The sequence below is a fragment of the Corallincola holothuriorum genome, assembly GCF_003336225.1.
GTDB lineage: Bacteria > Pseudomonadota > Gammaproteobacteria > Enterobacterales > Neiellaceae > Corallincola > Corallincola holothuriorum.
Window position 1 is genome coordinate 1 of sequence record NZ_QPID01000010.1, and the last position, 57,671, is coordinate 57,671.

The 57,671-nt window shown below is 49.0% G+C and carries 56 protein-coding genes and 1 pseudogene (1 of these 57 running past the window's edge); 37 read left to right on the forward strand and 20 right to left on the reverse strand.

Going from position 1 to position 57,671, the window contains the following annotated elements:
• Positions 1–517: 517 nt before the first annotated feature.
• Positions 518–1,063 carry a gamma carbonic anhydrase family protein gene (locus tag DU002_RS15020; protein ID WP_114339227.1) on the forward strand — a complete coding sequence of 182 codons (546 nt, stop codon included), beginning with the start codon at positions 518–520 and terminating at the stop codon, positions 1,061–1,063.
• A gap of 71 nt (positions 1,064–1,134) precedes the next feature.
• Here DU002_RS15020 and aroE read toward each other — a convergent pair whose 3' ends face one another.
• Entirely contained in the window at positions 1,135–1,959 is an 825-nt protein-coding gene (aroE, locus tag DU002_RS15025) for a shikimate dehydrogenase (RefSeq protein WP_114339228.1), read from the reverse strand.
• A 28-nt stretch (positions 1,960–1,987) separates the two neighbouring features.
• Here aroE and DU002_RS15030 point away from each other — a divergent pair, with 28 nt between their 5' ends.
• The gene (locus DU002_RS15030) at positions 1,988–2,434 is read left to right on the forward strand and encodes a group II truncated hemoglobin (RefSeq protein ID WP_114339229.1); all 447 of its coding nucleotides are present in this window, start codon (positions 1,988–1,990) and stop codon (positions 2,432–2,434) included.
• On the opposite strand, the gene DU002_RS15035 is transcribed toward DU002_RS15030, so the two are convergent.
• Positions 2,419–3,267 carry a LysR family transcriptional regulator gene (locus DU002_RS15035; RefSeq protein WP_114339230.1) on the reverse strand — a complete coding sequence of 283 codons (849 nt, stop codon included), beginning with the start codon at positions 3,265–3,267 and terminating at the stop codon, positions 2,419–2,421. The two genes, DU002_RS15030 and DU002_RS15035, sit on opposite strands and share 16 nt — an antisense overlap.
• Before the next feature lie 153 nt (positions 3,268–3,420).
• Here DU002_RS15035 and maoP point away from each other — a divergent pair, with 153 nt between their 5' ends.
• Positions 3,421–3,804, forward strand: a complete 384-nt coding sequence (gene maoP / locus DU002_RS15040) for a DUF413 domain-containing protein (RefSeq protein ID WP_114339231.1) — start codon at positions 3,421–3,423, stop codon at positions 3,802–3,804.
• 38 nt (positions 3,805–3,842) lie between these two features.
• Here maoP and hemF read toward each other — a convergent pair whose 3' ends face one another.
• Together hemF and DU002_RS15050 are read right to left on the reverse strand one after the other, a co-directional pair.
• Positions 3,843–4,769 carry an oxygen-dependent coproporphyrinogen oxidase gene (hemF, locus tag DU002_RS15045; RefSeq protein WP_114339232.1) on the reverse strand — a complete coding sequence of 309 codons (927 nt, stop codon included), beginning with the start codon at positions 4,767–4,769 and terminating at the stop codon, positions 3,843–3,845.
• A gap of 15 nt (positions 4,770–4,784) precedes the next feature.
• Positions 4,785–5,336, reverse strand: a complete 552-nt coding sequence (locus DU002_RS15050; protein ID WP_114339233.1) for a Sua5/YciO/YrdC/YwlC family protein — start codon at positions 5,334–5,336, stop codon at positions 4,785–4,787.
• Positions 5,337–5,515: 179 nt separating this feature from the next.
• On the opposite strand from DU002_RS15050, the gene purE reads away from it, so the two are divergent.
• Positions 5,516–6,001, forward strand: a complete 486-nt coding sequence (gene purE / locus DU002_RS15055; RefSeq protein WP_114339234.1) for a 5-(carboxyamino)imidazole ribonucleotide mutase — start codon at positions 5,516–5,518, stop codon at positions 5,999–6,001.
• A gap of 2 nt (positions 6,002–6,003) precedes the next feature.
• Positions 6,004–7,140: a 5-(carboxyamino)imidazole ribonucleotide synthase gene (locus tag DU002_RS15060; RefSeq protein ID WP_114339235.1), complete on the forward strand. Its 1,137-nt coding sequence runs from the start codon at positions 6,004–6,006 to the stop codon at positions 7,138–7,140.
• A gap of 3 nt (positions 7,141–7,143) precedes the next feature.
• Here the strand turns inward: DU002_RS15060 and DU002_RS15065 are convergent, their stop codons facing one another.
• The 4 genes from DU002_RS15065 to DU002_RS15080 are packed head-to-tail and all read right to left on the reverse strand — an operon-like array spanning position 7,144 to position 10,390.
• A complete protein-coding gene (locus DU002_RS15065) occupies positions 7,144–7,707 on the reverse strand; it encodes a DNA topoisomerase family protein (protein ID WP_114339236.1) in 564 nt (187 codons plus the stop codon).
• An 18-nt stretch (positions 7,708–7,725) separates the two neighbouring features.
• Positions 7,726–8,199, reverse strand: a complete 474-nt coding sequence (locus tag DU002_RS15070) for a DUF494 family protein (protein WP_114339237.1) — start codon at positions 8,197–8,199, stop codon at positions 7,726–7,728.
• The gene (gene dprA, locus DU002_RS15075; protein ID WP_114339238.1) at positions 8,192–9,277 is read right to left on the reverse strand and encodes a DNA-processing protein DprA; all 1,086 of its coding nucleotides are present in this window, start codon (positions 9,275–9,277) and stop codon (positions 8,192–8,194) included. Before dprA ends, DU002_RS15070 begins: the two co-directional genes overlap by 8 nt.
• Before the next feature lie 15 nt (positions 9,278–9,292).
• Positions 9,293–10,390 (reverse strand): LysM peptidoglycan-binding domain-containing protein, encoded by a 1,098-nt coding sequence (locus DU002_RS15080; protein WP_158538078.1) that lies wholly within the window; start codon positions 10,388–10,390, stop codon positions 9,293–9,295.
• Between the two features lie 131 nt (positions 10,391–10,521).
• Here DU002_RS15080 and def point away from each other — a divergent pair, with 131 nt between their 5' ends.
• The 5 genes and pseudogenes from def to DU002_RS15105 all read left to right on the forward strand — a co-directional run bounded on the left by def (position 10,522) and on the right by DU002_RS15105 (position 16,263).
• A complete protein-coding gene (gene def / locus DU002_RS15085) occupies positions 10,522–11,037 on the forward strand; it encodes a peptide deformylase (RefSeq protein ID WP_114339240.1) in 516 nt (171 codons plus the stop codon).
• A 12-nt stretch (positions 11,038–11,049) separates the two neighbouring features.
• Complete coding sequence (gene fmt, locus DU002_RS15090) at positions 11,050–12,012, forward strand: methionyl-tRNA formyltransferase (protein ID WP_114339241.1); 963 nt, start codon at positions 11,050–11,052, stop codon at positions 12,010–12,012.
• On the forward strand, positions 11,999–13,321 hold the full coding sequence (gene rsmB, locus DU002_RS15095; protein ID WP_114339242.1) for a 16S rRNA (cytosine(967)-C(5))-methyltransferase RsmB: 1,323 nt from the start codon (positions 11,999–12,001) through the stop codon (positions 13,319–13,321). Before fmt ends, rsmB begins: the two co-directional genes overlap by 14 nt.
• Positions 13,322–13,403: 82 nt before the next feature.
• Positions 13,404–14,783: pseudogene (gene trkA / locus DU002_RS15100) on the forward strand (Trk system potassium transporter TrkA); the annotation flags it as partial.
• Positions 14,784–14,799: 16 nt separating this feature from the next.
• Entirely contained in the window at positions 14,800–16,263 is a 1,464-nt protein-coding gene (locus DU002_RS15105) for a TrkH family potassium uptake protein (protein ID WP_114339244.1), read from the forward strand.
• A 3-nt stretch (positions 16,264–16,266) separates the two neighbouring features.
• On the opposite strand, the gene hemG is transcribed toward DU002_RS15105, so the two are convergent.
• The 4 genes from hemG to pepQ all read right to left on the reverse strand — a co-directional run bounded on the left by hemG (position 16,267) and on the right by pepQ (position 20,332).
• The gene (gene hemG / locus DU002_RS15110) at positions 16,267–16,803 is read right to left on the reverse strand and encodes a menaquinone-dependent protoporphyrinogen IX dehydrogenase (RefSeq protein ID WP_114339245.1); all 537 of its coding nucleotides are present in this window, start codon (positions 16,801–16,803) and stop codon (positions 16,267–16,269) included.
• A gap of 27 nt (positions 16,804–16,830) precedes the next feature.
• Entirely contained in the window at positions 16,831–18,282 is a 1,452-nt protein-coding gene (locus tag DU002_RS15115) for a TrkH family potassium uptake protein (protein ID WP_114339246.1), read from the reverse strand.
• 109 nt (positions 18,283–18,391) lie between these two features.
• The gene (locus DU002_RS15120; RefSeq protein WP_114339247.1) at positions 18,392–19,003 is read right to left on the reverse strand and encodes a YigZ family protein; all 612 of its coding nucleotides are present in this window, start codon (positions 19,001–19,003) and stop codon (positions 18,392–18,394) included.
• A 6-nt stretch (positions 19,004–19,009) separates the two neighbouring features.
• Positions 19,010–20,332: a Xaa-Pro dipeptidase gene (gene pepQ, locus DU002_RS15125; RefSeq protein ID WP_114339248.1), complete on the reverse strand. Its 1,323-nt coding sequence runs from the start codon at positions 20,330–20,332 to the stop codon at positions 19,010–19,012.
• Between the two features lie 261 nt (positions 20,333–20,593).
• On the opposite strand from pepQ, the gene fadB reads away from it, so the two are divergent.
• From fadB to tusA, 6 genes are all read left to right on the forward strand, one after another.
• The gene (gene fadB, locus DU002_RS15130; protein ID WP_114339249.1) at positions 20,594–22,744 is read left to right on the forward strand and encodes a fatty acid oxidation complex subunit alpha FadB; all 2,151 of its coding nucleotides are present in this window, start codon (positions 20,594–20,596) and stop codon (positions 22,742–22,744) included.
• Positions 22,745–22,762: 18 nt separating this feature from the next.
• Positions 22,763–23,926 carry an acetyl-CoA C-acyltransferase FadA gene (gene fadA / locus DU002_RS15135; protein ID WP_114339250.1) on the forward strand — a complete coding sequence of 388 codons (1,164 nt, stop codon included), beginning with the start codon at positions 22,763–22,765 and terminating at the stop codon, positions 23,924–23,926.
• A 168-nt stretch (positions 23,927–24,094) separates the two neighbouring features.
• Complete coding sequence (locus DU002_RS15140) at positions 24,095–24,460, forward strand: response regulator (protein ID WP_114339251.1); 366 nt, start codon at positions 24,095–24,097, stop codon at positions 24,458–24,460.
• Complete coding sequence (locus tag DU002_RS15145) at positions 24,457–25,071, forward strand: chemotaxis protein (protein WP_114339252.1); 615 nt, start codon at positions 24,457–24,459, stop codon at positions 25,069–25,071. Before DU002_RS15140 ends, DU002_RS15145 begins: the two co-directional genes overlap by 4 nt.
• 11 nt (positions 25,072–25,082) lie before the next feature.
• Positions 25,083–26,021, forward strand: a complete 939-nt coding sequence (locus DU002_RS15150; RefSeq protein ID WP_114339253.1) for a sensor domain-containing diguanylate cyclase — start codon at positions 25,083–25,085, stop codon at positions 26,019–26,021.
• Positions 26,022–26,068: 47 nt separating this feature from the next.
• Positions 26,069–26,329, forward strand: a complete 261-nt coding sequence (gene tusA, locus DU002_RS15155) for a sulfurtransferase TusA (protein WP_114339254.1) — start codon at positions 26,069–26,071, stop codon at positions 26,327–26,329.
• A gap of 9 nt (positions 26,330–26,338) precedes the next feature.
• On the opposite strand, the gene DU002_RS15160 is transcribed toward tusA, so the two are convergent.
• Complete coding sequence (locus DU002_RS15160; protein WP_114339255.1) at positions 26,339–26,872, reverse strand: hypothetical protein; 534 nt, start codon at positions 26,870–26,872, stop codon at positions 26,339–26,341.
• Between the two features lie 186 nt (positions 26,873–27,058).
• On the opposite strand from DU002_RS15160, the gene DU002_RS15165 reads away from it, so the two are divergent.
• Positions 27,059–30,253, forward strand: a complete 3,195-nt coding sequence (locus DU002_RS15165; protein ID WP_114339256.1) for an amidohydrolase family protein — start codon at positions 27,059–27,061, stop codon at positions 30,251–30,253.
• A gap of 74 nt (positions 30,254–30,327) precedes the next feature.
• Here the strand turns inward: DU002_RS15165 and DU002_RS15170 are convergent, their stop codons facing one another.
• Both DU002_RS15170 and DU002_RS15175 read right to left on the reverse strand, forming a co-directional pair.
• Positions 30,328–30,963: a hypothetical protein gene (locus DU002_RS15170; RefSeq protein WP_147271878.1), complete on the reverse strand. Its 636-nt coding sequence runs from the start codon at positions 30,961–30,963 to the stop codon at positions 30,328–30,330.
• A 58-nt stretch (positions 30,964–31,021) separates the two neighbouring features.
• Positions 31,022–31,612 carry a DNA-3-methyladenine glycosylase I gene (locus DU002_RS15175; RefSeq protein WP_114339391.1) on the reverse strand — a complete coding sequence of 197 codons (591 nt, stop codon included), beginning with the start codon at positions 31,610–31,612 and terminating at the stop codon, positions 31,022–31,024.
• Between the two features lie 124 nt (positions 31,613–31,736).
• Between DU002_RS15175 and glyQ the strand changes: the two genes are divergently transcribed.
• The 4 genes from glyQ to DU002_RS15195 all read left to right on the forward strand — a co-directional run bounded on the left by glyQ (position 31,737) and on the right by DU002_RS15195 (position 37,676).
• Positions 31,737–32,648 carry a glycine--tRNA ligase subunit alpha gene (glyQ, locus tag DU002_RS15180; RefSeq protein WP_114339258.1) on the forward strand — a complete coding sequence of 304 codons (912 nt, stop codon included), beginning with the start codon at positions 31,737–31,739 and terminating at the stop codon, positions 32,646–32,648.
• Positions 32,645–34,717 carry a glycine--tRNA ligase subunit beta gene (glyS, locus tag DU002_RS15185; protein WP_114339259.1) on the forward strand — a complete coding sequence of 691 codons (2,073 nt, stop codon included), beginning with the start codon at positions 32,645–32,647 and terminating at the stop codon, positions 34,715–34,717. Before glyQ ends, glyS begins: the two co-directional genes overlap by 4 nt.
• A gap of 241 nt (positions 34,718–34,958) precedes the next feature.
• The gene (locus DU002_RS15190; RefSeq protein ID WP_114339260.1) at positions 34,959–35,399 is read left to right on the forward strand and encodes a hypothetical protein; all 441 of its coding nucleotides are present in this window, start codon (positions 34,959–34,961) and stop codon (positions 35,397–35,399) included.
• Positions 35,400–35,483: 84 nt separating this feature from the next.
• The gene (locus DU002_RS15195) at positions 35,484–37,676 is read left to right on the forward strand and encodes an alpha-amylase (RefSeq protein WP_233496513.1); all 2,193 of its coding nucleotides are present in this window, start codon (positions 35,484–35,486) and stop codon (positions 37,674–37,676) included.
• Between the two features lie 94 nt (positions 37,677–37,770).
• Here DU002_RS15195 and DU002_RS15200 read toward each other — a convergent pair whose 3' ends face one another.
• From DU002_RS15200 to dnaA, 5 genes are all read right to left on the reverse strand, one after another.
• A complete protein-coding gene (locus DU002_RS15200; RefSeq protein WP_114339261.1) occupies positions 37,771–37,965 on the reverse strand; it encodes a hypothetical protein in 195 nt (64 codons plus the stop codon).
• A 213-nt stretch (positions 37,966–38,178) separates the two neighbouring features.
• Positions 38,179–40,596 carry a DNA topoisomerase (ATP-hydrolyzing) subunit B gene (gene gyrB, locus DU002_RS15205; RefSeq protein ID WP_114339262.1) on the reverse strand — a complete coding sequence of 806 codons (2,418 nt, stop codon included), beginning with the start codon at positions 40,594–40,596 and terminating at the stop codon, positions 38,179–38,181.
• A 7-nt stretch (positions 40,597–40,603) separates the two neighbouring features.
• Positions 40,604–41,722 (reverse strand): DNA replication/repair protein RecF, encoded by a 1,119-nt coding sequence (gene recF, locus DU002_RS15210; RefSeq protein WP_114339263.1) that lies wholly within the window; start codon positions 41,720–41,722, stop codon positions 40,604–40,606.
• 3 nt (positions 41,723–41,725) lie between these two features.
• Positions 41,726–42,829, reverse strand: coding sequence for a DNA polymerase III subunit beta (dnaN, locus tag DU002_RS15215; protein ID WP_114339264.1), 1,104 nt, complete (start codon positions 42,827–42,829; stop codon positions 41,726–41,728).
• Positions 42,830–42,871: 42 nt separating this feature from the next.
• Entirely contained in the window at positions 42,872–44,263 is a 1,392-nt protein-coding gene (gene dnaA, locus DU002_RS15220; RefSeq protein ID WP_114339265.1) for a chromosomal replication initiator protein DnaA, read from the reverse strand.
• Positions 44,264–44,691: 428 nt separating this feature from the next.
• Here dnaA and rpmH point away from each other — a divergent pair, with 428 nt between their 5' ends.
• The 16 genes from rpmH to atpA all read left to right on the forward strand — a co-directional run.
• Positions 44,692–44,826, forward strand: coding sequence for a 50S ribosomal protein L34 (gene rpmH / locus DU002_RS15225; RefSeq protein ID WP_114339266.1), 135 nt, complete (start codon positions 44,692–44,694; stop codon positions 44,824–44,826).
• Positions 44,827–44,836: 10 nt separating this feature from the next.
• Positions 44,837–45,196 (forward strand): ribonuclease P protein component, encoded by a 360-nt coding sequence (gene rnpA, locus DU002_RS15230; RefSeq protein ID WP_114339267.1) that lies wholly within the window; start codon positions 44,837–44,839, stop codon positions 45,194–45,196.
• Positions 45,160–45,408 carry a membrane protein insertion efficiency factor YidD gene (yidD, locus tag DU002_RS15235; RefSeq protein WP_114339268.1) on the forward strand — a complete coding sequence of 83 codons (249 nt, stop codon included), beginning with the start codon at positions 45,160–45,162 and terminating at the stop codon, positions 45,406–45,408. Before rnpA ends, yidD begins: the two co-directional genes overlap by 37 nt.
• Before the next feature lie 12 nt (positions 45,409–45,420).
• Positions 45,421–47,076 (forward strand): membrane protein insertase YidC, encoded by a 1,656-nt coding sequence (yidC, locus tag DU002_RS15240; RefSeq protein WP_114339269.1) that lies wholly within the window; start codon positions 45,421–45,423, stop codon positions 47,074–47,076.
• 92 nt (positions 47,077–47,168) lie between these two features.
• On the forward strand, positions 47,169–48,539 hold the full coding sequence (mnmE, locus tag DU002_RS15245; RefSeq protein ID WP_114339393.1) for a tRNA uridine-5-carboxymethylaminomethyl(34) synthesis GTPase MnmE: 1,371 nt from the start codon (positions 47,169–47,171) through the stop codon (positions 48,537–48,539).
• A gap of 181 nt (positions 48,540–48,720) precedes the next feature.
• Positions 48,721–49,173, forward strand: coding sequence for an FMN-binding protein MioC (gene mioC / locus DU002_RS15250; RefSeq protein ID WP_114339270.1), 453 nt, complete (start codon positions 48,721–48,723; stop codon positions 49,171–49,173).
• A gap of 381 nt (positions 49,174–49,554) precedes the next feature.
• A complete protein-coding gene (gene mnmG, locus DU002_RS15255) occupies positions 49,555–51,444 on the forward strand; it encodes a tRNA uridine-5-carboxymethylaminomethyl(34) synthesis enzyme MnmG (protein WP_114339271.1) in 1,890 nt (629 codons plus the stop codon).
• Complete coding sequence (rsmG, locus tag DU002_RS15260; RefSeq protein WP_114339272.1) at positions 51,444–52,067, forward strand: 16S rRNA (guanine(527)-N(7))-methyltransferase RsmG; 624 nt, start codon at positions 51,444–51,446, stop codon at positions 52,065–52,067. The genes mnmG and rsmG overlap by 1 nt, the downstream gene beginning before the upstream one ends.
• A 17-nt stretch (positions 52,068–52,084) precedes the next feature.
• Positions 52,085–52,876 carry a ParA family protein gene (locus DU002_RS15265; protein WP_114339273.1) on the forward strand — a complete coding sequence of 264 codons (792 nt, stop codon included), beginning with the start codon at positions 52,085–52,087 and terminating at the stop codon, positions 52,874–52,876.
• Positions 52,877–52,900: 24 nt separating this feature from the next.
• Positions 52,901–53,800, forward strand: coding sequence for a ParB/RepB/Spo0J family partition protein (locus DU002_RS15270; protein WP_114339274.1), 900 nt, complete (start codon positions 52,901–52,903; stop codon positions 53,798–53,800).
• 105 nt (positions 53,801–53,905) lie between these two features.
• Complete coding sequence (locus DU002_RS15275) at positions 53,906–54,286, forward strand: ATP synthase subunit I (protein WP_158538079.1); 381 nt, start codon at positions 53,906–53,908, stop codon at positions 54,284–54,286.
• Between the two features lie 14 nt (positions 54,287–54,300).
• On the forward strand, positions 54,301–55,155 hold the full coding sequence (atpB, locus tag DU002_RS15280; protein WP_114339276.1) for a F0F1 ATP synthase subunit A: 855 nt from the start codon (positions 54,301–54,303) through the stop codon (positions 55,153–55,155).
• 56 nt (positions 55,156–55,211) lie between these two features.
• Entirely contained in the window at positions 55,212–55,442 is a 231-nt protein-coding gene (gene atpE / locus DU002_RS15285; RefSeq protein WP_114339277.1) for a F0F1 ATP synthase subunit C, read from the forward strand.
• A gap of 48 nt (positions 55,443–55,490) precedes the next feature.
• Positions 55,491–55,961 carry a F0F1 ATP synthase subunit B gene (gene atpF, locus DU002_RS15290; protein WP_114339278.1) on the forward strand — a complete coding sequence of 157 codons (471 nt, stop codon included), beginning with the start codon at positions 55,491–55,493 and terminating at the stop codon, positions 55,959–55,961.
• Between the two features lie 15 nt (positions 55,962–55,976).
• The gene (gene atpH, locus DU002_RS15295) at positions 55,977–56,510 is read left to right on the forward strand and encodes a F0F1 ATP synthase subunit delta (RefSeq protein ID WP_114339279.1); all 534 of its coding nucleotides are present in this window, start codon (positions 55,977–55,979) and stop codon (positions 56,508–56,510) included.
• Positions 56,511–56,525: 15 nt separating this feature from the next.
• Positions 56,526–57,671 carry the 5' portion of a F0F1 ATP synthase subunit alpha gene (gene atpA, locus DU002_RS15300; RefSeq protein WP_114339280.1) on the forward strand. Its footprint extends 396 nt past the window's final position, so the window shows 1,146 of its 1,542 coding nt (coding positions 1–1,146); it begins with the start codon at positions 56,526–56,528; its stop codon lies off the right edge, out of view.

Consider the following 57,671-nt stretch of genomic DNA (forward strand, 5'->3'; position numbering starts at 1 on the left):
GTCGCTTACGTTTCGTTGAATAATCTTTGATTACTTCAACACCCGTGAGCGCCCACACAGATTGTCTGACCAAATTGTTAAAGAACGATGCTGTTGCATCTCGCCAAACCTTAGCTTGGCTGCCCGGCCAACTCATTCGTTGTCCGCGGCAAGGGCTGCGCATTCTACGCTTCTCTGCCCCGCTGTCAACCCAGTAAAAACATCTTTTTTACTAAGTGACCAGAAGAAAGATAAAAACTTAAACCGTTCGTTTCTTCCCGCTGCCTCGCCCTGAGCGAGTGAGGCGGCATTATAGGGAGATTAATCCTGCCGTCAACGCTTTTTATGAAAGATTTTAGATATATTTAAAAACGCTCAATCCTTGTCCTATATGGGTTGACCACAAGTTGGCTGCTTATTATACGAGTTGATCTGCATAGTCACTATCTATGCAGGTTAAGTGCGTAGTTTCCGGCTTATTCGCCTCCTTTATGCAGATCGGTCATACTCTCAGGGCTCTCATTGTTAGGATCGCAATATGTTAAGACCTTATAAGGAAGAATTGCCCCATTTATCCGCCACGGCTTATGTTGATGAACACGCAGTGGTGATTGGTGCTGTCAGTTTGGCGAAAGATGTCAGTGTCTGGCCTATGGTCGTGATACGCGGCGATGTGAATCGAATAGAGATCGGGGCTCGCAGTAACATTCAGGATGGCAGTATTGTCCACGTTACCCGTGTAAGTAGTGAAAACCCGCAAGGCTACCCGACGCTGATAGGTGAAGATGTCACCATTGGCCATCAGGTCATGCTTCATGGTTGCGTTATCGGTGATCGGGTTTTGGTGGGAATGAGTGCGGTGGTTATGGACAATGTCACTGTAGAAGATGATGTCATCATCGCTGCAGGTAGCGTAGTCCCCCCTAATAAGACTTTAACATCGGGTTACCTATATAAAGGTAACCCTGCAAAACAGGCACGACCATTAAGTGAAGCGGAGTTAAGTTTTCTAAAGCGGTCAGCAAATAACTATGTTGTGCTTAAAGATGAATATATAGAAATGGTTCGCCAAGAAGCAACTTAGGTGGGCAGGCGATCTGCGCCTCTATATAGAAGATGTTGAGGCGCTTTATCTTGTAGTCGTAAGTTGAGCAGCTATCGCCGCCCCAGATTACGCCGCATTTCCGCCAATACAGACTTGGTGCCCGGCTTAATGCCACGCCAGATAGCAAATGATTCCGCAGCCTGTGCTACCAACATGCCTAAACCATCCAGTACATAACGGCTCCCCTGCGCTTTCGCCCAAGCAACAAAAGCAGTGTCTTCTTCGCTATACGCCATATCGTAGCAAACAGTATCAGTGGCAATAAGCTGTTCCGATATCGGCGGTACATCACCACTTAAACTCGCTGACGTGGAGTTGATGATGAGATCAAACGGCGTATCGCCAAGTTCGGCAAAACCAGATGCACTGACGGGCCCAAACTCAGCAGCCAGTGACGCTAACGCCTGCGCTTTCGCTTCGGTACGATTTGCAATCCTCAATTCTGCGGGCTTTTGTTCAAGCAGGGGTAACAACGCTCCTCGAGCTGCACCACCTGCACCTAAGAGCAATATCCGCTTGTCAGCTAATGAGATGCCATGTAGCAGCAGGTCTTGCACCAAGCCTTCGCCGTCGGTGTTATCACCAATAACACCACCATCATCAAGACGCTTGAGGGTATTAACTGCGCCAGCGATTTTCGCTCTCGGCGTTAATTGCGTCGCATAAACGTAAGCTTGCTCTTTAAATGGCACCGTCACGTTACAACCTTTGCCACCTTGGCTGAAAAACGCCTGCACCGCTGACTCGAAACCATCGACAGGTGCCAGTATCGCTTGATAGCTGATATCCTGCGCCGTTTGGCGGGCAAAGAAGGTGTGGATCATTGGCGACTTGCTGTGGCCAATGGGATTACCAAACACTGCGTACTGGTCCATAGGAAAATTCTTATTCGGAAGCAATGAGATGATTAGAAAGCTTTTTCGCATTGGAGACAAGTCATCATCAACACGGACTCATCCCACGCCGGAGCAATCGCCTTACCAGCTGATGGGCGGTGAAATTGCCGTAAAGCGACTAGCTAACCGCTTCTACGACATCATGGAAACCGCACCAGAAGCTGCGGAATTACTGGCCATTCATCCGATGCCACTGGATAGCATCCGTGAACGTTTCTTTGAGTTTCTCAGTGGCTGGCTCGGTGGGCCAGGTCTATTCGAAGAGAAATATGGCCACCCGCGGCTACGTGCACGCCACCTGCCCTTCAAAATCGATAAGCAGATGCGAGACCAGTGGATGTTCTGCATGGGCAAAGCGCTGGACACAGAGATTGATACGCCCCTATTACGCGAGCAATTACGCCTATCGTTCGCCAGTCTGGCTGATCATATGCGAAATCAGCCAGAGGTTTGATCCAGTAGAGCCACGACCTGCTGCAATGCTTCCAACTGCTGATTTTGACAATGATAAACACCGTGTACACGCCGCGTGATGACCGGGGCGTCTACAACAGCAAAGAGTTCTTTCTGTTGCAGATAACTTTCCACCATCAGCTTTGGCAGGTAAACAGCGCCACCAGACTGCAACATAAACTCTAAGGCGATCCTTGCTGACGGCGTATGCAATATGGCCGCGCCAGCACGGGGAAGCTCCTGTGCGTGACGAATACTAAACGCCGTGCCCCAATCCACCCGCAGATATCGACTGGACAAGGCCTCATCTAGCCCCTGCCCCTCGATGCTGCTCACCATAATTAAATCAAGATCAAACAAGGAGTGTTGCACTGTCTCTTCATTGGCTGGGGGATCAAACATCATGAGTAGGTCGATAGTTCGGGCCTGCAGTAACTTCATGCCCTGTGCCGGCGCACAGATCTCAGCCCGCAACCCCACCCCCGGCATACTGATACCAATGTTCGCCAACGAGGTTTGTAAACTAGCATCCCAAATATTGGCTGGCGCAGCGATAGCCAGTTGCGACATCTGACGACTATCTAAAGCGACCTCCTGCTGTGCCCGTTTCCATGCCAACAACATGGCATCCGCATGTCCAACTAAGCGTTCACCGGCCCCGGTGAGTTGAATATTATTCCGATGGCGGGTGAACAGTGTTGCCCCCATTAACGTCTCTAACTGTCTGATCCGAAAGCTCACGGCAGAAGGTGTAAGAAAAAGATTCTCCGCTGCCTGACCAAAATGGCGCGTACGCTGCACCTCCAAAAATGTTTTTAGCAACTCGGTATCCAACGTTATCTCCGAAATTTTTTCACGTGGCGTTAAAATTTTTTTGTTTTACGACCCAAAGGTCTATTGCTATTACTTCGCAAAACCAGATTCGTTCACCCGCTTGGTGAAACACCAAGTGACTTAGGGCAAGAAAACCAACTGAGTTGAAATAAGATGGCGACTAACAGTTTTGTAGCAGAGAAGCGCTTTTTTGACGACAAAAATTATCCACGAGGGTTCAGCCGTAGTGGCGACTTCACCAAGCAGGAAGCGGCCCTACTAGAGAGTCAGGGGCGCACGTATCAAGCTTTATATGAAGGCACCCGCGCTCCCGCTACGGCAGAGGAGCAAGCTTTTGTCGATACATTCCAAACCGAGCAAACAGCCACCACTCTGGAAACCAAGATCTGGGAGAAGTACCTAAAACGCACGCAAAAGCGCCGTGTGTTTACACTGTTCGGCTCTTCCAAACAGAGCTCCGATGAAAGTGATGACGATAGTCCCAACGATGATATTGACGTTGATGACTTAGACGATGCGGTTGGGGCAAAAGATTGAATGAAAAAAGGCAACGGTTCGTTGCCTTTTTACTGTTATCAGCCTAGCCAGTTCTGCGGTTTAAGGTAGCGCTCATAAAGTAACTGCTCCGGTGAGCCTTCAGCCGGCTGCCAGTTATATTCCCAAGCCACCAACGGCGGCATCGACATCAAAATAGACTCCGTACGTCCGCCAGTTTGCAAACCAAACAGCGTGCCACGGTCATACACCAGGTTAAACTCAACATAACGACCACGACGATAGAGCTGAAATTGTCGCTGCGATTCATTAAAGGGGGTCTGCCAACGCTTTTCCACGATAGGTAGATAAGCCCGCAGAAAGCCATCACCCACCGCCTGCATAAAAGCAAAGCTTTGGGCAAAGCCAGGGCTGTTCAGATCATCAAAAAACAAACCGCCGACACCACGGGTTTCATCCCGATGCTTGAGGTAAAAGTAGTCATCACACCACTGTTTGTACTTCGGATAGCACTCATCACCAAACGGTTGGCAAAGATCTGACGCTGTTTGGTGCCAGTGCAACACATCCTCTTCAAACGGGTAAAAAGGCGTTAAATCAAAACCGCCACCAAACCACCATACCGGTGCCTCTCCCTCTTTTTCAGCAATGAAGAATCGGACATTGGCATGGGAAGTCGGCACAAAGGGGTTGTTGGGATGAATGACGAGAGAAACACCCAGCGCCTCAAAACTTCGCCCAGCCAATTCTGGACGGTGGGCAGTGGCCGAAGCAGGCATCTCATGCCCCGTGACATGGCTAAAATTGACACCCGCCTGCTCAAACACCCGGCCACCTTTCAACACCCGACTTCTACCACCGCCACCCAAGTGGTCTTTTGCAGGATCTCGCTGCCAGGCATCTTCTGCAAAGCTTGCAACGCCATCAATCGCCGCTAAACCATCACAAATGGCATCTTGTAGGGCGAGCAAATAAGCTTTTACCGCGTATTTATCTACATCTTGCACACCTGATTCCTTCTATCAGCTAGAACGTAGGATCTGTCCTGTAAGACCATTACGGATCTCGGAGGGCGCAGCATTGCCGCCAACCGCTTCATCAATAACCACAGCCACATCCAGCAACACCTCCGGTGCCAAAGCTGATGCAGTTCGAGCAGGTTCTTGGCCAGCCAGGTTGGCACTGGTAGAAACAATCGCCCCGCCAAATTCGACACATAAAGCGGTCACCACTGGATGCGCCGACACTCGTACCGCCACACTATCAAATAGCCCAGAAACCAATGCCGGACAAGTTGATGATTTTGGCAAAGTCCAGGTAACAGGGCCTGGCCAACAGGCAAACACCTCCGCACGACGCTCAGGGGTAAGTGCCGTATCATCAATATATGGCAGGAGCTGGCTGTAGTCGGCGGCAATAAGGATCAAACCTTTTTCCGCTGGTCGCTGCTTTAACGCTAACAACTTTGTTAGCGCTTGTTCATTGTTAGGATCACAACCCAAGCCAAACACAGCCTCAGTTGGATAGGCGATAAGCTCACCTTGCTTTAACGCTTCGACGGCATCAACAAACATCTATTAAGGTATCATCTTACGGCGATTAAACACTGGCGTCGTTTATAGCACAGCACACAGCAAAGAGGCCAACCGCGGCAGGTAGAGAGCATTCTCGATGACTCAATTCAACTTGTTGACGGAAACGGCTATAATTCGGCTTCTTATAGCGCTCTGACAGTCAAACAGCAGGAGAGGCAATGCAAGTAGGTATTATTATGGGGTCCAAATCAGATTGGCCCACCATGAAGCACGCAGCAGATATGCTGGATCATTTTGGCATTCAATATGAAACCAAAGTGGTCTCAGCCCATCGCACGCCTCACCTACTGGCTGAGTATGCAGGATCGGCACAAGCCAGAGGATTGAAAGTGATCATCGGTGGTGCAGGCGGTGCAGCTCACCTGCCAGGGATGACAGCGGCCTTCACCAGTCTGCCCGTTCTGGGTGTGCCAGTGCAATCGCGCATGCTAAAAGGTATCGACTCACTGCTCTCTATTGTGCAGATGCCCAAAGGGGTCGCGGTTGGCACCTTAGCCATAGGTGATGCCGGCGCAGCAAATGCAGGCCTTTTGGCAGCACAGATCATTGGCGCATTTGATCCCGCAATCATGGCAAAAGTGGATGAGTTCCGCCAAAGCCAAACCGATACTGTTCTTAGCCAACCGGATCCTTCCCAGGAGTAAGCATGCAGGTACTGGTATTGGGTGCGGGCCAGTTGGCTCGCATGATGTCCCTCGCTGGCGCACCGTTAGGCTTGAAGGTAAAAGCGTACGATGTACGCAGCCATACAGTGGTTCACCCATTGACGCTGGAGAATTATCAGCAGGATCTGGCCGCCGGCTTGATCGACTGCGACGTGGTCACTGCGGAGTTCGAACATATTCCGCAAGATATCCTCAGTCAATGCCAAGCCAGTGGCAAATTCCGGCCTGGCGCGGAAGCGATCCGCATAGGAGGTGACCGTCGCTTGGAGAAGCAACTTCTCGATAGTGCTGATGTCCCCAATGCCAAATATCAGGTTGTCAGCACAGAGGCTGACCTGCATCAAGCGATTGCCTCTATCGGTCTACCACTGGTACTGAAAAGCGCCCTAGAAGGTTATGACGGCAAAGGTCAGTGGCGACTAAAAACCACAGCGGACGCCGCTCAGGTATGGGCTGAAGTCTCGTCTTTTCTCCAAGAAAGCAGTGCTAATCAGGCGATAGTCGCCGAAGCGTGGATCCCATTTGACCGCGAAGTATCAGTCATTGGTGCGCGCGGCAAAGATGGTTCGGTGAAGGTCTACCCTCTTACCCAAAATCATCATGAGAATGGCATCTTGAGCCTGTCTGTTGCCCTTACCGACACAGAGCAATTGCAGCAGCAAGCCACCCATGCATTTGAGAAGCTTACGAAGACACTGGATTACGTTGGTGTGCTGGCGATAGAGTTTTTTGATGTTGACGGCAAGTTGCTGGTCAACGAAATAGCACCCAGAGTGCATAATTCAGGACATTGGACCCAGCAAGGCGCTGATGTATGCCAGTTTGAAAACCATTTGCGCGCAGTCTGCGGCTTAGCCATTGGCAACACTCAATTAGTATCAGCGGCAGCCATGGTCAACGTGATCGGTACAGATAATATCCCCAACAGCATCCATCAGCTCGATGGGGTCCACCTGCACTGGTATGACAAAGATAAGCGTGCCGGACGCAAAATGGGTCACATCAATGTCTGCGCTGAAGATAAAGCTGAGTTGAAAAAGCGTTTAGCGGCACTGCTCAAGCAGCTTGATGAAGCAGACTTCCCCGGTTTGCACCAAGCGGCACAAGCGCTACTGTAGATATCAATCGGGGCGGGTCTGCTTTTTTCCGCACCGCTTATTCGCACACTGAAGCTGGTCACCGGAGGCCAGCTTTCTTTCCAGCAACAAACCAAAACCACAAAATTCACAGTTGCCCAAATGAGGTGGATGATTCACCGCGAACTGGCACTTAGGATAAGCATTGCAAGCATAGAATGTTTTGCCATAGCGATTGGTTCGCTGAGTCAGCTCGCCAGATTGGCATTTAGGGCACTTAAAACCGGTATCATCAGAGGTTTCTAACTGAGTGTGATAGTGGCATTCAGGGTAACCGGTACAGCCGATAAAAAATCCATAACGCCCCTGTTTCAGCGCCAATGGTTTCTCGCAATCGGGACACGGCAACTCCAATTCGCGCTCAATACGATGCTCTTGCGCATGGGTAGGACGGCTGAAGTGACACTCAGGGTAATTGCTACAACCCCAAAAAGGTCCGGAACCACTGCCCCGTAAAACCAAAGAAGCCCCGCATTCGGGGCACTTTTCCTGAGATTTTTCGATAGCGCGCTGCGACGCATCGAACAGCGTCGAATCAATTTTCACCATGACAGGCCTCGCTTTCTTTTAATGGAGAAAGCCTTCGTTGACCTCAAACACCAAATCTTCCATCTGAGAGTAAGCGCCTTCGCGACCTGGCACGTTGAAAAGCACCATCAGGATCACCCATTTCAGGTCTTCCAGTTCGATACTTTCCATATCAAGTTCCATCACTCGATCAACGACCATTTCCCGCGTTTCCATATCCAACACCTGGATATTCTCTAAAAACATCAGGAAACCGCGACATTCAGCATCAAGCTGCTGCGCTTCTTCAGCTGTATACACTCTGGTTGAGACAGCATCGCTACGCACTAAGTAGGGATGTCTGTCACTGTCTTGCAACTCGGCAAGCCCCTCTAACCAGCCTAAAGCTTTTGAAATTTCATCACGCCTAAAGCCTGCGCGGGTCAACTCTGAGGTTAATTCCTCATGATCGACCATCACCTCTACATCACTGTGGATGTAATTTTCAAAAAGGTACATGAGGATATCAAACATAATCGGTCCTCCTCACTCGCTGGTAACCACCTGGTACGACAGCTACTTCACCTTCGATCTCTAACATAGTCAGCTGCTGCATCACCGCTTCGATACTGCGGCCGCTGCGACTGACAATCAGATCTAAAGGAGTAGCCACATCTCCTACACTATCCAACAAACTGCCACTTGGCAATTTTGATTGCAGAGGTTTTTCTATCGCTATCACATGCGATGTCATCACCTCCTCTAATATATCGACCGGAGAAGTAACTAATTTAGCTCCCAACTTAATTAATTGATGACAACCTGCCGCTTCGGGGTCTGACATTGCCCCTGGAACAGCAAATACCTCCCGGCCTTGCTCCGCTGCTAACCTGGCGGTGATCAAGGAGCCGCTCTTTAATCCTGCAGCAATCACCAAGGTGCCCAAAGAGAGGCCACTGACAATACGATTACGTTTGGGAAAGTGTTGCTTTAAAGGCGGCGTGCCCGGCACAAATTCGCTAACCAACGCACCGCCTTGATCAACGATTTGGTGAGCCAAATCACGATGACCCGCGGGATAGATCCGATCAGAGCCGGTGGCCATCACCGCAATTGTCTTACCTTTGTTTTGTAAAGCAGTGCGATGAGCAGTGCCATCAACCCCACGCGCCAATCCACTGGTAATACACATGCCCGCCGCAGCGATCGGCGCAACTAACGTCCGCGTATTCTCCAAATGGTTGGGCAAGGCCGCGCGGCTACCCACCACAGCCAGCTGCGGTTGCGCAAGTAACGTCACATCACCACAAACGAAAAGTAACGGCGGCGGATCGGGTAACTCGTTGAGTAACGGTGGATAAGCGGCGCACGACCGAGAGACTATATGACATAGCTCCTGCTGAGCCCACTGCAAACAGTTGTCAATTAACCGCCAATCAGGTGAACTCAATGCCGTTATTTGCGGCTGGGTTAAGGGGAGTTGGGCAGGAGCAATACTAAAGACTTGCTCAATGCTGTATTTAGAAAGCAATTTGGCGGCACTACGGCCGCCAAATCTTGGAAGTTGAGACAACACCAACCAACGTTCAATATTGCAACTTGGTTGGCGCATACTCACGAGCTCTCGCTATGGGTTGGTTACAATATCCAACTGCTTCACAGGCTTGTCCGTGCGCATAATCAAGCCATAACTGACCTTTTCATACACTCGAAACACTAGCAGCTCTCCGACGCGCTCATCGGGTAATTGAACGATCACCTCTTCATCACCAAATTCAATCGCCATTTTTTCAAGCGCATTAGCGTCGTCTTCATACTGGGGGCGTTCAGGCGGCTCATCGTACATCACGGCGCCAGGCTGCATAATCGCTAATACATGACCGGCTTCGATATTGTGATTTTCACCAATGCTCATCGCAACCACATCAAACTTACCCACGTACTTGGAGTAGTTGGCAGTATGGATGATATGACCTTTCACTAAGCGGTTAGGCTCATGGGGTTCAAAGAACGCCGGTAACACTTCACGCTCAAGTACTGGGATCAACTTATCGCCATTACGCACTTCATACTTGCTTTCAACAATCTCAAGCTTAGTGAAGTTACCTGCCGGCATAGATTTCGCAATCGCCACCAACTTGGCTTCATAACCCAGCAACTCTTCCGTTTCCGGATGCATCAGGGCTTCACCTGGTCGATAAATACCGAACAGCTGTCCCTGCGGCGCATCAACGCCCTTCGCATACATGGTCTGTGGATAGCTAGAGCGCGTAGTGCCGTCGTTTGTTCCCAAAACATAGGGTAGGCTAGCGATCTCTTCCTCCGACAATACCTGCTCATAAATCAGGAACGGACGGATCTCTTTAAGTGGGATCGTTGGGATCGGTGCTTTCGGTTCACTGGTACGAACCTTAGGCCCCAATTTTACAATCCGGGTTGAAGAGGGTTTGGATTTAACGAGCTTAGGTTGCTCATTAATCCAGACCAGCTGCAACTCATCACCAGGGTAGATCAGGTGAGGGTTATCAATTTGCGGATTCGCCTGCCATAGCTTAGGCCACAGCCATGGCGTTTTCAGGAACATAGAAGATATATCCCAAAGCGTATCGCCCTTCTGCACGATATAGGTTTCAGGATAGTCGGGGTTCAATTCGATTTCGGTAGCATAAGCTGCCGTTATCACTAGAGTAAGTCCCGCAACCAAGGCAAGCAGTCTTGTTCTCACGCGGAAACCTTCCTTGTTGTTATTTGTCTTCATAATAAGACCATGCTGTTTTTCCCAGCCATGACTGGCTAGAATGTCGGCATGGCAACCACTGTTCTATTAATAGTCCAAAAAAGAAGAGTCCAAATACCATGGCGGTTTTAGAAGTCCTTCATTTTCCTGACGAACGTCTTCGCACCGTAGCGTCACCGGTGCCGGAGGTCAACGACGAAGTTCGCAAAATTGTCGATGACATGTTCGAAACTATGCGCGACGAAAACGGCGTCGGCCTCGCAGCGACACAGGTTAACATCCATAAGCAGATCGTTGTAATGGATGTGTCCGAAAAAAGTGATACACCCCGCGTATTTATCAATCCGGTGATCATTGCCCGCGATGGTATCCAGTGCAATGAAGAGGGTTGCCTATCAGTACCTGGCACCTATGCGTCGGTCGAGCGCGCAGAAAAAGTCACCGTAGAAGCGTTAGATAGTAACGGCGAAAAATACCAGCTAGAGGCAGAAGGTTTGCTGGCTATCTGTATTCAGCATGAATTAGATCACCTGCAAGGGAAGCTGTTTGTTGATTATCTGTCGCCCCTAAAGCGGCAGCGAATTAAGAAAAAGCTAGAAAAAGAAGCCAAGCTAGCTGCCCGTTCAGCGTCATAAACAGAGGTCATTGTGTCACGCCCATTAAATATCGTTTTTGCCGGTACCCCTGACTTTGCCGCTCGCCACTTAGCGCGGCTTATCAGCAGTGAGCATCGAGTGGTGGCAGCCTACACTCAGCCAGACCGCCCAGCCGGACGTGGCAAAAAGCTACAAGCTAGCGCCGTCAAGCAGTTAGCGGAAAGCCACCAGATTCCGCTATTTCAACCTAGCAACTTCAAGCAAGCAGAGGATGTTGAACAGCTTAAGGCGCTTAATGCCGATATCATGGTGGTCGTGGCTTACGGTTTACTTCTGCCCAGCTCAGTACTCGACACGCCGAAATTGGGGTGCATTAACGTGCATGGTTCCTTGTTGCCGAAATGGCGTGGCGCGGCGCCGATCCAACGCGCAATCTGGGCTGGAGATCAGCAAACCGGTATTACCATTATGCAGATGGATATCGGCTTGGATACGGGTGATATGCTGCATAAAGTGGTTTGCGATATTACCCCCAAGACCACCAGTGCCAGCCTATATGAAACCCTCGCAGAGCTAGGTCCAGACGCTTTATTGCAAACACTTGAACGGATAGCTGATGGCGACATCACTCCAGAGGCGCAAGATGATGCAAGCGCCAGTTATGCAAAAAAGCTCAACAAAGCCGAAGCCAAAATCGACTGGCGACTCCCTGCCTCTGTCATCGATCAGCGCCGTCGCGCATTTACGCCCTGGCCAGGCAGCCAGTTTCATGTAGCTGATGCCATCGTCAAAGTGCATGATATGGAAGTGATCGACAATGCAACGAATGCCGTTGCTGGCACTATCCTCAGCGCCGACGGTGAAGGGATCATAGTGGCCACCGGACAGGGACAGATAAAGTTAACCCAGTTGCAGTTACCGGGCAAAAAAGCCCTACCGGCTGCAGATATCCTCAATGCTCGCAAGGCTTGGTTCGAGCCAGGCACCATATTGAGTTCCGATGACAACAGCTAACCCCAATATCCGTGCACTGGCTGCACAAGTCTTATTCCAAGTCGTTGATAAAGGGCAAAGCCTGACGCAGGCGCTGCCACCGCAACAAAGTCGATTACAAGATGGCCGCGACAAAGCACTGCTACAACAGCTTTGCTACGGCGTTTTGAGGCAGCTGCCAACGCTGGAATTTTTTCTTAATCAACTGCTGGAGAAAAAACTCACCGGCAAGCTGCGAACCGTTCATTTTCTGTTGATGGTTGGGGTTTACCAACTCATCGCCAGTCGCATTCCTGCGCACGCTGCCGTTGCCGAGACCGTCGCTGCGGCAGTCAAACTGAAGCAGCCTAGGCTAAAAGGGTTGGTCAACGCTATTCTGCGTAATTTTCAGCGTCAGCAACAAGCGCTCGAAGCTGCGTTAGCCAGCAATGAGACAGCCGATGCGATAAAACACGACCATCCTGGATGGTTACTGAATAGGCTGAAACGAGCTTATCCAGACCAATGGCAGCAGATCGCAAAAGCCAATAATCAAGCCGCGCCAATGTGGCTACGCCCTAATCAAGCTAAAGTGGCGCCACAGGCCTACCAGCAGCTGTTGCTTGACGCTGAGATCCCCTGTCAACCAGCGCAGCGCCATGGCGCCATCTGCCTAGATAGCGCTGTCGATGTACAAAAGCTTCCAGGCTTTAATGATGGCCTAGTTTCCGTGCAGGACGGCGCACCGCAGTTTGCCGCATCATTGATGGCTGGCCAAGCGGGAGAACAGATACTAGATGCCTGCGCTGCACCGGGCGGAAAAACCGCCCACATCGCTGAAATGGTGCCGGATCTCAAACAACTGGTTGCCCTAGATATTGAAGAAAGCCGTTTAAAGCGAGTGCATGAAAACCTTGCCCGCCTCAGTCTAAATGCCACGGTTATTTGTGGTGATGCCGCTAACCCCGATGCATGGTGGAGTGGTGACCAATTTGACCGCATCCTACTTGATGCGCCCTGCTCTGCCACAGGCGTCATCCGCAGACATCCGGATATCAAATGGCTGCGCCGCAACGACGACATCGCCAAGTTAGCAACACTGCAAGCTGAGATCCTTAGCGCAATGTGGAAACTCCTCAAGCCCGGTGGCACGCTACTTTACGCCACCTGCTCCATCTTGCCAGAAGAGAACAGCGAACAGGTTAAACGCTTTTTGCACACCCAAGCAGACGCTGAACTGCTCAACATCAATAATCGAGACAACGTAGACACGCCCGGTTGGCAGATCCTGCCCGGCGAACAGCAGATGGATGGCTTCTATTACGCACTTCTGCGTAAGCAACTGAACTAAACAGCGAAAAAGTGCGGGATAAGGTCAAGCTTATCCTCGCATAAGCCTCTATAATCTCTGCAAAACATGACTAAATTTTACGTCAATGAAGATTATTATTCTGGGTGCAGGGCAAGTAGGGGCCACGCTGGCTGAAAATCTGGTCAGCGAGCGTAACGAGATCACTGTCGTAGATAGAGATGGCGAACGCCTGCGCGAACTCAAGGACAAGCTCGATCTGCAGGTCATTGCCGGTCATGCCCCTCACCCCGATATCATGCGCAATGCGGGCGCTGAAGATGCCGATATGTTAATTGCCGTCACTGATAGTGATGAGATTAATATGATCGCCTGTCAGGTTGCTTTCAGTCTGTTTAATACGCCAACCAAAATCGCCCGGATCCGTTCAGACCAGTACCTGCACCACAAAGCGCAGCTGTTTCACAGCCAGGATATTCCGGTCGACCACTTCATCGCCCCAGAGCAGCTCGTTACTCAATATATCAATCGCTTAGTTAACTATCCCGGCGCTCTACAGGTGATGGAGTTTGCTGAGGGACGCGCCTCATTGGTGGCGGTGAAAGCCTACTATGGTGGCTTATTGGTTGGTCGTGCACTGTCAGCTTTGCGCGAGCATATGCCGAATATTGAAACCCGTGTTGCCGCGATTTTCCGCCAAGGGCGCCCTATTAGACCCCAGGGCACCACAATTATCGAAGCGGATGATGAAGTGTTCTTTATCGCCGATAGCCGCCATATCCGCGCGGTGATGTCGGAGATGCAGAAGCTTGAACGCAGTTACAAGAAGATCATGATCGCCGGTGGGGGCAATATCGGTCTGGGTCTGGCCAGAGCGCTAGAAGAGCGCCATCAAGTCAAATTGATTGAACGCAGCCCCAATCGCGCAACTTATCTTGCCAACGAATTGAGTAAAACCACGGTATTTTGCGGTGACGCATCGGATCAAGAGCTGCTTGGCGAAGAACATATTGAACAAACCGATGTCTTCATCGCCGTCACGAATGATGATGAAGCCAACATCATGTCGGCGATGCTCGCCAAGCGGATGGGTGCAGCCAAGGTAATGGTATTGATCCAGCGCGGCGCATACGTAGACCTGGTACAGGGCGGCGAAATTGATATCGCCATCAGCCCGCAAACCGCAACCATCTCGGCACTGTTATCCCATGTGCGGAAAGCAGACATTGTTAACGTCTATTCATTGCGACACGGTGCTGCCGAAGCGATTGAAGCGATAGCTCACGGCGATAAAAACCAATCGAAAGTAGTGGGTCGTGCCGTGCGCGACATCAAACTCCCGCCGGGCACCACCATAGGCGCAGTTGTGCGAGGAGAAGAGGTGCTAATTGCCCATAAGAGCACGGTCATCGAGTCAAACGACCACGTAATTATGTTCCTGGTCGACAAGAAGTATGTCGGTGAAGTAGAGAAGCTGTTCCAACCCAGCCCGTTCTTTTTCTAGAGCCTGCAGTTAGCAAATGTCTACCATAAACTACCGGCTTATCTGTTTGCTGATAGGCCTATTTCTCTCAAAATTGACCATGCTGATGGTGATCCCATTGGGGCTATCATTCATCGATCATGACGGGCTCACCTTCCATTATGTGCAATCCGCTGGCGTAACCGCAATTTCAGCCATCGTACTGTTAGCTCTGGGACGAGGCACCCGACGCTCACTCAGCCAGTTAACTATGCGGGTACGAGATATGTTTATGCTCACTACCTTGACTTGGTTGGTGATGACCGCGTTTGCAGCACTTCCTCTGATATTTGTACCCCACACCAGTTACACCGACGCTTTCTTTGAAACCATGTCAGGCGTTACCACCACCGGCAGCACCGTGATGTCGGGGCTGGATGCCCTACCCCGCAGTATCCTAATCTGGCGCTCACTGCTGCAATGGCTCGGCGGCATCGGCTTTATTGTCATGGGTGTAGGTATTTTACCGTTTCTCAATGTTGGCGGCATGCGCCTGTTCCAAACCGAATCATCCGATTGGTCAGATAAACCCGTACCGCAAACCCGCCGCTACACGCAACAACTGCTATGGCTTTATATCGGCTTAACCCTGCTGTGTAGTCTCTGCTACTGGTTGACTGGTATGAGCCTGTTTGAAGCCGTTTGTCACGCCATGACCACGCTTTCCACCGGCGGTTTTTCTACCTCTGATTCCTCCATGGCTGAGTTTTCCAGCGCCAGCCACTGGGTAGGCAGCGTGTTTATGCTGTTGGGAGGACTGCCCTTTATTCTGTTTATCTTGATGATCCGACGTCGCAGCCTAAAGATTTGGCGGGATGAACAGGTCAGCGGCTACCTCGCACTGATTGCCGTCACCACACTGATCTTAAGCGTCTGGATGTGGCAAGTTGAACCGGTAGATTATATTGATGCCCTGCGCCTCACGCTGTTTAACATCGTTTCAGTGATCACCACGACAGGATTTGCTTTAGGGGACTACACCCAGTGGGGCAGCTTAGCGGTGGTAATGTTCTTCTTTCTAACCTTTGTCGGTGGTTGCTCTGGCTCCACCGCGGGCGGGCTGAAAATATTCCGCTTTCAAGTCGCCTTTAAGGTGATCTACCAACATATGAAACGTCTGGTACACCCTGCCGGCATATTTCCACGTAAATACAACGACAGAGAAATATCAGATGAGATCATCACTTCGATGATCGTACTGATGCACCTGTTTTTTCTCACTTGGGTGTTACTCTCTTTGGCGCTTGCCATGCTGGGGATTGAACCACTCACCGCTCTCACCGGTGCGCTCACCGCGCTCACCAATGTGGGGCCAGGGCTAGGGGATCAGATTGGTCCATCAGGGAACTTTGCTGACCTACCAGATACGGCAAAATGGCTATTGAGTATCGCGATGTTACTGGGACGGCTTGAGATCACCACTGCGGCAGTTCTTTTACTGCCAACCTTCTGGCGCAAGTAAGTACTAACAAACCATCTTATCTAGTTGACCAGCAAAGCTATCCACCGCCTGCCAGTCGGTGAACTCTACATCCTGACCAGGATCGGTTGGTCCCTTGGTCATTTTCATAATCAAACGAATGATCGCTTTGTCATACCAGCGATACTTAGAGTAAACGCAAGCACCAGCAAACACCCCTTGCACAGTAGGGTGCCAAGGAGATTTAACGGCAAATTTGCGCATATAGGCGTTAGTCTCTGGAGTGTTCTTATCCGCTTTACGCGCAGTCAAATTCACTCCAAAGAAAGCCGATGGTACGCTGGCCAGCGCATGGTGATGACGTTGAATAAACTGATAAAACAGTTGGCTGAAATGACCATAACGGATCGAAGCACCAATCACGATGCCATCATAACCGGCAATAGAAAAAGTGGCAGCCAACTCAGGAATGCTCACCAGCTCCACCTCATGCCCACGGGCCTTTAGTCGCTCCGCCAAACGGTTAGTGATCTTAAACGTTTGTCCTTCACGACTGTGAAACGCCATCAAATAACGCGCCATGAATAATCCTTAAATAGCCAAATTGAATTAGTTACGCCAGAACGCCGGAGTAAAGATCACCAACAGGGTAAAGATCTCAAGACGCCCAAACAACATGGCTATAATCAACACCCACTTGCTGCTATCAGGGATCTCACCATAATGAGATGCCACCTCGCCTAAACCTGGCCCCAGGTTATTCAGACAAGCTGCCACCGCAGAAAATGCGGTGAGGTCATCCATTCCAGTGGCGATCAAAAGCAGCATGCAGAAGATAAATACCAAGGTATAAGCAGAAAAGAAGCCCCAAATCGCTTCAATTACCCGCTCGGAGAGCGGGCGCGAGCCCAGTTTAATACTGATAATCGCTTTCGGGTGTACCAGTCGCTTTAGTTCTCGCATTCCCTGCAGGTGCAGGATCAGCACTCTAACTACCTTCATCCCTCCCCCCGTCGAACCGGCACAACCACCGATAAACGACGCAAAGATCAGCAGGATAGGCAGAAATATCGGCCAGTCATGAAAGCCCGTGGTAGCAAAACCAGCAGTGGTGCCCATGGAAACCGCTTGGAATAACGCATGATCCAAAGCCGAATTAGGATTTTCATAAACCTTGCCATGCACCAAGACAAAAAAGCACACCGCCACGATCACTAACTGGAAAAACAGAAAGCCTTTAAACTCAGGATCAGAGAGGTAGTGATAGATAGATTTGGCACGCCACGCCGTGTAATGCAGCGCAAAGTTGGCACCAGAGATAAGCAGAAAAACCACACAAATCAGGTTGATCAGACTGGAATCAAAATGCCCGATGCTGGCGTCATAGGTGGAAAAGCCACCAATAGCTATAGTGGAAAAGCTGTGGCAGATAGCGTCAAACAGGTTCATACCCGCGGCCCAATAGGCTGCAGCACAGGCTAACGTCAAAGAGACATAGATATACCAAAGATGTTTTGCGGTATCGGCGATCCGAGGCGTCATTTTAGAGTCTTTCACCGGCCCAGGCGCTTCAGCACGATAAAGCTGCATACCGCCCACACCAAGGATAGGTAGGATGGCGACGGCCAGCACAATGATCCCCATACCACCTAGCCATTGCAGCTGCTGACGATAGAACAGCACAGCTTTAGGCAAGGTTTCAAGATTGGTGAGAATGGTCGCGCCAGTCGTCGTTAACCCAGAAAATGATTCAAAAAACGCATCGGTATGACTGATCGACGGCGTTTCCGTCAACATCAGTGGCACAGCCCCCACACTGCCTAGCACAGTCCAAAACAGCACCACAATAAGGAAGCCTTCCCGCGCTTTTAGCTCAGCACGAGAATATCGATTTGGAAACCACAGCATAAAACCAATAAACAGGTTAAACAGGAAGGCCAGGAAGAACGGTAAGCCGCCGCCATCTTTAAAAATTAAAGAGACGAGGATCGGTGGCACCATGGTGACACTGAAAAGGCTAATCAACAGCCCGACGATGCGGATAATGGCACGATATTGCATCTACGAGCGCTCAGCCTCCATTGCGTATTGTGGCGAATCAAGCATCTGTTATGGATCTGTTTTTCTTCGAATATGGCGCCAGTGTAGGGCGAAGCAGAGATTATGCAATCTACTGCTTCACAACACAGCGGATTTGTCCGCCAGAGATATTGGTCAATTGCACTTGCAGCCCAGCGCAATGACGCTCAGGCACCGACACAGTAAACAACACATCATCGGCAAAAACTGAATCCAACAACTCAGCCTCAAACTGCTGTAGCAGCTGCTCAACACGCCCCGTTAAGTCGTAACTTAACCGCAGCAACAATTGCTGTTCCGGTTCAACCTCCAACCACTGCGCCTGCTGCATTGCCAACTGCGCAGTACCACCATACGCACGTACCAAGCCGCCAGTTCCCAGCTTGATGCCACCGGAGTAGCGCACCACGGCGATACAGATTTGACCAACGCCAGCCCCTTGCAGTACCGCTAATATGGGGCGCCCGGCGGTGCCGCTCGGCTCACCATCGTCACTGAAACCTAAACAATGACTATCATCCGGAGCCCCCGCAATAAACGCGGAACACACGTGCCTGGCTTGGGGATGCAGCGCTCGCACCGACTCAATGTAGGCCTTGGCCGCTTGTGGCGACGCCACCCTGGCTGCAAGCGCAATAAATCGACTGCGTTTAATCTCCTGCTCGGCTGAGGCTGGCGCGGTCAACACCCGATAAGTAGCCATTTACGGTTACGCCAAGCCCAGATCCCGGGTCATATTCTCGGTACGATCTTGCAACACAATCAGGTTGTCTTCGATGCGAATACCACCATAACGCTTGAACTGTTCCACCTTATCCCAGTTGACGGCTGTACTATGGGCACAATCACGCAGGCTGGCTAACAAACTGTCAATAAAGTAAAGACCGGGCTCAATCGTAAACACCTGACGTGGTTCGACTTTGCGGGTCAAACGCAGAAATGGATGTTGTTTCGGTGCCGGTTGATGAGTCCCACGTTCATCAGCCATAAAGCCGCCAACATCATGAACCTGCAGACCAAGGAAGTGGCCAAGACCATGGGGGAAAAAGGTTCGCGTCACACCACTTTCAATCATCGCTTCCGGACTCATATCAACAAATTTGAACCGTTGCAGCACCTCAGCAATCAGCAAGTGCATTGCTTTGTGGAGATCGGGGTAAGCGACCCCGGGCTTGAGCTGCTCCATGATCTGATGATGACATACATCCAACGCTGCAATCAGATCAGCAAACTCGTCCTGTTGGAAACTGTAGGTACGGGTAATATCAGCGGCGTAACCATGGAAGTTGGCACCGGCGTCAATCAAAAAGCTATGGTGTTGCGCGGGTTTGCTGCGCTCCAACTGCATATAATGCAAAATCGAAGCGTGCTCATTTAAGGCCACAATATTGCCATAAGGCACATCATTTTCACCATGGCCAGTGGCCTGCAGATAAGCTAACTGGATCTCAAATTCAGAGCCTCCACCATAAAAAGCTGCTTTTGCCGCTTGATGCCCGGCAACAGCGATTTTATTCGCTTCGCGCAGCGCCATCAGCTCATAATCACTTTTATACGCGCGGTGGTAATGCAGGTAATTGATCACCCCTTCCGGGTTAATTTGCCCAAAGCCAAGCACCTGTGCCAGCTCCTGTTGCTCACCAATATAAGCAACTTTACTCAGATCCGATGGCAACCAGTCGGCCGCGGCATCCGCTTTCTCCAGCAGTTGGATGGCAAAGTTGTCAGTCCAGAAATCCTCTGGCGCATCAGGCACCTTATGCCAAAAATCTACCGGCCGATAAAACAACAACTTTGGTTTATCGTCGCCATTGATAATCAGCCAGCAATTGGGGTTATCTATCACTGGCACCCACGCTTTAAAGTGAGGGTTAACTTTAAATGGATAATCCATGTCATCAAGAAACTGGCGCTTGAGCTGACCAGAGTGGATAACGAGATACTCCAATCCTTCTCTCGCTAATAGGTCACGAGTACGGATCTGCAAATTGGCAATATGCTGGGTAAACAGGAGGCTATGTTGTTCGCTCATGGGCTTACATTCCAAATGATGACTGTCATAGCATACACAATTTCTACCTACTATCACGCTCGCCCCACGGCAAAAATAGCCAAGCACAGCGTAAAACCTGCGTCATATTAAGAAACCCAACAGGCTGGCAAAGCAAAAATTAAACAACCGTTTAAAATAACGGTTGAAATCCAGCCAGATCGCGTCCAAACTTAGCCTTTCTGGTATGACCAGTTATTATAATACGCCTACCTTGACGGGCTAGCCCGACGGGAGAAAAGAATGATATATCAAGGCAAAACCCTCTCTGTACGCTACTTGGAAACAGGTATCGCCGAACTACTGCTAGACGCAGAAGGCTCGGTTAATAAATTCGATCAAGCCACACTAGAAGACTTCAATCTGGCACTGGATGCACTTTACGCCAGCAGTGAATTGCAAGGTGTTCTACTCCGCTCTGCCAAAGAAACCTTTATTGTTGGCGCTGACATCACCGAGTTCCTTGCCACCTTTGCCCTGCCGGAGGAGGAACTACGACGCTGGATCAACCACGCCAACCAAATATTTAATCGCTTGGAAGATCTTCCTGTTCCCACCATTAGTGCCATCCGTGGCTTTGCTCTGGGGGGCGGCTGTGAAGCGATCTTGGCCACTGACCTTAGGGTTGCGGACAACAGCGCCAAAATTGGCTTACCAGAGGTGAAGCTCGGCATCATGCCCGGCTTTGGCGGTACCGTGCGTCTGCCACGCTTAATTGGTGCTGATAACGCGATGGAGCTGATCACCACCGGGAAAGACAATCGAGCAGATAAAGCACTCAGTTTAGGCTTGGTCGATGCGGTAGTGGCTCCAGACAAACTCGATGGCGCCGCATTAAACATGCTGAAAAGCGCCATCAATGGCGATATCGATTGGCAAGCACGGCGGCAGCAGAAGTGCTCACCACTGGGGTTAAACCAAATTGAAACCGCCATGTGCTTCACCACCGCAAAAGGGATGGTGGCACAACAAGCAGGTAAACATTATCCAGCCCCGATGATGGCGGTGAAAGCGATCGAAAAGGCAGCAAGCCAAGGCCGGGATGGTGCACTTAATGCCGAAGCAGATGGCTTCATCAAACTAGCGAAAAGTCCGCAAGCAGAAAGCTTGATAGGAATTTTCCTCAATGACCAGTTGGTGAAAGCTAAAGCCAAGCGAGCCGGCAAAACAGCACACAAATTTCAACGTGCCGCGGTGCTCGGTGCGGGTATCATGGGCGGTGGTATCGCCTACCAGTCAGCCTCCAAAGGCACCCCTATTGTGATGAAGGATATTCGTCACGAAGCGTTAGATCTTGGGCTCAATGAAGCAGCTAATCTGCTCGGGAAGCTGGTTTCTCGTGGCCGTATGAACGCAGCAAAAATGGCTGGCGTACTCAACAATATTACCCCCTCCCTTAGCTACGACGCTCTCGCAGATGTCGATGTGGTCGTGGAAGCAGTGGTCGAAAACCCTAAAGTGAAGGCCGCGGTGCTAGCTGAAGTGGAGCAACAGGTGACAGACAACACCATCCTCACTTCGAACACTTCAACTATCTCTATCGATCTGTTGGCTGCGAGCCTAAAACAACCCAGTAAATTCTGCGGCATGCACTTTTTCAACCCAGTACACAGAATGCCTCTGGTGGAAGTTATCCGCGGCAAAGAGACCAGTGACGAAACGGTTGCATCGGTGGTCGCTTGGGCTGCAAAACTTGGGAAATCCCCCATTGTGGTCAATGACTGCCCAGGCTTTTTTGTTAACCGCGTACTGTTCCCCTACTTTGGCGGCTTCGCTAAGTTGCTCAGTGATGGCGCAGATTTCACCCAGATAGACAAAGTCATGGAGAAACAGTTCGGTTGGCCGATGGGCCCCGCCTACCTGCTCGATGTCGTCGGTATCGATACCGCACATCATGCCCAGGCGGTGATGGCAGAAGGCTTCCCAGAGCGGATGGCAAAAACTCAGCGGGATGCGATCGACGTGATGTTTGAACAGCAGCGCTTTGGCCAGAAAAATGGCGTCGGCTTCTATCGCTATGAAAAAGATCGTAAAGGGAAGCTAGCCAAACAACCGGCGGCGGATACGCCCGCACTGTTGGCAGAGGTCTCAGCAAATCCTCAAACATTCAATGATGAAGAGATCATTGCCCGGGTCATGATCCCTATGTGTAATGAAGTGATCCGTTGCCTTGAGGAGGGCATTGTCGCCTCACCGGCAGAAGCGGATATGGCACTGGTTTATGGCTTAGGCTTCCCGCCGTTCCGCGGCGGTGTCTGTCGCTATCTGGATCAGATAGGGCTCGACAGCTTTATTGCGCAAGCAGATGAACTCGCCCACCTTGGTCCCTTGTACCAGGTGACAGATGGACTGCGGCAGATGGCTGCCAACAGCAAACGCTTCTTCGCAGGCTAAGGCAGAGAGGAATTACTCATGAAAAACGCTGTAATTGTTGATTGCATTCGTACCCCGATGGGCCGCTCAAAAGGGGGCGTATTTCGCAACGTACGTGCTGAAGATCTCTCTGCACACCTGATGCAGGGACTTCTAAGCCGCAATCCGAATCTTGATCCCAACGAGATTGAAGATGTTATCTGGGGCTGTGTACAACAGACCCTGGAACAGGGATTTAATATCGCCAAAAACGCCTCTCTGCTGGCCGGGCTGCCACGCAGTGCTGGGGCTGTCACCATCAACCGTTTATGTGGCTCGTCAATGCAAGCACTACATGACGCCACCCGCGCCATAATGACCAATGCCGGTGATGTATTTATCGTCGGCGGTGTTGAGCATATGGGGCATGTCCCCATGAGTCATGGCGTCGACTTTCATCCTGGTCTCAGCCGCTCGGTCGCTAAGGCCGCTGGCATGATGGGGTTAACGGCTGAAATGCTGGGACGAATGCACGGCATTAGCCGAGAGCAACAAGATGCCTTTGGTGCCCGCTCCCACCAGCGTGCTCACGCTGCAACTATCGAAGGGCGCTTTGCCAATGAGATCTTAGCCACTGAAGGCCACGATGCTGATGGCACACTGATCCAAGTGAAGCATGACGAAGTGATCCGCCCGGAAACCACGGTGGAGTCTCTGGCACAACTGCGGCCGGTATTTGATCCTGTCAACGGCACAGTGACCGCAGGCACCTCTTCTGCACTGTCAGATGGCGCATCGGCGATGTTGGTGATGTCAGAAGATCGCGCCAAAGCATTGGGTTTACCCATCCGAGCACGGGTCCGTTCGATGGCAATTGCTGGCTGTGATCCTTCAATCATGGGCTATGGCCCGGTACCGGCAACGCAAAAAGCACTCAAACGTGCGGGTTTGAGCATGGCCGATATCGACTTAGTGGAACTGAATGAAGCCTTCGCGGCACAGTCATTACCATGCGCCAAAGATCTTGGTTTGCTCGATATGGTCGATGACAAGGTGAACCTAAATGGTGGCGCAATCGCCCTAGGCCACCCACTCGGCTGCTCTGGCACCCGAATTTCAACGACACTACTAAATATTATGGAAGAAAAAGACGCTCAATTAGGTCTCGCCACCATGTGCATCGGTTTAGGTCAGGGGATCGCTACGGTTTTCGAACGCGTCTAACCCTCCTTTTCTCTGCCAAAAATATAAGCGGGTTCAACCTTTATCAATCAGGGCTGGACTCGCTTCACAAAGCCATATTGTCAGGGCTAGGCAGCTATCACCCCCTATGCTATAAACCATATAATCACAATTCAGTTACAATTCATTAGATAAGTTTAAGGGTTGGGAATGTCGCTACCCATTTTGATCTGTGACGATTCAGCATTGGCACGCAAACAGGTCAATAAAAGCCTACCGGAAGGTTGGGACGTTGAAGTCACTTTTGCTAAACATGGTTTAGAAGCTGTAGAGCACCTACGTCAGCATCACGTTGCATTGCTCTTTCTAGACTTAACGATGCCAGAACTTGACGGCATCGGCGTACTCGAAACCATCAAGAAAGAAAAGTTAGAAGTGTTTGTCATTGTCATCTCTGCCGATATTCAGCCGGAGATGAAAAAGCGCGTCATGGACCTTGGTGCACTCGACTTCATTCATAAGCCTGTCAACCGTGTTAAGTTGACTGAGATCTTAAACAAGTTCGGACTTTTATGAGCAGCCAGACTATTACCGAAGACCAGAGGGATTGTCTTCAAGAGGTGATCAACGTCGCAATGGGACAGGCCAGTGATAAACTCGCCCGCTTCCTTGAGACTTTTGTTCATCTGGAGGTGCCAGATATCGAACTGGTATCGACCAGCGAAGTTACCGCTATGCTTGCCAGTAACTATGAACAGAATCCGGTCTCTCTTGTTAGCCAAGGCTTTTCCGGTGCAGAAGGACTGCGCGGCGAAGCTCTGCTGATTTACAGCAAAATTAATGCTGACGAAATCGCTGATCTACTTGGCTATACCGAAGATGAGGCAACTCACACAGAGCAACTGACCGATATCAGCTCCTTGCTGACTACCACCTTCCTTGAAGGATTAGCAGAGCAGATAGAAACCCAGCTTAGTTACAGCGCCCCTCGAGTGATGATGCTGCAGGAACAGGGTATCGCTCGCCAACTTGAGGAAAAAACCTTCAATTGGGAATATGCGCTCAAAGTAAACATCAGCTATCTGGTGACGGATCACTCATTTAACTGCGACATGTTATTGCTATTCCCAGGAACAGCAGTAGAAGTACTCAAGCAGGTGCTTGATCAGATCCTCGAAGATTTTTGATTAGTGGGCGAATGACTCAGAACTTACACAACACCATACTTAACCAAGTTAATACCGGCGTTCTTGTGATCAATTCAGATATGGAAATTGATTACTGGAACCGATTTTTGCAAGTTCACAGTGGCCGAGCAAAGGAAGATATTGTTGGTAGAAATCTGTTTGATGTATTCCCTGAGCTACCCAAACCCTCATTAAGAAGAAAGCTCCAAGGGGTTTTCCTTTTAGGCACTCCCACTTTCAGTTCATGGGAGCAGCGCCGCCACCTATTTGAGCTACCCCACAGCCGCCCCATCACCACAGATAGCGAATTTATGGCGCAGAACTGTAGTTTTCTGCCATTGAAAGATGAATCAGGCCAAGTGAATCAGGTCTGCATCATTATTGAAGACGCTACGGATGTTTGTTATTTCCAAAGCCAGCTGAACGACACCATGGCCAAGCTGGAAAAGTCCAGCCGCACCGATGGTCTTACTCAGATCGCTAACCGTCGCTACTGGGAAGAACGACTCACAATCGAGTTTGCCCGCTGCCATCGCCATGGTGGTGAGCTAAGTTTAATCATGTTTGATCTCGACAAGTTCAAATCAATCAATGATATCTACGGCCATCAAGCTGGTGATTTGGTGCTAGTAAGGACGGCCGCTGAACTAACCAGTATGTTGCGAACTGCAGATCTGGCTGGACGCTACGGTGGTGAAGAGTTTGGCATCGTATTACCAGACACCGATTTAACACAGGCAATGGTGGTCGCTGAACGCATCAGAGAGAAGATAGAAACCACGGTATTTGAGTTTAATGACAAAGTATTGCCCGTCACCATCAGCTTAGGGGTGACCCAGTACGACAGTAGTCAAAAGAACCATGAGAAGATGATTGCGCAGGCTGACGCCGCACTTTATAAAGCCAAGGAGAGTGGCAGAAATATCTCTATCGCCTTTGAGCTTGAATAGTCATAGGCCTCCGCTCTATCATGGCTTCGCTATCTGTCGGAGCCATGATGAATACACAACTAAACTTTCCCCCACACGACCAACAACTAGACACACAAGGCCTACGCTGCCCTGAGCCTGTCATGTTGGTAAGAAAGAAAATCCGCGCGATGGCAGCAGGTGAACAGCTGTTAATACTTGCCGATGATCCGGCGACAACCAGAGATATACCCAGTTTCTGTCAGTTTATGGACCATCAGCTGATCAATGCACAAACTCAACAAAAACCCTATTTCTATTTAATAAAGAAAGGGATAGCTGCACACTAGCAAGCAAAGTTAGTTGACCCGCTCACTTTTCGGCACCACTTTCACCGCTACGTCCTGATCTGGAATATCAGTACACCCGCCGCGACGCATAAACAGATAGTTTTGCTGACCTAGCAACACCATTTCATCGCCAAGGTATTCCGCAACAGATAACCGGCCAAGCTCATTATCTACCTGCAGGTTGCGCCCCTTAAACTGGAATTTAGTCGTCGCATTATCGTCGAACTGATCCAGATCCTGAATTTCCAGCTGTCCCGTCATACTCAACGACCAGCGATCAGGATCGGTATAATCACGAACACCACCAATAGAGTGCGACTTAGCGTAGTTACACCAAACGCCAGCCAGGGTTCGAAGTGAAAGCTTATTGACGACGCCAGAGCCGACTTTGTATTCCGCCGACTCGCGATTTTCCTGATGCTCATTACAAGGCATATCACGGTACTCATCACCGTAATCCCCCGTGCAACGATACACTTTGGCTTGAACGCAGAAGCTAACAGAAGCAACGGCTATAATGAGCGCATACCATTTAATTGCCATATCCCTGACCTAGAGCACACCGAACTCCTTGTGTGCGTGACATGTGAATGATTTATATCCATTATCACTAATATAGTTAATGCCTATAAATTGTCCAACAAAAACGCAATATAGACTTGCGTCAAACAACGCAGAGCGGCAAGGTAAGCGGATATATTTAAGTCGTACCTACAGATAAAAACAAACATGACTCAACTTAGAATTATCATTCTTTTCAGTGTACTTCTGTCACTCTTTGTCCAAGCAGAGGATACTTGGGATGTCCAGAACCCCACAGGGATCTTCGATAACGCGCTGATTGATGTGCGCGAAGGTACTTGGATGAACTTGGATATCAGCCCAGATGGTCGCTGGTTAGTCTTTGATCTACTTGGTGATCTATATAAGTTACCGATTGAAGGGGGAGACGCGATCCCTCTGACTCAAGGCATCGCTTGGGATATGCAGCCCAGATTCAGCCCTGATGGAAAGCTGTTGGCTTTTACCTCGGATAGGGACGGTGGCGACAACCTTTGGTTAATGGAGTGGCAGAGTGGCAAGCTACATCAGGTCAGCAAAGAAACATTTCGCTTAGTTAACAGCCCAGCCTGGAGTCCTGACGGCGAAACCTTGGTAGTGAGAAAACATTTCACTGCTCGCCGCTCTTTAGGCGCCGGTGAAGTCTGGCAATATCATTTACGTGGTGGTGACGGCTTGAAACTCACCAGCCGCCCGAATGATGAGAAAGATCTTGGTGAACCCGCTTTTTCCCCTGATGGCCGCTATATCTATTTTAGTCAGGACGCCACCCCAGGTAAGACTTTCCACTACTCAAAAGATTCTGTGAAAGGGATCTATACGATTAAACGTTACGATCGTGAAACGGGTGAGATCAACACCGTGATTAAGCGCCCTGGCGGGGCTATTCGCCCTACTCCCTCTCCTGATGGGAACTATCTAGCCTATGTTACTCGCGACGATTTCCAGAGCGTTTTGATGCTTTACGATATGCGCTCTGGTACTAGTCAGCCGCTATATAAGAAGCTCGATCGTGATATGCAGGAAACTTGGGCGATCCACGGTGTTTATCCAACCCTAGCTTGGCACCCTAAAGGTGACCGCCTCTATTTTTGGGCCGGCGGCAAGATCCACGAGCTCAGCGTAGCCGATGGTGCCAGCCGTGAAGTTGATTTCCACGTCAAGACAGAGCTCGCGGTTCAACGCGCCTTGCGTTTTAAACAGCGCATCTCACCAGGCAATTTCGAAGTGAAGATGATGCGTTTTACTCAGGTTTCGCCATCCGGTCACAATCTGGTGTTTGAAGCCTTAGGCAAGCTTTGGATAAAAGAGCTGCCCTACGGTAAACCGCAGCGCATTACCAAACAGGAGAACCACTTCGAACTTTATCCGCAGTGGTCCCGTGATGGCACACAGCTTATTTACACCACCTGGCATGATCAACGCCAAGGCAGTGTAAGAATACTTGATGTCGACAAGCGCACCGAGGTGGTCATCACCAACGAACCGGGAAAGTATATTGAACCGACATTCTCTCCTGACGGTAAGCAGGCGGTGTTTCGTAAGGTTGCCGGTAACAATTTATTAGCCGATGCTTGGTCGTTAAAGCCTGGCATCTATCGGGTCGATCTGACAGACAAAAGCCAAGGGGCTCCCACCCTAGTGACAGAACAGGGACGCGAGCCACAATTTGGAGCTGACAACAGCCGAATATTTTTTACTGAAAGTGGTGAAACGCCGCAACTGGTGAGTGTCGACCTCAACGGCCATCAATATAAGGTGCACTATAGCAATAAGCGTGTCACCGAATACAAGCTCAGCCCCAACGGTAAACAACTCGCTTTTGCAGAAGGCTTTAAGATCTACGTAACGCCGTTTATTGAACGCGGTTCAGTCATAGAACTCAGCCCTAACGGCAATAATGTACCTGTCACCCAGTTGTCACAAAAAGCCGGTGAAAGCATCAGCTGGACAGCAAACAGTGACGTGATCTATTGGACCCTCGGCCCCGAGCTGTTCAGTCAGTCAGCGAAGAACCTGTTTGCATTGAATAGCCCCGCCGACGAACTGGACCTGCTTTCACTGACACAAAATGGCCAGTACATAGGTTTTATGCATCGCAGCTATCGACCCAGAGGCAAAGTTGCTTTGGTTGGCGGTCAAATCATTACTATGGAGAAAAATCGGGTCATTAAAGATGGCACCATCGTCATCGATGGCAAACGGATCCTCGAAGTTGGCGAACGGGATAAAGTTAAAGTCCCGGGCGATGCCATTATCATCGATCTTAATGGGCGTACCGTCATGCCGGGGCTGATTGATGCACATGCTCACGGTGCTCAAGCCAGCAACGAGATCGTTCCGCAGCAGAACTGGAAGAACTATGCCGCCCTCACCTTTGGCGTAACGACTATTCACGATCCTTCAAACGATACCACCGAGATATTCGCTGCCAGCGAGTTACAGCGTGCTGGGTATATAGTCGCACCAAGGATATTCTCCACTGGTGCCATCCTCTATGGCGCAGAGTATCCCGGACTAACGGCAAAAATTGAGACCATAGACGACGCTAGGTTCCACGTGGAACGCCTGAAACGCGCCGGAGCTTTCAGCATCAAAAGCTATAACCAGCCAAGACGCGATCAGCGGCAAAAAGTAATCCAAGCTGCGCGTGAAATGAATATGCTAGTCGTGCCCGAAGGCGGTTCACTACTGCAACACAACCTCACCATGCTTATTGATGGACACACCACCATCGAGCACTCAATTCCGACGGCAAGGGTCTACGACGATATCAAACAGCTGTGGTCGCAGATCCATACCGCATACACCCCAACCATGGGCGTGGCATTTGGCGGTATTGCCGGTGAAAACTATTGGTATGCCCACAACGAAATCTGGCTCCATCAAAGGTTGAGTCGATATGTGCCTGGTGACGTATTGAATCCACGCTCCATGCGTCGCCCGATTGCACCAGAGCATCACTACAACCATTTCAATGTCGCTAAAGTGGCCAATGAGCTTCGGCAGCAAGGCGTGTTAACCAATATGGGCGCCCATGGTCAACGAGAAGGATTAGCTGCTCATTGGGAGATTTGGATGTTTAGCCAAGGAGGCATGACACCAATGCAAGCATTGGCAACAGCCACGATTAATCCAGCCAAAACGCTCGGCCTAGATGATGAGTTGGGCTCATTAAAAGCAGGGAAGCTCGCAGACCTAATCGTCATCGACGGTGACCCTCTGAAAGATATACGCCTGTCGGAAAAGGTGGTGTATACCATGGTTGGCGGTCGCCTGTTTGATGCGGAGCGTATGACTGAACTGAATGGTCCGGCCAAGAACCGCTTACCTTTCTATTTTGAAGCCTCAGCCAGCGAATAATATCCGCTAGTTTTACAATCCATGCCCAGGCCTCCTATGAACAGATAGGAGGCGGGTTCTGGATTTTATAAGAATCAGAGGTCGTTAGTATCAGCTAAGCATTGACGCCAACCGAGCAGCGCCAATAAACAGAAACTGAGGAATATTGCTGAGGTATCAGGGATCATGGCGCGGGTAACAACGCGTATCCAATCTCCGGGTTCTTTGACATAAGAGTGGAAAGTCAGTTTGTTGCCATCGACTTTATACCAATCATTATTTTCCAGGCCACGTAACTTAAACCAATCAGGGTAACGCGTTCCTTCGGCGCCTAATATAGCACTGGCAAGCGCCTCCAATTTACCATTACGGTCGGACATCACACCGATAATTTTGCCATCAAAATACCAATCGACTGTTAGCTTGGCCGACACTCGACCCATGGTATTTAAAAAGATCATGTGACTATCAATATCACCACTGGCAAGCACACCTTGATCGACCGAGAGATTGTTGGCGAGTCCCACCCCTTGGCGCTCATCAAAGCCAAGCATTTCACACTCCCCCTGTTCAGAGAAGGCAGAACAGAACACAGAGTCATCATCAATTACTGCTGGCGCATCAATGATCCTGCCCCCCTCACCTACACCAATAATTGCTGCGGAAGCAGTGCCAGCAAGCAGCAACATCATTACTGTAGCAATCTGAACAAAGTGGCTAATTCTCATCATATCTACACTTACTTTAAGGCGACCTCAATAAGCATAGACTAATTTAAGACAGCGAGCGTTATGGCGTTTTTGGTGGCACAGCACACTGATGGTAGCAATGACAACCAACCAGATGATCGTTGATCATCCCCACGGCCTGCATAAACGCATAACAGATGGTACTGCCGACAAAATTAAAGCCTGCCTGCTTTAGCGCTTTCGACATCGCATCCGACTCCACAGATGTTGCTGGCACCTGCGACATCTCTGTCCAGTGATTGACGATCGGTTCACCACCAACAAATTGCCATAAAAAGTCACTGAAGCTGCCATGGTTCTGCTGGTAGGCTAAATAGGCTTTGGCATTGCGAATGATTGAATTCACTTTCAATCGATTACGAACAATACCTTTATCTTGTAGCAAGAGTTCAACCTTGGCCTCGTCATATTGCGCAATTAGCGTTGGCTCAAACTGATCGTATGCCTGCCGATACGTATCTAGCTTGCGCAAAATAGTGATCCAAGCGAGCCCAGCTTGTTGGCCATCAAGACAAAGCTTTTCAAATAGCTCTCGGTCATCATAAACGGGACGCCCCCAGACGTTATCATGGTAGTCAACATAGAGTGGGTCAGTTCCTGGCCACGGACAGCGCTGTTTCTTGTCATTCATCACGAAAGATCCCTGATATAAGGCGTTTAGAAGCCAAAATAGCCTACATTCTACGCCATGCAAACGGTATACTTGTCCAATTTTCTGCCAACTTGACCGCCAGCGTTTACGCTGCAGGACCATCATGCAAAAGTACGATGTAAAGACTTTCCAGGGCTTAATCCTGGCCTTACAGGATTACTGGGCACGCCAAGGCTGCGTTATTATCCAACCATTAGATATGGAAGTGGGCGCCGGCACCTTTCACCCAATGACCTTTTTACGTTCATTGGGCCCAGAGCCAAATAATGCGGCTTACGTTCAGCCAAGTCGCCGCCCTACCGATGGTCGCTACGGGGAAAACCCCAACCGTCTGCAACACTATTACCAGTTTCAGGTTGTACTGAAACCTTCACCACCGAACATTCAAGAGTTGTACTTAGAGATGCTCAACATGTTGGGGATCGATACGCTGGTACACGATATCCGTTTTGTCGAAGATAACTGGGAATCACCTACGTTAGGTGCCTGGGGTTTGGGTTGGGAAGTTTGGCTGAACGGCATGGAAGTGACGCAATTCACCTACTTCCAGCAGGTCGGTGGACTCGAGTGTAAGCCCGTCACCGGCGAAATCACTTTAGGTTTAGAGCGTCTCGCCATGTATATCCAAGGGGTCGATTCAGTTTACGACCTCGTTTGGGCGGATGGGCCGATGGGCAAGGTCACCTACGGTGATGTATTCCATCAAAACGAAGTAGAACAATCGACCTACAACTTTGAGCACGCCAACGTTGACGCGCTTTTTGCGCTGTTTGATGAAAGTGAGAAAGAGAGTGCTGCCATGATAGAGGCGGGCTTGCCACTACCGGCGTACGAAAAAGTGATGAAAGCTTCCCATGCATTCAACATGTTGGATGCACGTCATGCAATCTCTGTCACAGAGCGTCAACGCTATATTCTTCGAGTCCGCACGTTGGCTAAAGCCTGTGCTGAAACCTATTACAACGCGCGCGAAGCGCTGGGCTTCCCTATGTGCAATAAGCAGGAGGCGGAATGAGCACGCAAACCCTTTTAGTTGAAATCGGCACAGAAGAGCTGCCACCAAAAAGCCTGAGCAAACTGGCCAGTGCCTTCGCTGATAGTGTTCAAGCTGGTTTAGATAAAGCAGAGCTGAGTTATACCGCGGTTAACTGGCTTGCCTCCCCGCGCCGTTTAGCGGTTAAAGTTGAAGCATTGGCACCTGCCCAAGCAGATAAGGTGGTAGAGAAGCGCGGCCCAAGTCTAAAAGCTGCGTTTGATGCGGACGGCAACGCCACCAAGGCAGCCGAAGGGTGGGCGCGTGGTAACGGCATTACTGTCGCCCAAGCGGAACGACTGGAAACAGACAAAGGCGCTTGGTTATTGCACAAGGCTGAAGTTAAAGGCAAAGAGGTTGATGCCCTTATCCCCGATATTGTCGTTGACGCCCTTGGCAAGTTACCAATTCCAAAACCGATGCGTTGGGGCAGCTCAGATGCCAGCTTTATTCGCCCTGTGCATACAATCACCCTGCTGTACGGTGACCAATTAATCGACGCTACCATTTTAGGTATTCAATCCAACCGCATTTTGCAGGGCCATCGCTTCCACGGCGCCGCCACCGTCACCCTCGAGCATGTAGATGACTACGAAGCGGTGTTGGAAGAACAAGGCTTTGTTATTGCCGATTTCCAACGTCGTAAAGCGATGATCAAGTCGCAGGTAGAAGCGGTCGCAGCGCAAGAAGGCGGTGTCGCAGACATAGATGACGCACTCCTCGATGAAGTGACCGGTCTGGTAGAGTGGCCTGTGACTTTAGTTGGTAGCTTTGAAGATAAATTCCTCGAAGTGCCTGCTGAAGCATTGATCTATACGATGAAGGATAATCAGAAGTACTTCCCGGTACTCACCACCGAAGGCGAACTGCTGAACCGTTTTATCTTTGTCAGCAATATAGCAAGTAAGCAACCAGAAGCGGTTATCGAAGGTAACGAGAAAGTGGTTCGTCCACGTTTGGCTGACGCCGAGTTTTTCTACAAGACCGACCTTAAAAAGTCACTGGAGAGCCGCCTCGACAGCTTGAGTACTGTGCTGTTCCAAAAACAACTGGGCACACTGAAAGAAAAGTCCGAGCGCATCGCCTCACTCAGTGGCGCAATCGCTCAGCAGATTAACGCCGACAGCAGCCTTGCCACCCGCGCGGGTTTACTATCAAAGACAGATCTGATGTCAGAGATGGTCATGGAGTTCCCTGACGTACAAGGCGTCATGGGTATGTACTATGCGCGCCACGACAAAGAAGACGAAGCGGTAGCCATTGCGCTTAACGAGCAGTATATGCCGCGCTATGCCGGTGATAGCTTACCCACAGGCGATATTGGCTGCGCTGTCGCTATTGCTGACAAGCTCGATACGCTGGTGGGTATTTTCGGTATCGGTCAATCTCCGAAAGGCGATAAAGATCCGTTTGCACTGCGTCGTGCAGCACTTGGTTTACTGCGGATCATCGTTGATAAGGCACTGCCACTCGATATTATCGAATTGGCTGAGATAGCCAAGGCGCAGTTCGGCGACAAGCTCACCAATGACAATGTCGTCAATGATGTGTTTGAGTTTGTGCTCGGCCGCTTCCGAGCCTGGTACCAAGATCAAGGCTACTCTGTCGATATCATCCAAGCCGTGCTCGCGCGAAAACCGAGTCGCCCTGCCGACTTTGATGCCCGTATCAAAGCGGTTGCTGCCTTTAGAAGTTTGCCACAAGCCGCCGCACTGGCTGCAGCGAATAAGCGTGTTGGCAATATTCTCGCGAAGCAGGAAGCCCCCGTTGCAGAAACAATTGATGTAACACTGCTTATTGAAGAGCAAGAGAAAGCACTCGCCAACTCAGTTGCTCACCAACAGCAGCAATTAGCACCACTGTTTGCCAATAATGACTATCAAACCGCATTACAACAACTCGCCAGTTTACAACCCGATGTTGATGCGTTTTTCGACAGTGTCATGGTGATGGCTGACGATTTGGCCGTTCGCGGGAATCGCTTGGCACTGCTAAACCAGTTACGCCAAATGTTTTTGCAGGTAGCGGATATTAGCTTGTTACAGTCTTAGCAGGTTAAATATCAAACAAATGGCGGCTAGCAATTGGTGCAACCCGCCATTTTTCCTTATTTTATCGGGGTTTTAGCAGGTCCAACTGAAAAAATTTGCAGTTCATCAAACTTCCGCAGCGCTGCATTTGTTATAAAAACCCAGCTCCTAACAAGATAGGAATTCTGACTTTCAGAAAACCTACAAAGGGACGTCTAGACACAATCGGATATATCCAAAAAGAAATAGATAGGGAATGGCTATGTTTAAGAAACTTTTACTCGTTACTCTGGCAGCTGCTGCATTGGCAACAGGCTGTTCAAGCGGTTCTAGCTCTAGCAGCGGTAAGCGCGACCTGAGCGAATTCATGTACCTGCGTGGCGTTTTCACTTGGTGGGATGCAGAGCCTGAGTTCCAGCTAAAGAAAACGGAAACAACTGACGTTTACTACGCCTCAGCAGAATTAGTAGCTGACGGCCAGCCGTACGACTTCAAATTCGCTGATGCGGGTTGGAGTGCTGGTAGCAACTGTGGCTTTAAAGGTAAAGAAGACGAAGTAATCGAAATTGGCAAGCGCGCCAAAGTTAACTGCTCTTCTGCTTTCGAAAATTTCAAGTTCACACCACCAGAAACTGGTGTATATAACTTCTTTATCGATGTAACTAAAGAAACTCCTGAAGCTTACATCGAAAAAGCTCAGTAAAATCGGGTATCATATACCTAGCAAACGCCAGCCTTGCGGCTGGCGTTTTTGTTTCAGGAATACATAGCGGTTTAGGAATTAAATATGCATGGTAAGTGCTCTCTTAGCTTGATCTCCGGTGCATTACTACTCGCCAGCCTCAGTGGTTGCGGCAGTAATGATGTAGCAGAGGAGTCTCCCGGCCCTTTAACAACACCCATCTACTTGTACTACCCTGGTACTGACGGTTGGCGAATGGATCAAAAACTGGTGCATACGGGCGACGGGGTTTATCGTGCAAAGCTGAATCTAGGTAAAGGCCAATTTCAATTTCGCATCGCCGACAACAGCTTTACCTGCGGCACAAATTTTGGCGCGATTGGAGGTGAGCGCCTCAAACTCAACCAACCGACCGCACTCAATAGCTGTAACTCTAAGCAAAATTTCCAACTAAAAGTGTTCCGCTCAGGCGAATACGAAATCCTGTTAGATCCCAAGTCTGAAACAGTGCAAGTATCCCTAGTTGTACCACCGCAGGAACAAGACACCGAAGTGGCCGTAGCGCCCGCTCAGTGCGACACATGGGATGGCGGTGACGTTACCGTTGCTGTTGGCGATACCTTCGCTGAAGGGCAGTTGGTGAGAGATTTCTATTCTGGTGCCACAGCAACCGTAAGTGGTGGCTCTATTACCCTAACCCCCGCGAAAGATAGTGAGGGCTTACTACTGCTAGAGCCTGCAGAAAAAGAGGCCTCAGACGAATTTAGCTGGGATAATGCAACCGTATATTTTGTGCTGACGGATCGCTTTGAGAATGGCGACCCCAGTAATGACAACAGTTACGGTCGTAAAAAAGACGGTAAGAATGAAGTTGGCACCTTCCATGGCGGCGATCTCAAAGGCCTCACCAATAAGCTCGACTACCTCGACGAGTTAGGCGTCAACGCCATCTGGTTATCAGCCCCTTACGAGCAGATCCACGGTTGGATTGGTGGCGGTATTCGCGGCGACTTTAAGCATTATGCCTATCACGGCTATTACGTTCTCGATTACACCAAAGTAGATGCCAACATGGGAACGGAAGATGAATTCCGAGCCTTTGTAGACGCAGCCCATGAAAGAGGCATCCGTGTCGTGATGGACATCGTAATGAACCATACCGGCTATGCGACCCTAGCAGATATGCAGGAATTCAAATTTGGCGCTTTTCAAGAATTTGAACAGTCGATAGAAGAGGTCATAGGCACGGAGCAATGGACCGACTGGGAGCCAGGCCCTGGCGAAACCTATCACAGCTTTAATAACTTTATTGATTACGGTAACTCTGTTTGGGCTAAGAACTGGTGGGGTCGCGAGTGGATCCGCACCGATATTGCGGGTCATAAAAAGCCAGGCCGAAATGACCGCACTATGATGCTAGCTTACCTACCAGACTTTTTGACCGAGTCGAAAGAGCCTGCTCCGCTACCCCATTTCTTCGCGAATAAGCCTGATACCAAAGCTGTTGCTATTGAAGGTGCCACGGTACGCCAGCAACTGATAGGTTGGTTGACACAATGGGTACGCGATTATGGTATTGATGGCTTCCGTGTCGATACGGCTAAGCACGTTGAGATGGAAGCATGGGCAGAGTTAAAGGTTGAAGCAACTGCTGCACTCGCTGAGTGGAAGCAGAATAATCCAGACAAGGCGTTAGACGACAAGCCATTTTGGATGACTGGCGAAGTTTGGGGCCACGGGGTGAACAAATCAAACTACTTCACCGAGGGTGGTTATGATTCGATAATCAACTTCCGTTATCAAAATGACGGTGCGCTTGTTGGAATGGAGTGTTTCAGTAAATCTGAGGAGGTTTATGAAACCTACGCGAAGAAGATTAATAGTGACGACTCCTTTAATGTGCTGACCTATCTGTCCAGTCATGACACTAAGTTGTTTTTTAATCGCAACGCCAATGACGATATCGTTAGTTACAAAGCGGTTGCTGCTCCGTTCCTGTTATTGCCAGGTGGCGTCCAGATATTCTATGGTGATGAAACTGCACGCCCATTTGGTGCAACAGGATCAGATAAGCACCAGGGCACACGTTCTGATATGAACTGGGCAGATATTGAAGAGGGTGGTGACGAACAACGTATCGACCTACTTCGTCATTGGCAAAAGATCGCTCAATTCCGCAAGAAGCACCAAGCGGTTGCTGCTGGCCAACATGAGAAGTTAGGAGAGTCACCTTATGCCTTTAGTCGTAGCTTAGGTGACGATAAAGTGATGATCGTTTTTGCTGGTAAACCTATGTAGATTCGGTCTTTCATAAGCAAAAAAGCCGCCTGTGTGCGGCTTTTTTTACGTCTATATATCAGAAGCGTTTCGAAGCCGACAAGTAAAACAACAGCTAAAAATAATTACGCAATAACCAGAGAAAAAATGGCAGCCCAAAGCACACAACTAGAATAACGAACATCGCAATAATGCGTCTTTTTGAGCCTGCGAGATACTGCGCAGCAGCATACTCTTCTAGTGAACCGGATGCTGACAACAAGGAGATATGTTGAATATCCCGCGGTCCTTTCGGCTTTTTCTCATACATAGTTTTCATCCTTAAGTTAGCACACGGTACAGCCTGTGCCAGATACGTAAATTAGAATACGTCTATCTCCCGACAATTGCTAGTCGCCGCTAATCCTTGAACAACTGGGCGACATAATCACAGGCACATAGAGAACACCGACTCTCGCCTCTTTGCCAAAAAAAAACCCAGCATTTTATGCTGGGCTTTCTAATTATTGGTGACACTATCTAACTAGACATCTAGGTTGGCCACTTTCAACGCATTGGTCTCAATAAAGTCACGGCGGGGCTCAACCTGATCTCCCATCAAGGTAGAGAACAGTTGGTCGGCACCGATCGCATCTTCAATGGTGACTTGCAGCATACGCCGCACTTCGGGATCCATGGTGGTTTCCCAAAGCTGGTCTGGATTCATCTCTCCCAAACCTTTATAACGCTGAATATATTGACCACGTTTAGATTCAGACAGCAACCAGCTAAGGGCTTGTTCGAAGTCTTCAACACTCTTCTTGCGTTCGCCACGAACAACATAACCGCCCTCTTCTACTAAGCCGTTAATCGACGTTGAAAGATCCGACAGCACTTTATAATCACTGCTATGGAAGAAGTCGTAACCCAGTTCATAGCGGTACTCGACGCCATGATGGCGAACATTAAATACAGGGTAGAATAACTGACGCTCTTCGTTGAACTTAGTTTCTACCGTATATTGTGTTGCGCCGGCATTGGTTTCGTTGAGAGTAGCAACAACTGTCTGTAACCATTCCTGTACTGTCGCCTCTTGCGCTAACTGCTCAACAGTTAAGGCTGGTACATAGATCATCTGATTCATCAGATTCTCACTGTAACGACGAGAAAGACGCTCCACCGTCGCCATACCATTTTGATAAAGACGGACTAGCTGTTCCAATGCCACACCATTAATTGGTGGTGAATCTGGATTTACGTACAAGGAAGCATTATCAATTGCCAATGTGGTGAGGTACTCGTTGAGAACTTCATCATCCTTAATATAACGCTCTTGCTTGCCCTTCTTTACTTTATACAGCGGCGGCTGCGCAATGTAGATATGGCCACGTTCGATCAGCTCTGGCATCTGACGATAGAAGAAGGTCAACAGCAGCGTACGAATATGGCTACCATCGACGTCGGCATCCGTCATGATAATAATGCTGTGATAGCGTAACTTATCAGGGTTGTACTCATCACGGCCGATGCCACACCCCATCGCAGTGATCAGTGTTGCCACCTCCTGAGATGACAGCATCTTATCGAAGCGTGCTTTCTCAACATTGAGGATCTTACCTTTAAGCGGCAAGATTGCTTGGTTCTTACGATTACGCCCTTGCTTAGCCGAGCCGCCCGCAGAATCACCCTCCACAATATAGAGTTCTGACAGTGCCGGATCTTTCTCCTGACAATCTGCAAGTTTGCCCGGTAGCCCAGCCAAGTCCAACGCACCTTTACGGCGTGTCATTTCCCGAGCTTTTCTTGCCGCCTCACGAGCTCGGGCAGCATCAACGATCTTCATTACAATCGTCTTGGCTTCGTTTGGTTTTTCTAACAGGTACTCTTGCAGCTTCTCGCCCATAGCCTGCTCAACGGCAGTCTTCACTTCGGAAGACACCAGCTTATCTTTGGTCTGCGAGGAGAATTTAGGGTCAGGTACCTTAACAGAGATAACCGCAGTTAAACCTTCGCGGGCATCATCGCCGGTCGCAGAAGACTTCATTTTTTTAGTGAAGCCCTCTTTGTCCATAAAGGTATTCAATGTCCGAGTTAATGCAGCCCGGAAACCAGCGAGGTGAGTACCACCATCACGCTGCGGAATATTATTGGTAAAGCAGTAGATATTTTCCTGGAAACCGTCGTTCCATTGCATCGCGACTTCTACAGACGTACCGTCTTCACGCTCTGCATCAAAGTGGAAAACATCTTGATGAATAGGTGTTTTATTTTGATTCAGGTATTGAACAAAAGCTTGAATACCACCTTCATAACAGAAGTGATCATTCTTATCGTCACGTTCATCCTGTAGCCTGATTGAAACGCCAGAGTTTAGAAATGAAAGTTCGCGTAGGCGTTTAGCTAGGATATCGTAATGGAAGTTGATACCAGTAAAGATGGTGTCACTTGGCCAAAAACGAATAGTTGTACCCGTGGTATCAGTGTCCCCAAGCGTTGCTAATGGCGCCTTGGGTTCACCCAGATGGTATTCCTGCTCATGAATTTTGCCATTGCGACGAATGGTCAATTCCAACTTGTCCGACAGTGCGTTTACAACCGAAACGCCAACACCGTGCAGTCCGCCAGATACCTTATATGAGTTGTCGTCAAACTTACCGCCTGCGTGTAGCACGGTCATGATGACCTGAGCGGCGGATACGCCCTCCTCCTCATGGATATCAGTCGGAATACCACGACCATTATCACTAACAGAGACGGAACCATCGGTATGGATAGTGACAACAATGTCACTACAATGCCCAGCCAATGCTTCATCAATTGAGTTGTCTACTACCTCGAACACCATATGATGCAACCCAGTGCCATCATCCGTGTCGCCGATATACATGCCCGGACGCTTGCGAACAGCATCGAGCCCTTTTAATACCTTAATACTTGAGGAGTTGTAGCTATTCTCAGACATAGTGTTCTCAGTCATTATTATTAGCGGTGTGGGCGTCGTTGACGAACTGCCACGACTTAACACAACCTTGTTCCACGTGGAACACTCGGTCATCAGATGCCAGCCCTGAGGTGATTGCTTCTCTATTTATAAGAGTAATCAGTGCTTGGCAGCCCAATAGCCGAAGTTGTTCCAATACTCTTTGGCGATTAGCGCCATCGAGCTCTGACTCAATATCATCGAGTAGAAAGATCGCGCGTAAACCGCGATTCTCTCTTAGGTGTTTGGCCTGTGCTAACTTCAAACAACAGACCAACAATTTTAGTTGTCCTCTTGAACAAACAGCCTCTGCTGCCTGCCCATCAACCCGCAACGAAAAGCCTGACCGATGCGGGCCCGATTGGGTGTAACCGTACTTACAATCTCTATCGAAGTCACGTACCAATATGTCGGCCAATGACTCTCTGTCGGTCCACCCAGGACGAAAGACGAATTTTACCTCAAATTGAGGAAAAAAGGCGTGTGCGAGGTCGGAAAAAAATGGCAAAAGTTCGGTTACGTACGCCTGGCGGTAAGCTGTCAACTCAAGCGCTTCCTTAACAAAGGCTTGGTCCCAACTCGTAAACTCACTGCGCCTAGCCTTCGTTTTAAGTAAACGGTTACGCTGCGCCAACAAGCGCTCACTGCGTCGCCAACATTCATGGAACCGATGTTCCACGTGGAACACGCCCCAGTCGATAAACTTGCGCCGCTCTTTGTTTCCACCAGAGAGCAACATCAAAGACTCCGGACTCACGATTTGCACAGGCAGATGACTGGCAAGCGCAGACAAAGTTGAAACAGTATCGCCATCCACCTTAGCTTGAAATACGCCCTTGCGGGCGCGACTCAACCCGAGGCGCACTACATTGCCATCAGCGTCGCTATTTTCTAAATAGAGAAAGAACTGCTCGTGTTGGTTAGCAATGACTTTGGAAAGATCGGAGGTTCGAAAGGAGCGACCGGCATGGATAAGATAAACAGCTTCGAGCAAGCTCGTTTTACCTGCGCCATTTTCACCGAAGAAGAAATTAAAAGAAGGGCCTAATTCAAGGCCCACATTTTTCAAATTACGAAGATCGGAAATATTAATTCGCGTAATCGACATTAACTACAAACGCATAGGCATAACAACATACATGGCATGATCACTCGCAGCATCCTCAACCAAGGCGCTGCTATTCGCATCAGCCAACGTCATTTTTATCTGTTCGCCATTAACGACGTTTAGTACATCTAACAGATAACTGACGTTGAATCCCATCTCTAACGACTGATCCGCGTACTGAACTTCTACCACCTCTTCCGCTTCCTCTTGCTCAGGGTTATTCGCAGTAATCTTCAACTCTGCCGGATCAAGATTGAAACGAACCCCACGGAATTTTTCGTTAGAGAGAATTGCAGCCCGAGCTAACGCATCACGAACCACGGCGCGATCAGCAATCAAAATTTTGTCGCCGCCACGGGGTAATACTCTTTGGTAATCAGGAAACTTACCGTCGACCAACTTACAGGTGAACATAAACCCTTCAACACTGGCGCGCAGATGATTCTCACCAATCTGCAAAGTGATGATTTGTTCCTCAGTACCGATTAAGCGCTGCAGTTCGAGTACCCCTTTTCGAGGAACAATACACTGCAAAGGCAAACCTTCGCTGATATTCACAGGCACAGTTGCTAAGGCTAAGCGGTGACCATCGGTGGCAACTGAGCGCAATACCTCGCCGTCAAGATCAAACAACATACCGTTAAGGTAGTAACGGACATCCTGATTAGCCATGGAAAAACTGGTGCTATCGATCAGCTTCTTTAGCTCAAGCTGAGACAAACTCACTTCACAAATACTGTTCCACTCTTCAATATTCGGAAACTCGGCTGCGGGTAACGTAGCTAAATTAAATCGCGAACGACCAGAGCGGAGGACTAAACGGTCACCACTTTCAGCCAATTCGATATCAGCCCCTTCAGGTAGACTCTTACAGATATCCAAAAACTTTTTCGCTGGCACAGTCGTCGAGCCAACTTCACTGATCACTTGCGCAGGAAATCGAGCCACCAGCTCAACTTCTAAGTCAGTGCCGGTTAATGCAATGCCCTGCTCGTCCGCTTTAATTAAAATATTCGCCAACACTGGTAATGTTTGTCGACGCTCAACAGCACCGGTAACCAGCTGCAAAGGCCGAAGAAGTTGTTCGCGATTGACGGAGAGCTTCATCACTTCACCTTAATAGTTATGTTTGTAATCTAGATAATTTTACTACGAAGACAGCGTACGTATCAGGTTGGAATAATCTTCCTTTATATCGTGACTCTCTTCCCTCAGCTGCACTATCTTACGACAAGCATGCAGTACAGTGGTATGGTCGCGACCGCCAAATGCGTCACCGATCTCAGGTAAACTGTGGTTGGTCAACTCCTTCGCCAGCGCCATCGCTATCTGACGAGGACGAGCGACAGATCGACTACGACGCTTAGACAGCAGATCGGCAACTTTAATTTTGTAATACTCTGCTACTGTCTTCTGAATATTGTCTATGGTGATCAGCTTTTCCTGCAGCGCTAACAAGTCGCGTAATGCTTCGCGAACAAAGTCGATGGTAATAGGACGACCAGTAAAATTTGCGTTAGCAATCACCCTGTTCAACGCCCCTTCCAACTCGCGAACATTTGAGCGCAACCGTTTAGCAATAAAGAAGGCCACTTCGTCAGGCAAGTGGATCGCATTTTCTTGCGCTTTGCGCATCAAGATAGCGACACGGGTTTCCAACTCAGGCGGATCAATAGCGACCGTTAATCCCCAGCCAAATCTTGATTTCAGACGATCTTCTACGCCATCAATCTCTTTTGGATATCGATCACTGGTCAAGATAATCTGATGATTACCTTCCAACAGTGCGTTAAAAGTATGAAAAAACTCTTCCTGACTACGATCTTTATGGGCAAAAAACTGAATATCATCAATAAGCAAGGCATCAACGCTACGATAGTATCGCTTAAACTCTTCTATCGCATTGTTTTGTAGCGCTTTAACCATATCTTGTACGAAACGTTCTGAATGCATGTAAACGATTTTCGCGTCCGGCTTTCGCTCAACGATGCCATTACCTACTGCATGTAACAGGTGAGTTTTACCTAAGCCGGTGCCACCGTATAAAAATAACGGGTTATATGATCCACCGGGATTGTCAGCAACCTGACGCGCAGCGGCGCGTGCCAGCTGATTCGATTTACCTTCAACGAAGTTATCAAAGGTATAATTTAAATTGATGTTACTACGCTGTCCGGCAGGTTTAAGCGCTTCCGCGGGCGCAACTGCAGGTGCAGCCGCACTGACATCGGCTTGCACCGGTGCCGCCGCAGGTTTACTTACCCGCTCAGCGCTTTGTGTATTCACGGCCGCTTTAGGCATAGACCCCACATCAAATACCAATTGGGGGGCACTGTCCTGAGCAAATAACTCGATGGTCTGGTTAATCCGCAGCAGATAGTTATCCCGCACCCAATCCAATACAAATCGGTTAGGTGCGAACAAAGTTAAACGGTCGGATGACTCTTGGGCTTGTAACGGCCGGATCCAGGTATTGAACTGCTGAACCGGCAAATCGTCCTTAAGCACCGACAAGCACTGTTCCCAAAGGCTGCTGGGCACGGAAAATACTCCTTATCCCGATAGCATTCGCCATCAGGGTGAAAACCAGAAATGTTATAATTAGCTAGTGACAGGGGAAGACCGACTACTTTTTATTTAGTAGCTCTTTTCGCGTCACCACTTTTTGGACCCTTATTATGGATCGAAATGGGTAGATCATCCTAGATCGATCTGATCTAATAATGCATGTGTTATAAGATCTATCTCTCTGTTTTTTATTGACAAAGAAAACTCTTTCAGATCCTGTCCACAGGTTATACATATACATTTATTATGCCATGGATCCGCCAAAGATCATTTTTGATCGCTTAAAAATATGGTTTGACTTTCACCACTACAAAGGTCTAAAATTCGCCCTCTTTTTTTGGGTGCTGGCAGCCAAAAAAGGCAACCAACACCTTTATGTAACTTAAATCGGCGGATCAGCTATGAAACGTACATTTCAACCGAGCGTTCTAAAACGTAAACGCTCTCACGGCTTCCGTGCTCGTATGGCAACCAAAAATGGTCGCGCTTTACTTGCTCGTCGTCGTGCCAAGGGTCGTGCTCGTCTGAGTGCTTAACCCGCCAGTGATGGCAAAGCACGCATTCGGTCGGGAGTTAAGACTCTTAACACCCGACCAATTTCAATTTGTATTCGCTAAGCCCGTTCGGGCAGGTTCCCCGCAACTTACTCTTCTCGCTCGTCATAACCAACTAGACCATCCGCGTCTAGGCTTAACTGTGGCAAAAAAACACGTTAAACGTGCTGTTGGCCGCAATAAGATAAAGCGCCAAATGCGAGAGTACTTCCGCCAACACCAAGCTGAACTGACCAATATCGATATTATTGTCGTAGCGAAGCGCGGTATTGGTGAATTAAGTAAGCAGGAACTCTACGAACTAATGAAGCGCTTATGCAAACTGTTAAACAAACGCTGCAAGCCGCACTAATCTTGTTGATCCGGGGCTACCAGATTATCATTAGCCCCCTGTTAGGTCCGAGGTGCCGTTTTTATCCAAGCTGCTCTGAATATGCGATTCAAGCAATCAAAGCGCATGGATTAATCAAGGGCGGTCGCTTGGCCTTACGCCGGATATCTCGCTGTCACCCTGGTAATCCAGGTGGTCACGACCCGGTGCCACCACCACCTAATAAGAAATAAGCTGAATTAGCCATGGAATCACAACGCAATTTACTGCTTATCGGGTTTCTACTGGTAAGCTTCCTACTGTATCAGCAGTGGGTATCTTACAGTCAGCCAGATACGGCACCTGTCGAAACCAGTTTAACCACGCCAAGTGCCACAGACGCACTACCTAGCGCACAAGCAACTGGTGGCGAAGAGGGTATTCCAGATATCGCCCCAGCCGCGCCACAGGCACCTGCCGCAGATGATACACTGGCACCTGTTTCGCGTTTAATCACGGTGACAACAGATAAACTACGCATCACTATCGACACCTTGGGTGGCGATGTCGTGCACGCCGACCTGATGGAATTCCCATTAACGCTGGATTCAGACGATCCGTTCGTGTTGCTACACCAAAGCAATCAATTCCGTTACATCGCCCAAAGCGGTTTAACCGGTTTTGATACACGGGACAACCGCCCACTTTATGCAGCTGCACAGCAGAACTATACCCTCGCCGATGGCGAAGATATGTTGGCAGTGCCATTGAGCTACCAGCGCGATGACGGCGTCATGATCGCTAAAGTATTCAAGTTCAGCCGTGGCAAACACTCTATTGATGTAGATTTCCGCATCCATAACGGCACCAGCCAACCACTGAGTACCCAGGTATGGGCGCAGTTGCGTCAAACGATGGCGGGTGAAGGCGGATCAATGTTGATGCCAACCTACCGCGGCGCAGCTTACTCGACAGCCGACTCACGATACGAAAAATTCAGCTTTGACGATATGAGCGAGAAAAAGCTCAATAAGCAAACCCAAGGCGGCTGGGTGGCCATGCTTCAGCACTACTTTGTTAGCGCTTGGGTGCCAGGCGCCGATGACAATAACGAGATCTATAGCAGCACCAGTAATGGTCAGGGCATCATAGGTTTCATCGCCCCCGCAACCACCATTGCAGCGGGTGCCGACCAAACCCTGAATACCACGCTTTTTGTCGGTCCTAAAGATCAGGATGCACTGTCAGCATTATCACCAACCCTCAACCTAGTGGTTGATTACGGCTTCCTCTGGATGTTGGCGCAACCTCTGCATTGGTTGCTGGTATTGTTCCAAAGCTGGGTGGTTAACTGGGGTATCGCAATTATCCTAATCACGCTAACCGTCAAAGGCAGTATGTACCGCCTCACCAAAGCGCAGTTCAGCTCAATGGCGAAAATGCGCAAGTTGCAGCCAAAGATGGCTGCACTGAAAGAGCGTTATGGTGATGATCGCCAGAAGATGTCGCAAGCGATGATGGAGATGTATAAGAAAGAGAAGGTTAACCCCATGGGTGGTTGCCTACCTATTCTTATCCAGATGCCTATCTTTATTGCTCTCTATTGGGTACTTCTGGAAAGCTATGAGTTACGTCAGGCTCCCTTCTTCCTCTGGATCGACGATCTGTCAGTACAGGATCCATATTACGTATTACCGTTGTTGATGGGCGCCTCCATGTGGTTGATGCAAAAGATGTCGCCAAATACCATTACGGATCCAACACAGCAGAAAGTGATGCAGTTTATGCCGGTCATATTCACTTTTATGTTCCTCTGGTTCCCGTCAGGGCTGGTACTGTATTGGTTGGTATCCAACCTGATATCCATTGCCCAGCAATGGTATATCTACCGCCAAATGGACAAAGCAGACGCCAAAGCCTAACTAACAAGTTGAGCTAACAGTGAAAAGGGGCAACCAAGGTTGCCCCTTGTTGCTTTATAATGACGGTAATTATCCTAATTATTATCGCCATTATGCCTAGTCATATAGATACAATTGTCGCCCAAGCCACCCCTCCAGGCCGTGGTGGCGTTTCTATCATTCGTGTTTCCGGTCCCGACGCAGAGCTGGTCGCTGAAACCGTTTTAGGAAAAGTGCCAGCGCCTCGTGTCGCCGAGTACCTCCCCTTTAAAGATCACAAAGCACAAATATTGGATCAGGGCATAGCCCTACTGTTCAAAGCCCCGAACTCCTTTACCGGTGAAAACGTACTCGAGCTGCAAGGCCATGGTGGGCCCGTGGTTGTCGATATGCTATTGAAAGCGATCTGTCGCATTCCCGGTATACGCATCGCCAATCCAGGGGAGTTTAGCGAACGTGCTTTTCTAAATGACAAATTGGATCTGACACAGGCAGAGGCGATCGCTGACTTAATAGAAGCAAACAGTGAAGCCGCGGCCAAAAGTGCCCTGCACTCACTGCAAGGTGTATTTTCCCAGCAGGTACACGCGTTAGTAGAACAACTCACCCACCTACGGATCTACGTTGAAGCAGCTATCGACTTTCCCGATGAAGAGGTCGACTTTCTCTCTGACGGCAAGATCAGCGGCGACCTCAGCGCCATCGAGCAGCAACTCGCGGAAGTACAATCACAAGCCAAACAAGGCAGCTTGATCCGTGAAGGAATGCGCGTGGTACTGGCGGGCAAACCAAATGCCGGCAAATCAAGCTTACTCAACGCATTAGCAGGCAAAGAAGCTGCTATCGTCACAGAGATAGCAGGCACCACCCGAGACGTATTGCGAGAGCATATCCATATCGACGGGATGCCACTACACATCATCGACACAGCAGGCCTTAGAGAGAGCCCAGACAAAGTCGAACAGATAGGTATTGCACGCGCCTGGGAAGAGATAAACCAAGCAGACAGAGTCCTGTTTCTGGTTGACGCCAGCGAAACCAAAGAGACTGATCCCCATAAGATCTGGCCAGAGTTAGTCGACAAACTACCAAACGATGTACCACTCACTCTGGTACGCAATAAATTGGATGTTGCAGATATCCAAGCTAAGCCGACCGCAGAAGGTCGCTATCCAATAATCCAAATATCCGCGAAAACGGGCAGCGGTATTGATGAACTAAAAGTCCATCTAAAAGCGATTATGGGCTATCAAGGACAAGGGGGCGAAGGTCAATTTACCGCCCGACGTCGGCACACAGAGGCTCTCAAACAAGCTGAACAGCACCTGATCCAAGGTCGAGAGCAGTTAGATATCTATTGTGCCGGTGAGCTGTTAGCTGAAGAGTTACGGCTGGCACAGCAAGCATTAGCAGAGATCACCGGTGAATTTAGTTCAGATGATCTGCTTGGAAAGATCTTTTCTTCCTTTTGTATAGGTAAATAACCAAATAAAACAATAAGTAATAGTTATAGCTTGGGGATTATGGGTGATCATAAACGATCACTTACCCCCAACTTAATCCTGCCTTATTCACATCAAATACCTTGGCTTACTCACAGAATTAGCCACAAGCGACAGCGAGCGGTTACAATAGCCATCACTTTACTCTGAAGCAGGTTTTTCGATGAGCAATACAGTTCAACTCTTGGTGGGCTCCATGCTAGGAGCGACCGAATATGTCGCAGACCACGCCGCAGACCTGTTGCAACAAGCAGGCTACAGCACAGAAATAGTGATCGACTTTAATCAATGGCGACCAAGAGATGATGAAAGCCAGCGTTGGCTCATCTGCACATCGACCCATGGCGCTGGCGATCTTCCAGATAATATTCAGCCACTGGCCGAATATCTGCTGATGCATCGTCCTAATCTCGCCAGTGTAAAATATGGCGTTATCGGTTTAGGTGACTCCAGCTATGACACTTTTTGCGAAGGCAGTAAGACCCTAGATACCGTTCTTGAGGATTTAGGCGCCTATAAAGTTGCCGAACGACTAGAGATTGATGTCCAAGAAACACCGATCCCCGAAGATGCAGCCGAGGCCTGGTTGCCACAATTTATTGAAAAGATCGCTTAACAACTATGGATCTTAACTGTGTATAAGTAACCTAGTTACCCACAATACACACTGAAAAAACCAGATTATCTCTCCCCATGTATATGCGGTTGTGGATAAAACAGTGTTTCATCCACGATCAATACCCGTTAGATCCCAACGATCACACAGCTTTCAAACAATCTAACTTGTTGTAATTAATATAATTAACACCTTAATCCACAGAGATCTCCGTACTAATTAAAAGATCAGTAAAGATCGATCTAAAGATCTTTTTGATCTTATTTAAGCAAGTAAGATCCTTTGTTCACTTCACGCCAGCCCTGCCATCAAGTAGAATATGCGACCCTTAAAGATCCTAAGGATCGCGATCCTAGAGATCCTAATGCGTGAGGTTGAGATATGTTGTTCGATGAAAAGTTTGATGTGATCGTTGTTGGTGGTGGCCATGCTGGCACTGAAGCAGCAATGGCATCAGCGCGAACAGGTGCGAACACACTTTTACTCACCCACAACATAGATACTTTAGGACAGATGTCCTGTAATCCCGCTATTGGTGGCATAGGTAAAGGCCATTTAGTGAAAGAGATTGATGCTCTGGGTGGTCTGATGGCCACAGCCATCGATCATGGCGGGATCCAATTCAGAACGCTCAATGCCAGTAAAGGGCCAGCGGTAAGAGCGACACGAGCACAGGCTGATCGTCAGTTGTATCGTTCCTTCGTGCGTCACGCATTAGAAAACCAGCCCAATCTGAAAGTTTTCCAGCAGTCCTGCGATGATCTTTTAGTTGAGAACGATCGGGTTACCGGTGTGGTAACTAAAATGGGGCTGACGTTCAAAGCTGATGCGGTGGTGCTGACGGTAGGTACCTTTCTTGGTGGTCAGATCCATATCGGCATGGAGAACTACAGTGGTGGACGCGCAGGTGATCCACCATCGATCGCATTAGCACAACGAATGCGAGAATTGCCGTTTCGGGTTGGTCGTTTAAAAACCGGCACCCCACCCCGTATTGACGCTCGTAGCATTGATTTTTCTGTGATGGAGCCACAACCCGGTGATGCGCCAACACCGACCTTTTCTTTCATGGGAAAAGCATCGCAGCATCCCCAGCAGATCGCCTGTTATATCACCCATACCAATACACAAACCCATGAAATCATTAAAGGCGGGTTAGATCGATCACCCATGTATGCCGGAGTGATCGAGGGTGTGGGGCCAAGATATTGTCCATCAATTGAAGACAAGGTGATGCGCTTTGCGGATAAACAATCCCATCAGATATTCGTTGAGCCTGAAGGGCTAACTACCCATGAGGTTTATCCGAACGGTATCTCGACTAGTTTGCCATTTGATGTCCAGTTAAACTTAGTGCACTCGATTGTTGGCTTTGAAAACGCCCATATCACTCGACCTGGTTACGCCATCGAATATGATTTCTTTGATCCTCGGGATCTTAAAGCCACGCTGGAAACCAAGTTTATCCAAGGGCTATTTTTTGCTGGTCAAATCAACGGTACAACCGGTTATGAAGAAGCGGGCGCACAGGGATTAATTGCCGGTGTTAACGCTTCGCGCTTGGCTAATGAACTTGAGCAGTGGACGCCGCGTCGAGATCAGGCATATATGGGCGTATTGGTTGATGATCTTGCCACTTTGGGAACGCAAGAGCCTTATCGCATGTTTACCAGCCGTGCGGAATATCGTTTGTTGTTGCGCGAAGATAACGCTGATCTGCGTTTAACGCCGATCGGGCGAGAACTAGGCTTAGTGGATGATCTCCGTTGGCAGACGTTTAATGAAAAACTCGAAGCTATTGAGCAAGAAAAACAGCGTCTAAAAGAGACTTGGGTACAGGCTAATTCCGTTGCAGCTAGCCAGCTCAATCCAAAGCTGAAAACACCATTGGCGCGGGAAACTAACTTGGAAAGCTTGCTACGCCGACCTGAAGTGACTTATCAGATGCTTTCAGATCTCGAAGGTATCGGGGCTGGATTGGAGCATCAACAAGCGGCAGAACAAGTAGAGATCCAAACGAAGTACGCTGGTTATATTGAGCGGCAGAAAGATGAAATAGCCAAACTGCAACGTAATGAAAATACTCTGCTACCGTTAGATATTGATTACGCCAATGTCCCCGGGCTTTCTAACGAAGTGATCGCCAAATTGAACAACAGTAAGCCAGAAACGATCGGTAAAGCCTCCCGTATATCAGGGATCACACCGGCTGCTATCTCGATCTTACTGGTGCATTTGAAGAAGCTTGGTTTATTGAAAAAGAGTGCTTGATGGAACAGTTTAAAACCCAACTGATAACCCAAGCGAACAGCTTAGGTTTGTCGCTGACGGATGAGCAGAGTGACAAACTGTTAGGTTTTTTGGCGCTACTGAACAAGTGGAACAAAGCGTATAACCTCACCTCTGTGCGTGATCCGCAAGAGATGTTAGTACGTCATATTCTAGACAGTTTGGTGGTCTTACCCCATATGGACGGACTCAAACGGGTCATCGATGTGGGGACGGGTCCGGGGTTACCTGGGATCCCATTGGCAATTATGATGCCCGAGACTCAATTCTTTCTGCTTGATAGTCTGGGTAAGCGCATTCGCTTTCAGAAGCAGGTTTGTCATGAGTTAGGACTCACTAATGTCACTTCTATACAAAGTAGAGTTGAAAAATTCCAGCCGGATCACCCATTTGATGCTGTGATCAGTCGCGCCTTTGCGTCGATAGGTGATATGCTCAGTTGGTGTAGCCATTTGGGCTGTTATTTTCTAGCCATGAAAGGCACTTATCCTGAACAGGAACTTGCACAACTGCCTGCCGACTTTACAGTCAAAGCAGTACATCCGTTACAAGTACCTGAGCTGGATGAAGCTCGTCACTTGGTAGAGATCATACGCAACCAATAACTCGATTGGGGTCTGTCGTGGGTAAAGTCATTTCAGTAGCAAACCAGAAAGGTGGTGTCGGTAAGACAACCACAGCTGTCAACCTGGCCGCGTCGCTGGCCGCCACCAAACGCAAAGTGCTGTTGATCGATCTCGATCCACAGGGTAATGCGACCATGGGTAGCGGTGTCGACAAATATGAAGTGCCGAAAAGCGCTTATGAGCTATTGATTGATGAAGAGCCGTTTAATGACGTGGTGGTCACGGAAACAACCGGTGGTTATGACCTGATCGCTGCTAATGCCGATGTCACGGCGGCCGAAATTAAGTTGATGGAAGTTTTCTCGCGGGAAACGCGCCTGCGTAATGCATTGCATCCAGTGCGAGATAGTTACGATTTCATTTTTATCGATTGCCCACCCTCGTTGAACTTATTGACGGTCAACGCGATGGCGGCATCTGACTCTGTACTGGTACCAATGCAGTGTGAGTACTTTGCTCTGGAAGGATTGACCGCATTGGTTGATACCGTGAGTAAAATATCAGCGGCAGTGAATCCTGGGCTACATGTCGAAGGTATACTTCGCACCATGTACGATCCTAGAAATCGCCTCTCCTGTGATGTATCAGAGCAGCTGAAACAGCACTTTGGTGACAAAGTTTACCGTACTGTTATTCCTCGAAATATCCGCTTAGCTGAAGCGCCTAGTTTTGGTACACCAAGTATGTACTACGATAAAAACTCGACTGGCGCTAAATCATACTTAGCACTTGCAGGTGAGATCCTGCGTCGTGCCGAGCTCAGTGGTGCTAATTCAGAATCAGCCTAACGTCTTAAGGAAATAGTTCAACTCATGTCGACACCTAAACGTAGAGGCTTGGGCCGCGGATTAGATGCCCTGCTAAGTACCAGCCAGGCAGCTCGAGATAGAGTGGATGCTCAGGCTGATGGCGAAGCGCAGTCCGCAGCGGCCATTCCGAAGGGAGAGATGCAAAAACTCCCGATTGAACAACTCACGCCTGGCAAATATCAACCTCGTAAAGATATGTCACCGGAAGCGCTGGAAGAGTTGGCGCATTCTATTGAAGCACAGGGCATTATCCAGCCGATTGTGGTGCGCAAAGTTGCCAGTGGTAAATATGAGATTATTGCCGGTGAGCGGCGTTGGCGTGCTTCTCAATTAGCCGGGTTAGATATTGTTCCCTGCATGGTTAAAGATGTGCCCGATGAAGCTGCTGTGGCTATTGCGTTGATTGAAAATATTCAGCGTGAAGATCTTAATGCGATGGAAGAAGCTATCGCATTAAAACGCTTAATGACTGAATTTCAGCTTACTCATCAGGAAACCGCTGATGCCGTAGGTAAATCTCGCACTACTGTGACCAATTTATTACGCTTAAATAACCTGAATGATGACGTTAAGGTTATGCTAGAGCGTGGCGACATTGAGATGGGGCATGCCCGTGCTCTGTTGACGCTTGAAGGTGAGCAACAATCTGAAGCTGCTCGCATCGTGGTGGGTAAAGGCATGACCGTTAGGGAAGCTGAGCGCTTGGTGCGGAAGATTATGGATCCGCCTGAAGCGAAGCCAGAACCTACCATTGATCCAAATATCACCCAGTTACAAACTGATTTGGCAGAGCGCTTAGGAGCCAATGTAATGATCAATCATACTTCTAAAGGCAAAGGTAAGTTGGTCATTAGTTATACTAATCTGGATGAGCTTGATGGGATTCTTGAGCACATTAAGTAATGGCCTAGCACGGATAGACAATGTCCATTTGCGCTCAGTCAATAAATGCCTTTATACTCCGCTAGCAAATTGGCTTGCCAATAATAAATTAAAGAAAAAAGCCTTGTGATCCCATTAATTTCGCAAACTAGGCGTGTAGCGATAAAACAGGTGCAGATTCTGCTGTTTTTGTCTGTTGCTACCGGTTTATCATGGACTATAGTTGCAGACTACATTGATGGTATCGCCGCATTTTGTGGTGGTCTTTCCGTGTCGGTAGGACAGTTAGTTTTTATCTGGTCGGCACTAAGATTTAATGGAGCCAGACAGGCTGGACTGATAAAGTCAGGTTTCAAGCAGGGGTTACATTTAAAATGGAGCGCGACACTTATCTTTGCTGCTTTAGCGTTAGCGAAGTTCAAGTTACCTCCGCTGCCCTTTTTAACAACTTTTTGTGTAATGGTATTGGTCAGTGCATCGATACCGGTTATGTTTTCAAAAAAATAAAATCAGGATGAGCTATGGCTGCCTCAGGTGAACCTTTAACTTCGACCGAGTACATCCAGCACCACCTCACCAACCTTCAGGTTTGCTCGACCGAGCATGGCCTGCAGTGGGGACACCACTGCAGTGAGGCTGGTTTCTGGGTGTTGAATGCAGACTCACTTTTTTGGTCGATCTCTCTCGGTGTATTCTTTCTATGGTTATTCCGCCGAGTGGGTAAAAAAGCTACAACCGGGGTGCCCGGTAAACTTCAATGTTTTGTTGAGATGCTTGTCGAGTTTGTTGATGGCAGTGTTCGCGATACCTTTCATGGAAAAAATAAGTTAATTGCGCCATTGGCTTTAACTATTTTTGTTTGGGTATTTTTGATGAACCTGATGGATCTTATCCCGGTTGATTTGATTCCCTATGCGGCTCAAGTAAGCGGCGTTCCATATCAAAAAATAGTATCGACTACAGACCTTAATTTAACATTTGCCCTAGCTCTTGGCGTTTTTGCTTTGATGCTGTTCTATAGCGTTAAAGTGAAAGGCCCTATCGGTTTCCTGAAAGAACTAACCTTACACCCTTTTAATAGCAGCAATGTATTCATTCAGGCGCTATTTGTACCGGTTAACTTCCTTCTTGAAAGTATCACCCTACTGGCTAAGCCAGTATCACTCGGCTTGCGTCTGTTTGGTAACATGTATGCAGGCGAGTTGATTTTTATTTTGATAGCCATTTTATACAGCGCCGGCGCCGTTCTCGGTACGCTTGGTGGTGTGTTGCAAATCGGGTGGGCTATCTTCCACATATTGGTCATCACGCTGCAAGCGTTCATATTCATGGTGTTAACCATTGTGTATCTGAGCATGGCACACGAAGATCATTAACTCGTAACTAACTATTTGTTCGTTAAAACCATCAAAGCTAATAACTGGAGATTAAGATGGACGTACTTGGCTTGAAATACATCGCTGTTGCTCTGATGATGGGCCTTGCAGCCCTGGGTACCGGTATCGGTTTCTCTATTCTAGGCGGCAAGTTCCTAGAAAGCTCTGCCCGTCAGCCTGAGCTGGCGCCACAACTGCAAGTAAAGATGTTCATCGTTGCAGGTTTGCTTGATGCGATTCCAATGATCGCAGTTGGTATCGGCTTGTACCTATTGTTCGCTGCATAAGCTAACTATTTCATTAATGCGAACAGCAGTGAATAAGGAGGATGTGTTGTGAGTATCAACGCTACCTTGTTTGGACAAATGATCGCTTTTGCGGTGTTCGTGTGGTTCTGCATGAAATATGTGTGGCCACCGCTGATAAGTGCGATCGAAGAACGTCAGAAGAAAATTGCTGACGGCCTTGCTGACGCTGAACGTGCTTCAAAAAGCTTAGAATTGGCGCAAAATAATGCCGCGGATAAGTTAAAAGAAGCTAAGCAGCAAGCCACTGAAATTTTAGAGCAAGCTAACCGTCGCAAAAATCAGATTGTTGAAGAAGCACAAACTGAAGCGCGCGGTGAACGGGAAAAAATCCTCGTTCAAGGGCGAGCTGAAATTGAAGCTGAACGAAATCGAGCACAGGAAGAACTGCGTAAGCAGGTCGCGGTACTGGCTGTTGCTGGTGCTGAGCGAATTCTGGCTCGTTCGATCGATAAGGCTGCTAATGCCGATATCTTAGATCAGTTGGCTAAAGAGCTGTAATAAGGGAGTGGCGACATGTCTGATTTGACTACGATTGCGCGCCCTTATGCTAAGGCAGCTTTTGACTTTGCTATTGAGAACAATACGCTGTCGGATTGGAACGAAATGTTAGCGTTTGCCGCTGCTGTTTCATCTGAGCCGCAGGTTTCAACATTACTGGCTGCTGCCGGTAATGCTGAAAAAGCAGCGGAGGTGTTTAACACTCTGTGCGACGAGCAACTCAACGAGCATGGTCGTAACTTGATCAAGGTAATGGCCGAAAACAAACGTCTTCAAGCACTACCAGAAGTGTTCCGCTTGTATCAGATTTTGAAAGCGGAGCATGAACTAGAGATTGACGTATACTGCACCTCAAACACCGATCTAGATGCTGCTCAAAAGCAAGCAATTAGTCAGGCAATGGCAGTACGTTTGTCACGTAAAGTTAAGTTGATTTGTAATGTAGACAGCACACTGCTTGGCGGTGTTGTGATCAAAGCTGGCGATTTGGTGATTGATAACACTATTCGCGGCAAGCTGGATCGCATGGCTGATTCATTACTGTCATAAACGGGAAAGCAGAGCATGCAACTGAATTCCAATGAGATCAGTGAGCTGATCAAAAAACGGATTGAGAAATTCGATGTTGCCAGTGAAGCCCGCAACGAAGGTACGATCGTATCTGTTAGCGATGGCATCATCAGCATCAACGGCCTAGCCGATGTGATGCTTGGCGAAATGATTGAATTGCCAGGCAATCGCTTTGCTATGGCATTGAACCTTGAGCGCGATTCTGTTGGCGCGGTTGTTTTGGGTTCTTATGAAGGTTTGGCTGAAGGTCAGATCGTTAAGGGAACAGGCAATATTCTTTCGGTTCCTGTCGGCCGAGGGTTGTTAGGCCGCGTTTTGAATGCCTTGGGTGAACCTATTGATGGTAAAGGCCCTGTTGAGCATGATGGTTACTCACCCATTGAGGTGATTGCACCGGGGGTTATTGAGCGTCAATCAGTTGATCAGCCTGTTGAAACAGGTTATTCAGCGATCGATTCGATGATTCCAATTGGTCGTGGCCAGCGTGAATTGATTATTGGCGACCGTCAAACCGGTAAAACTGCCATAGCAATTGATGCCATCATCAACCAAAAGCGTTCAGGTATTAAGTGTGTTTACGTTGCAATTGGCCAGAAAAACTCGACCATTGCAAATGTCGTACGTAAGCTCGAAGAGAACGGCGCTATGGAGTACACCACGGTGGTTGCGGCATCGGCTTCTGAAGCTGCTGCATTGCAATACTTGTCAGCCTACTCAGGTTGTACCATGGGTGAGTATTTCCGTGACCGTGGCGAAGATGCACTGATTATCTATGATGACTTGTCAAAACAAGCCGTTGCTTATCGTCAAATCTCTTTGCTGCTAAAACGCCCTCCGGGTCGTGAAGCCTACCCTGGTGATGTTTTCTATCTTCATAGTCGTTTGCTTGAGCGTGCAGCTCGTGTGAATGCTGACTACGTTGAGAAGTTCACTAATGGTGAAGTGAAAGGTCAGACAGGCTCATTGACTGCACTGCCAATTATTGAGACGCAAGGTGGCGACGTTTCAGCGTTCGTTCCAACCAACGTGATCTCTATTACCGATGGTCAGATCTTCCTTGAAACCGATTTGTTTAACTCAGGTATTCGTCCTGCGGTTAACCCTGGTATCTCGGTATCTCGTGTCGGTGGTTCTGCGCAG

What these genes read in the sequence shown, in the direction of transcription:
- DU002_RS15020 (WP_114339227.1), top strand. Translation starts at nt 518, where the DNA reads ATGTTAAGACCTTATAAGGAAGAATTGCCCCATTTATCCGCCACGGCT.
- aroE (WP_114339228.1), bottom strand. Translation starts at nt 1,959, where the DNA reads ATGGACCAGTACGCAGTGTTTGGTAATCCCATTGGCCACAGCAAGTCG.
- DU002_RS15030 (WP_114339229.1), top strand. Translation starts at nt 1,988, where the DNA reads ATGATTAGAAAGCTTTTTCGCATTGGAGACAAGTCATCATCAACACGG.
- maoP (WP_114339231.1), top strand. Translation starts at nt 3,421, where the DNA reads ATGGCGACTAACAGTTTTGTAGCAGAGAAGCGCTTTTTTGACGACAAA.
- DU002_RS15050 (WP_114339233.1), bottom strand. Translation starts at nt 5,336, where the DNA reads ATGTTTGTTGATGCCGTCGAAGCGTTAAAGCAAGGTGAGCTTATCGCC.
- purE (WP_114339234.1), top strand. Translation starts at nt 5,516, where the DNA reads ATGCAAGTAGGTATTATTATGGGGTCCAAATCAGATTGGCCCACCATG.
- DU002_RS15060 (WP_114339235.1), top strand. Translation starts at nt 6,004, where the DNA reads ATGCAGGTACTGGTATTGGGTGCGGGCCAGTTGGCTCGCATGATGTCC.
- DU002_RS15065 (WP_114339236.1), bottom strand. Translation starts at nt 7,707, where the DNA reads ATGGTGAAAATTGATTCGACGCTGTTCGATGCGTCGCAGCGCGCTATC.
- DU002_RS15070 (WP_114339237.1), bottom strand. Translation starts at nt 8,199, where the DNA reads ATGTTTGATATCCTCATGTACCTTTTTGAAAATTACATCCACAGTGAT.
- dprA (WP_114339238.1), bottom strand. Translation starts at nt 9,277, where the DNA reads ATGCGCCAACCAAGTTGCAATATTGAACGTTGGTTGGTGTTGTCTCAA.
- def (WP_114339240.1), top strand. Translation starts at nt 10,522, where the DNA reads ATGGCGGTTTTAGAAGTCCTTCATTTTCCTGACGAACGTCTTCGCACC.
- rsmB (WP_114339242.1), top strand. Translation starts at nt 11,999, where the DNA reads ATGACAACAGCTAACCCCAATATCCGTGCACTGGCTGCACAAGTCTTA.
- DU002_RS15105 (WP_114339244.1), top strand. Translation starts at nt 14,800, where the DNA reads ATGTCTACCATAAACTACCGGCTTATCTGTTTGCTGATAGGCCTATTT.
- hemG (WP_114339245.1), bottom strand. Translation starts at nt 16,803, where the DNA reads ATGGCGCGTTATTTGATGGCGTTTCACAGTCGTGAAGGACAAACGTTT.
- DU002_RS15115 (WP_114339246.1), bottom strand. Translation starts at nt 18,282, where the DNA reads ATGCAATATCGTGCCATTATCCGCATCGTCGGGCTGTTGATTAGCCTT.
- DU002_RS15120 (WP_114339247.1), bottom strand. Translation starts at nt 19,003, where the DNA reads ATGGCTACTTATCGGGTGTTGACCGCGCCAGCCTCAGCCGAGCAGGAG.
- pepQ (WP_114339248.1), bottom strand. Translation starts at nt 20,332, where the DNA reads ATGAGCGAACAACATAGCCTCCTGTTTACCCAGCATATTGCCAATTTG.
- fadB (WP_114339249.1), top strand. Translation starts at nt 20,594, where the DNA reads ATGATATATCAAGGCAAAACCCTCTCTGTACGCTACTTGGAAACAGGT.
- fadA (WP_114339250.1), top strand. Translation starts at nt 22,763, where the DNA reads ATGAAAAACGCTGTAATTGTTGATTGCATTCGTACCCCGATGGGCCGC.
- DU002_RS15140 (WP_114339251.1), top strand. Translation starts at nt 24,095, where the DNA reads ATGTCGCTACCCATTTTGATCTGTGACGATTCAGCATTGGCACGCAAA.
- DU002_RS15145 (WP_114339252.1), top strand. Translation starts at nt 24,457, where the DNA reads ATGAGCAGCCAGACTATTACCGAAGACCAGAGGGATTGTCTTCAAGAG.
- DU002_RS15150 (WP_114339253.1), top strand. Translation starts at nt 25,083, where the DNA reads ATGACTCAGAACTTACACAACACCATACTTAACCAAGTTAATACCGGC.
- tusA (WP_114339254.1), top strand. Translation starts at nt 26,069, where the DNA reads ATGAATACACAACTAAACTTTCCCCCACACGACCAACAACTAGACACA.
- DU002_RS15160 (WP_114339255.1), bottom strand. Translation starts at nt 26,872, where the DNA reads ATGGCAATTAAATGGTATGCGCTCATTATAGCCGTTGCTTCTGTTAGC.
- DU002_RS15165 (WP_114339256.1), top strand. Translation starts at nt 27,059, where the DNA reads ATGACTCAACTTAGAATTATCATTCTTTTCAGTGTACTTCTGTCACTC.
- DU002_RS15170 (WP_147271878.1), bottom strand. Translation starts at nt 30,963, where the DNA reads ATGATGAGAATTAGCCACTTTGTTCAGATTGCTACAGTAATGATGTTG.
- DU002_RS15175 (WP_114339391.1), bottom strand. Translation starts at nt 31,612, where the DNA reads ATGAATGACAAGAAACAGCGCTGTCCGTGGCCAGGAACTGACCCACTC.
- glyQ (WP_114339258.1), top strand. Translation starts at nt 31,737, where the DNA reads ATGCAAAAGTACGATGTAAAGACTTTCCAGGGCTTAATCCTGGCCTTA.
- glyS (WP_114339259.1), top strand. Translation starts at nt 32,645, where the DNA reads ATGAGCACGCAAACCCTTTTAGTTGAAATCGGCACAGAAGAGCTGCCA.
- DU002_RS15190 (WP_114339260.1), top strand. Translation starts at nt 34,959, where the DNA reads ATGTTTAAGAAACTTTTACTCGTTACTCTGGCAGCTGCTGCATTGGCA.
- DU002_RS15195 (WP_233496513.1), top strand. Translation starts at nt 35,484, where the DNA reads ATGCATGGTAAGTGCTCTCTTAGCTTGATCTCCGGTGCATTACTACTC.
- DU002_RS15200 (WP_114339261.1), bottom strand. Translation starts at nt 37,965, where the DNA reads ATGTATGAGAAAAAGCCGAAAGGACCGCGGGATATTCAACATATCTCC.
- gyrB (WP_114339262.1), bottom strand. Translation starts at nt 40,596, where the DNA reads ATGTCTGAGAATAGCTACAACTCCTCAAGTATTAAGGTATTAAAAGGG.
- recF (WP_114339263.1), bottom strand. Translation starts at nt 41,722, where the DNA reads ATGTCGATTACGCGAATTAATATTTCCGATCTTCGTAATTTGAAAAAT.
- dnaN (WP_114339264.1), bottom strand. Translation starts at nt 42,829, where the DNA reads ATGAAGCTCTCCGTCAATCGCGAACAACTTCTTCGGCCTTTGCAGCTG.
- rpmH (WP_114339266.1), top strand. Translation starts at nt 44,692, where the DNA reads ATGAAACGTACATTTCAACCGAGCGTTCTAAAACGTAAACGCTCTCAC.
- rnpA (WP_114339267.1), top strand. Translation starts at nt 44,837, where the DNA reads ATGGCAAAGCACGCATTCGGTCGGGAGTTAAGACTCTTAACACCCGAC.
- yidD (WP_114339268.1), top strand. Translation starts at nt 45,160, where the DNA reads ATGCAAACTGTTAAACAAACGCTGCAAGCCGCACTAATCTTGTTGATC.
- yidC (WP_114339269.1), top strand. Translation starts at nt 45,421, where the DNA reads ATGGAATCACAACGCAATTTACTGCTTATCGGGTTTCTACTGGTAAGC.
- mnmE (WP_114339393.1), top strand. Translation starts at nt 47,169, where the DNA reads ATGCCTAGTCATATAGATACAATTGTCGCCCAAGCCACCCCTCCAGGC.
- mioC (WP_114339270.1), top strand. Translation starts at nt 48,721, where the DNA reads ATGAGCAATACAGTTCAACTCTTGGTGGGCTCCATGCTAGGAGCGACC.
- mnmG (WP_114339271.1), top strand. Translation starts at nt 49,555, where the DNA reads ATGTTGTTCGATGAAAAGTTTGATGTGATCGTTGTTGGTGGTGGCCAT.
- rsmG (WP_114339272.1), top strand. Translation starts at nt 51,444, where the DNA reads ATGGAACAGTTTAAAACCCAACTGATAACCCAAGCGAACAGCTTAGGT.
- DU002_RS15270 (WP_114339274.1), top strand. Translation starts at nt 52,901, where the DNA reads ATGTCGACACCTAAACGTAGAGGCTTGGGCCGCGGATTAGATGCCCTG.
- atpB (WP_114339276.1), top strand. Translation starts at nt 54,301, where the DNA reads ATGGCTGCCTCAGGTGAACCTTTAACTTCGACCGAGTACATCCAGCAC.
- atpE (WP_114339277.1), top strand. Translation starts at nt 55,212, where the DNA reads ATGGACGTACTTGGCTTGAAATACATCGCTGTTGCTCTGATGATGGGC.
- atpH (WP_114339279.1), top strand. Translation starts at nt 55,977, where the DNA reads ATGTCTGATTTGACTACGATTGCGCGCCCTTATGCTAAGGCAGCTTTT.